Annotated in this window: 56 protein-coding genes and 2 tRNA genes (2 of these 58 only partly in view); 29 read left to right on the top strand and 29 right to left on the bottom strand. The window is 66.9% G+C overall.

Annotated elements, in window-relative coordinates; all coding sequences use genetic code 11:
- The 3 genes from DES44_RS22500 to argA form a co-directional block, all read right to left on the bottom strand.
- On the bottom strand, positions 1-86 hold the beginning of the coding sequence (locus DES44_RS22500; RefSeq protein ID WP_058934414.1) for an H-NS histone family protein. 217 nt of this gene lie to the left of the window's left edge; the window shows 86 of its 303 coding nt (coding positions 1-86); it begins with the start codon at positions 84-86; its stop codon lies off the left edge, out of view.
- A 152-nt stretch (positions 87-238) separates the two neighbouring features.
- Positions 239-514 carry an oxidative damage protection protein gene (locus DES44_RS22495; RefSeq protein ID WP_058934415.1) on the bottom strand — a complete coding sequence of 92 codons (276 nt, stop codon included), beginning with the start codon at positions 512-514 and terminating at the stop codon, positions 239-241.
- Between the two features lie 80 nt (positions 515-594).
- Positions 595-1935: an amino-acid N-acetyltransferase gene (gene argA, locus DES44_RS22490; protein WP_058934416.1), complete on the bottom strand. Its 1341-nt coding sequence runs from the start codon at positions 1933-1935 to the stop codon at positions 595-597.
- A gap of 105 nt (positions 1936-2040) precedes the next feature.
- On the opposite strand from argA, the gene DES44_RS22485 reads away from it, so the two are divergent.
- The 5 genes from DES44_RS22485 to DES44_RS22465 all read left to right on the top strand — a co-directional run bounded on the left by DES44_RS22485 (position 2041) and on the right by DES44_RS22465 (position 11612).
- On the top strand, positions 2041-2439 hold the full coding sequence (locus DES44_RS22485) for a VOC family protein (protein WP_058934417.1): 399 nt from the start codon (positions 2041-2043) through the stop codon (positions 2437-2439).
- Positions 2440-2905: 466 nt separating this feature from the next.
- Positions 2906-6886 (top strand): ATP-dependent RNA helicase HrpA, encoded by a 3981-nt coding sequence (gene hrpA, locus DES44_RS22480; protein ID WP_058934419.1) that lies wholly within the window; start codon positions 2906-2908, stop codon positions 6884-6886.
- 109 nt (positions 6887-6995) lie between these two features.
- Entirely contained in the window at positions 6996-8813 is a 1818-nt protein-coding gene (locus DES44_RS22475) for a serine/threonine protein kinase (protein WP_147307191.1), read from the top strand.
- Entirely contained in the window at positions 8810-11209 is a 2400-nt protein-coding gene (locus tag DES44_RS22470) for a serine/threonine protein kinase (protein ID WP_058934421.1), read from the top strand. Before DES44_RS22475 ends, DES44_RS22470 begins: the two co-directional genes overlap by 4 nt.
- Before the next feature lie 157 nt (positions 11210-11366).
- Complete coding sequence (locus DES44_RS22465) at positions 11367-11612, top strand: YXWGXW repeat-containing protein (protein WP_170156731.1); 246 nt, start codon at positions 11367-11369, stop codon at positions 11610-11612.
- 8 nt (positions 11613-11620) lie between these two features.
- Here DES44_RS22465 and DES44_RS22460 read toward each other — a convergent pair whose 3' ends face one another.
- The 3 genes from DES44_RS22460 to DES44_RS22450 form a co-directional block, all read right to left on the bottom strand.
- Positions 11621-12223 (bottom strand): 2-hydroxychromene-2-carboxylate isomerase, encoded by a 603-nt coding sequence (locus DES44_RS22460; protein ID WP_058934423.1) that lies wholly within the window; start codon positions 12221-12223, stop codon positions 11621-11623.
- Positions 12224-12430: 207 nt separating this feature from the next.
- Positions 12431-13816: a sensor histidine kinase gene (locus DES44_RS22455; protein WP_083525443.1), complete on the bottom strand. Its 1386-nt coding sequence runs from the start codon at positions 13814-13816 to the stop codon at positions 12431-12433.
- Positions 13797-14489 carry a response regulator transcription factor gene (locus DES44_RS22450; protein ID WP_058934425.1) on the bottom strand — a complete coding sequence of 231 codons (693 nt, stop codon included), beginning with the start codon at positions 14487-14489 and terminating at the stop codon, positions 13797-13799. The genes DES44_RS22455 and DES44_RS22450 overlap by 20 nt, the downstream gene beginning before the upstream one ends.
- Positions 14490-14749: 260 nt before the next feature.
- Here DES44_RS22450 and DES44_RS22445 point away from each other — a divergent pair, with 260 nt between their 5' ends.
- The 3 genes from DES44_RS22445 (at position 14750) to DES44_RS22435 (ending at position 16419) form a co-directional block, all read left to right on the top strand.
- Positions 14750-15082: a hypothetical protein gene (locus tag DES44_RS22445; protein ID WP_147307190.1), complete on the top strand. Its 333-nt coding sequence runs from the start codon at positions 14750-14752 to the stop codon at positions 15080-15082.
- A gap of 63 nt (positions 15083-15145) precedes the next feature.
- A complete protein-coding gene (locus tag DES44_RS22440; RefSeq protein ID WP_058934427.1) occupies positions 15146-15541 on the top strand; it encodes a cysteine rich repeat-containing protein in 396 nt (131 codons plus the stop codon).
- Positions 15538-16419, top strand: a complete 882-nt coding sequence (locus DES44_RS22435; RefSeq protein ID WP_058934428.1) for a sterol desaturase family protein — start codon at positions 15538-15540, stop codon at positions 16417-16419. Before DES44_RS22440 ends, DES44_RS22435 begins: the two co-directional genes overlap by 4 nt.
- 10 nt (positions 16420-16429) lie before the next feature.
- Here the strand turns inward: DES44_RS22435 and DES44_RS22430 are convergent, their stop codons facing one another.
- On the bottom strand, positions 16430-17572 hold the full coding sequence (locus DES44_RS22430; RefSeq protein ID WP_147307189.1) for a winged helix-turn-helix domain-containing protein: 1143 nt from the start codon (positions 17570-17572) through the stop codon (positions 16430-16432).
- Positions 17573-17697: 125 nt separating this feature from the next.
- On the opposite strand from DES44_RS22430, the gene DES44_RS25760 reads away from it, so the two are divergent.
- Both DES44_RS25760 and DES44_RS22420 read left to right on the top strand, forming a co-directional pair.
- Positions 17698-17823 (top strand): ATP-binding protein, encoded by a 126-nt coding sequence (locus DES44_RS25760; RefSeq protein ID WP_375137567.1) that lies wholly within the window; start codon positions 17698-17700, stop codon positions 17821-17823.
- A gap of 127 nt (positions 17824-17950) precedes the next feature.
- Positions 17951-18478: a DUF3658 domain-containing protein gene (locus tag DES44_RS22420; RefSeq protein ID WP_058934430.1), complete on the top strand. Its 528-nt coding sequence runs from the start codon at positions 17951-17953 to the stop codon at positions 18476-18478.
- On the opposite strand, the gene DES44_RS25190 is transcribed toward DES44_RS22420, so the two are convergent.
- Positions 18475-18762 (bottom strand): winged helix-turn-helix domain-containing protein, encoded by a 288-nt coding sequence (locus DES44_RS25190; RefSeq protein WP_058934431.1) that lies wholly within the window; start codon positions 18760-18762, stop codon positions 18475-18477. The two genes, DES44_RS22420 and DES44_RS25190, sit on opposite strands and share 4 nt — an antisense overlap.
- Positions 18763-18865: 103 nt before the next feature.
- Between DES44_RS25190 and DES44_RS25185 the strand changes: the two genes are divergently transcribed.
- Positions 18866-19012 (top strand): hypothetical protein, encoded by a 147-nt coding sequence (locus DES44_RS25185; protein WP_170156730.1) that lies wholly within the window; start codon positions 18866-18868, stop codon positions 19010-19012.
- Between the two features lie 757 nt (positions 19013-19769).
- Here DES44_RS25185 and DES44_RS22410 read toward each other — a convergent pair.
- Both DES44_RS22410 and DES44_RS22405 read right to left on the bottom strand, forming a co-directional pair.
- A tRNA-Ser gene (locus tag DES44_RS22410) sits at positions 19770-19859 on the bottom strand.
- 67 nt (positions 19860-19926) lie between these two features.
- The gene (locus tag DES44_RS22405; RefSeq protein ID WP_058934432.1) at positions 19927-20757 is read right to left on the bottom strand and encodes a symmetrical bis(5'-nucleosyl)-tetraphosphatase; all 831 of its coding nucleotides are present in this window, start codon (positions 20755-20757) and stop codon (positions 19927-19929) included.
- A gap of 99 nt (positions 20758-20856) precedes the next feature.
- Here DES44_RS22405 and DES44_RS22400 point away from each other — a divergent pair, with 99 nt between their 5' ends.
- The 4 genes from DES44_RS22400 (at position 20857) to DES44_RS22385 (ending at position 25745) form a co-directional block, all read left to right on the top strand.
- Positions 20857-22158, top strand: coding sequence for a hemolysin family protein (locus DES44_RS22400; protein ID WP_058934433.1), 1302 nt, complete (start codon positions 20857-20859; stop codon positions 22156-22158).
- Complete coding sequence (locus DES44_RS22395; protein WP_083525445.1) at positions 22155-22895, top strand: SapC family protein; 741 nt, start codon at positions 22155-22157, stop codon at positions 22893-22895. Before DES44_RS22400 ends, DES44_RS22395 begins: the two co-directional genes overlap by 4 nt.
- 268 nt (positions 22896-23163) lie before the next feature.
- Entirely contained in the window at positions 23164-24543 is a 1380-nt protein-coding gene (locus DES44_RS22390) for a lyase family protein (RefSeq protein WP_083525446.1), read from the top strand.
- 602 nt (positions 24544-25145) lie between these two features.
- Positions 25146-25745: an N-acyl amino acid synthase FeeM domain-containing protein gene (locus DES44_RS22385; protein WP_147307188.1), complete on the top strand. Its 600-nt coding sequence runs from the start codon at positions 25146-25148 to the stop codon at positions 25743-25745.
- A 17-nt stretch (positions 25746-25762) separates the two neighbouring features.
- On the opposite strand, the gene egtD is transcribed toward DES44_RS22385, so the two are convergent.
- Complete coding sequence (egtD, locus tag DES44_RS22380) at positions 25763-26677, bottom strand: L-histidine N(alpha)-methyltransferase (protein ID WP_083525447.1); 915 nt, start codon at positions 26675-26677, stop codon at positions 25763-25765.
- Positions 26674-28035, bottom strand: a complete 1362-nt coding sequence (gene egtB, locus DES44_RS22375; protein ID WP_058934437.1) for an ergothioneine biosynthesis protein EgtB — start codon at positions 28033-28035, stop codon at positions 26674-26676. The genes egtD and egtB overlap by 4 nt, the downstream gene beginning before the upstream one ends.
- 254 nt (positions 28036-28289) lie before the next feature.
- On the opposite strand from egtB, the gene DES44_RS22365 reads away from it, so the two are divergent.
- Positions 28290-29111: a helix-turn-helix transcriptional regulator gene (locus DES44_RS22365; protein WP_058934438.1), complete on the top strand. Its 822-nt coding sequence runs from the start codon at positions 28290-28292 to the stop codon at positions 29109-29111.
- Between the two features lie 87 nt (positions 29112-29198).
- On the opposite strand, the gene DES44_RS22360 is transcribed toward DES44_RS22365, so the two are convergent.
- Together DES44_RS22360 and DES44_RS22355 are read right to left on the bottom strand one after the other, a co-directional pair.
- Positions 29199-29696, bottom strand: coding sequence for a VanZ family protein (locus tag DES44_RS22360; protein WP_232309962.1), 498 nt, complete (start codon positions 29694-29696; stop codon positions 29199-29201).
- A 102-nt stretch (positions 29697-29798) separates the two neighbouring features.
- Positions 29799-30560 (bottom strand): siderophore-interacting protein, encoded by a 762-nt coding sequence (locus DES44_RS22355; protein WP_058934439.1) that lies wholly within the window; start codon positions 30558-30560, stop codon positions 29799-29801.
- A 57-nt stretch (positions 30561-30617) separates the two neighbouring features.
- Here DES44_RS22355 and DES44_RS22350 point away from each other — a divergent pair, with 57 nt between their 5' ends.
- The gene (locus DES44_RS22350) at positions 30618-31115 is read left to right on the top strand and encodes a MarR family winged helix-turn-helix transcriptional regulator (protein WP_232309963.1); all 498 of its coding nucleotides are present in this window, start codon (positions 30618-30620) and stop codon (positions 31113-31115) included.
- A gap of 49 nt (positions 31116-31164) precedes the next feature.
- Here the strand turns inward: DES44_RS22350 and DES44_RS22345 are convergent, their stop codons facing one another.
- Complete coding sequence (locus DES44_RS22345; RefSeq protein ID WP_058934441.1) at positions 31165-32070, bottom strand: LysR family transcriptional regulator; 906 nt, start codon at positions 32068-32070, stop codon at positions 31165-31167.
- 140 nt (positions 32071-32210) lie between these two features.
- On the opposite strand from DES44_RS22345, the gene DES44_RS22340 reads away from it, so the two are divergent.
- On the top strand, positions 32211-32882 hold the full coding sequence (locus DES44_RS22340) for an SDR family oxidoreductase (RefSeq protein WP_058934442.1): 672 nt from the start codon (positions 32211-32213) through the stop codon (positions 32880-32882).
- Between the two features lie 53 nt (positions 32883-32935).
- Entirely contained in the window at positions 32936-34039 is a 1104-nt protein-coding gene (locus tag DES44_RS22335) for an alkene reductase (RefSeq protein ID WP_058934443.1), read from the top strand.
- A 77-nt stretch (positions 34040-34116) separates the two neighbouring features.
- Here DES44_RS22335 and DES44_RS22330 read toward each other — a convergent pair whose 3' ends face one another.
- The gene (locus DES44_RS22330) at positions 34117-34611 is read right to left on the bottom strand and encodes a DUF4826 family protein (protein ID WP_058934444.1); all 495 of its coding nucleotides are present in this window, start codon (positions 34609-34611) and stop codon (positions 34117-34119) included.
- A 214-nt stretch (positions 34612-34825) separates the two neighbouring features.
- Here DES44_RS22330 and DES44_RS22325 point away from each other — a divergent pair.
- Positions 34826-34901 (top strand) — tRNA-Thr (locus DES44_RS22325).
- 175 nt (positions 34902-35076) lie between these two features.
- On the opposite strand, the gene DES44_RS22320 is transcribed toward DES44_RS22325, so the two are convergent.
- The 4 genes from DES44_RS22320 to prfB all read right to left on the bottom strand — a co-directional run bounded on the left by DES44_RS22320 (position 35077) and on the right by prfB (position 42625).
- Entirely contained in the window at positions 35077-37272 is a 2196-nt protein-coding gene (locus tag DES44_RS22320; protein WP_058934445.1) for a putative bifunctional diguanylate cyclase/phosphodiesterase, read from the bottom strand.
- 226 nt (positions 37273-37498) lie between these two features.
- Positions 37499-38515 (bottom strand): class 1 fructose-bisphosphatase, encoded by a 1017-nt coding sequence (locus tag DES44_RS22315; RefSeq protein WP_058934446.1) that lies wholly within the window; start codon positions 38513-38515, stop codon positions 37499-37501.
- Between the two features lie 84 nt (positions 38516-38599).
- Positions 38600-41461: an aminopeptidase N gene (pepN, locus tag DES44_RS22310; protein ID WP_083526015.1), complete on the bottom strand. Its 2862-nt coding sequence runs from the start codon at positions 41459-41461 to the stop codon at positions 38600-38602.
- A 59-nt stretch (positions 41462-41520) separates the two neighbouring features.
- A protein-coding gene (gene prfB, locus DES44_RS22305) for a peptide chain release factor 2 (protein WP_116001871.1) occupies positions 41521-42625 on the bottom strand; the annotation gives its coding sequence in 2 pieces (ribosomal slippage) (positions 41521-42543 and positions 42545-42625; 1104 coding nt in all).
- 135 nt (positions 42626-42760) lie between these two features.
- Between prfB and DES44_RS22300 the strand changes: the two genes are divergently transcribed.
- Positions 42761-43108 carry a DUF4212 domain-containing protein gene (locus tag DES44_RS22300; RefSeq protein WP_083525449.1) on the top strand — a complete coding sequence of 116 codons (348 nt, stop codon included), beginning with the start codon at positions 42761-42763 and terminating at the stop codon, positions 43106-43108.
- Positions 43109-43202: 94 nt separating this feature from the next.
- Here the strand turns inward: DES44_RS22300 and DES44_RS22295 are convergent, their stop codons facing one another.
- A complete protein-coding gene (locus DES44_RS22295) occupies positions 43203-44096 on the bottom strand; it encodes a ParB N-terminal domain-containing protein (RefSeq protein ID WP_058934447.1) in 894 nt (297 codons plus the stop codon).
- A gap of 238 nt (positions 44097-44334) precedes the next feature.
- Here DES44_RS22295 and DES44_RS22290 point away from each other — a divergent pair, with 238 nt between their 5' ends.
- Complete coding sequence (locus tag DES44_RS22290) at positions 44335-44832, top strand: acyl-CoA thioesterase (protein ID WP_116001869.1); 498 nt, start codon at positions 44335-44337, stop codon at positions 44830-44832.
- Positions 44833-44954: 122 nt separating this feature from the next.
- Here DES44_RS22290 and DES44_RS22285 read toward each other — a convergent pair whose 3' ends face one another.
- Positions 44955-45908, bottom strand: coding sequence for an alpha/beta fold hydrolase (locus DES44_RS22285; protein WP_083525450.1), 954 nt, complete (start codon positions 45906-45908; stop codon positions 44955-44957).
- Positions 45909-45966: 58 nt separating this feature from the next.
- On the opposite strand from DES44_RS22285, the gene DES44_RS22280 reads away from it, so the two are divergent.
- From DES44_RS22280 to DES44_RS22265, 4 genes are all read left to right on the top strand, one after another.
- A complete protein-coding gene (locus DES44_RS22280; RefSeq protein ID WP_083525451.1) occupies positions 45967-46536 on the top strand; it encodes a GNAT family N-acetyltransferase in 570 nt (189 codons plus the stop codon).
- A gap of 111 nt (positions 46537-46647) precedes the next feature.
- Positions 46648-48411, top strand: a complete 1764-nt coding sequence (locus DES44_RS22275; protein WP_058934448.1) for an acetate--CoA ligase — start codon at positions 46648-46650, stop codon at positions 48409-48411.
- Positions 48412-48548: 137 nt separating this feature from the next.
- Positions 48549-49022, top strand: coding sequence for a PilZ domain-containing protein (locus DES44_RS22270; RefSeq protein WP_058934449.1), 474 nt, complete (start codon positions 48549-48551; stop codon positions 49020-49022).
- A gap of 102 nt (positions 49023-49124) precedes the next feature.
- Positions 49125-49442, top strand: a complete 318-nt coding sequence (locus DES44_RS22265) for a DMT family transporter (RefSeq protein ID WP_058934450.1) — start codon at positions 49125-49127, stop codon at positions 49440-49442.
- A gap of 5 nt (positions 49443-49447) precedes the next feature.
- Here the strand turns inward: DES44_RS22265 and DES44_RS22260 are convergent, their stop codons facing one another.
- From DES44_RS22260 to DES44_RS22240, 5 genes are all read right to left on the bottom strand, one after another.
- Complete coding sequence (locus tag DES44_RS22260; protein ID WP_147307187.1) at positions 49448-50347, bottom strand: hypothetical protein; 900 nt, start codon at positions 50345-50347, stop codon at positions 49448-49450.
- 77 nt (positions 50348-50424) lie between these two features.
- Positions 50425-51180 (bottom strand): hypothetical protein, encoded by a 756-nt coding sequence (locus DES44_RS22255; RefSeq protein ID WP_147307186.1) that lies wholly within the window; start codon positions 51178-51180, stop codon positions 50425-50427.
- Positions 51181-51185: 5 nt separating this feature from the next.
- Positions 51186-51476, bottom strand: coding sequence for a helix-turn-helix domain-containing protein (locus tag DES44_RS22250; RefSeq protein ID WP_058934453.1), 291 nt, complete (start codon positions 51474-51476; stop codon positions 51186-51188).
- Between the two features lie 16 nt (positions 51477-51492).
- Complete coding sequence (locus DES44_RS22245) at positions 51493-52047, bottom strand: DUF2975 domain-containing protein (protein ID WP_083525452.1); 555 nt, start codon at positions 52045-52047, stop codon at positions 51493-51495.
- A 70-nt stretch (positions 52048-52117) separates the two neighbouring features.
- The gene (locus DES44_RS22240; protein WP_058934455.1) at positions 52118-53218 is read right to left on the bottom strand and encodes a DNA alkylation repair protein; all 1101 of its coding nucleotides are present in this window, start codon (positions 53216-53218) and stop codon (positions 52118-52120) included.
- Between the two features lie 102 nt (positions 53219-53320).
- Between DES44_RS22240 and DES44_RS22235 the strand changes: the two genes are divergently transcribed.
- From DES44_RS22235 to DES44_RS22225, 3 genes are read left to right on the top strand one after another with little or no spacing between them, the layout of a single operon-like run.
- On the top strand, positions 53321-53824 hold the full coding sequence (locus tag DES44_RS22235) for an aminoacyl-tRNA deacylase (protein WP_058934456.1): 504 nt from the start codon (positions 53321-53323) through the stop codon (positions 53822-53824).
- Between the two features lie 6 nt (positions 53825-53830).
- Complete coding sequence (gene plsY / locus DES44_RS22230) at positions 53831-54565, top strand: glycerol-3-phosphate 1-O-acyltransferase PlsY (protein WP_083525453.1); 735 nt, start codon at positions 53831-53833, stop codon at positions 54563-54565.
- Positions 54562-54912, top strand: coding sequence for a RidA family protein (locus tag DES44_RS22225; RefSeq protein WP_058934457.1), 351 nt, complete (start codon positions 54562-54564; stop codon positions 54910-54912). The genes plsY and DES44_RS22225 overlap by 4 nt, the downstream gene beginning before the upstream one ends.
- Positions 54913-55022: 110 nt before the next feature.
- Here DES44_RS22225 and DES44_RS22220 read toward each other — a convergent pair whose 3' ends face one another.
- Positions 55023-55667 (bottom strand): L-threonylcarbamoyladenylate synthase, encoded by a 645-nt coding sequence (locus DES44_RS22220; protein WP_058934458.1) that lies wholly within the window; start codon positions 55665-55667, stop codon positions 55023-55025.
- A 6-nt stretch (positions 55668-55673) separates the two neighbouring features.
- Positions 55674-55720 carry the final stretch of a 3',5'-nucleoside bisphosphate phosphatase gene (locus DES44_RS22215; RefSeq protein ID WP_375137572.1) on the bottom strand. The gene runs 847 nt beyond the window's last position, so only the last 47 of its 894 coding nucleotides appear in the window; its start codon lies beyond the right edge, outside the window; its stop codon occupies positions 55674-55676.

The raw sequence follows: 55720 nt of genomic DNA, 5'->3' as shown, positions 1-55720 counted from the left end.
GCGTCAGCGCGTTCACGCTCCTGGGTTTCCGCGATTTGCTGTTCAAGAGCGGCCCGTTGGGCCAACAGGTCTTTGAGCGATGCCATTTATGCAATTCCTCACAAGGTTCAACAGCCAAGGCCCGAAATAGGGCATGTGCCATTATATGCAGCGATATCTATAACTCTGCAAGAGGGTAATTGCCAACGGACGCAAATTTGACAACGAATGAGGGGCGACCTACCTGTCAAAGTCAGGCTTAACCGGCGGTGGGCGGCACATATCCCGCCGGCTGTTCCGCGCCGCCGCCAAAGAAGAACTGCTCCATCTGACGGGCCAGGTATTGGCGGGCGCGCTGGTCCGCCAGATTCAGGCGGTTTTCGTTGACCAGCATGGTCTGGTGCTTCATCCAGGCCGCCCAGGCTTCCTTGGATACATTTTCATAGATGCGCTTGCCCAGTTCGCCAGGGTAGACCGGGAAGTCCATGCCCTCGGCTTCCTTCTTCAGATAAACGCATTGGACGGTACGAGCCATATCAACCTCGATGCTCAAAGAGTGTGGGGACAGTCGCGAAAATCAGTCGCGACCGAATGAAACAAATGTTCAACCGGCGGTCAGGCCAGTTTCTTGACCAGCACCTGGGAGCGGCGGTCCCAGTTGTACTTGCGCTTGCGCTCTTCCGGCAGCCAGTTTGGATCCACCGGCTGGAAGCCTCGTTTGATGAACCAGTGCATGGTGCGGGTGGTCAGCACAAAAATGCTGGTCAGCCCCATGGCACGTGCACGCTGCTCGATGCGCTTGAGCAGCCGCTCCCCATCGCCCTGGCCCTGCACGGCGCTGGAGACGGTCAGTGCCGCCATTTCCGCGGTGCGCGCTTCCTGATACGGATACAGCGCGGCGCAGCCGAAGATCACGCCATCGTGCTCGATGACGGTATAGGCCTCGACATCCCGTTCGATTTCGCTGCGGTCCCGTTTGACCAGCGTGCCGTCCCGCTCAAACGGCTCGATCAGGGCAATCAGGCTGCCAATATCGTCGTGGGTGGCTTCGCGCAGGCTTTCCAGTTTCTCGTCCACCACCATGGTGCCAATACCATCGTGGGTATAGACCTCCTGCAGCAGGGCGCCATCCACCGCAAACGGCAGGATGTGGCTACGCTCCACGCCCGCTTCGCAGGCTTTCACGCAGTACTGCAGATAGAAGCCGACATCGGTGGGCTGCGTGGGCGGCGGCAGCTTGGCCATCAGCCGTTTCGCATCGGCCAGGGCCAGTTCGGTATCGATGTTGCTGTCCGGGTCTTCGGGGTTTTCGCGCACCCCCGCGACTTCCGTCATGAACAGCAGCTTGTCCGCCTGCAGCGCAATGGCGGTGGCGGTGGCCACATCTTCCATCATCAGATTGAAGGCGTCGCCCGTCGGCGAAAAACCAAACGGCGACATCAGCACGATGGCGCCAATATCAATGGCCCGCTGGATGGCGGCTGCATCCACGCGCCGGACAATCCCGCTGTGCTTGAAATCCACCCCGTCCACGATGCCCACCGGCCGGGCCGTCAGGAAATTCCCGGAAACCACCCGCACGGTGGAATTGGCCATTGGCGTGTTGGGCAGGCCCTGCGAGAAAGCGGCCTCGATTTCAAACCGCAACTGACCCGCCGCCTCCTGGGCGCAATCCAGGGTGATGGCATCCGTGATGCGCATGCCATGGCTGTAGAGCGCCGGGTGGCCCTTGGCCGCCAACTGCTCATTCACCTGCGGGCGAAAGCCATGCACCAGCACGATCTTGATGCCCATGGCATGCATGATGGCCAGATCCTGGACAAAACTGTTGAGCTTGCCGGCGGCAATCATTTCCCCGGTCATGCCGACGACGAATGTCTCGCCGCGGTAGGCGTGGATATAGGGGGCCACCGCGCGGAACCACGGAACGAAGGTGTGGGGGAAGACCAGGCTCATGAGCGCGAATTGTGCCGTACCCTGTCCCCGGGGCGCGGGTTTACGGCCACTTGATGTGCGCAGGCCCTCGCGCGAGCATCCAGTCTTCACACAAGGGAGCCTGCAATGGATGTGTTCAAGACCCACGGCGCGTTCAGCTGGTCCGAGCTGATGACCTCCGCCCCGGACCAGGCGGCCGAGTTCTACGGCAGCCTGTTCGGCTGGAAACTGGAGTCGATGCCCATGCCCGGCGGGGCCAGCGGCGAGCTGTACCGCGTGGCCAAGGTGGCGGAAACCGCCGTCGGCGGCCTGTTCAAGACCCCCGACGGGGCGCCGATGCCGCCGCAGTGGATGACCTACGTCACCGTGCAGGATGTGGACGCCACCGCCGCCAAGGCGGTGGAACTGGGCGGCAAGATCCTGATGCCGGTGACCGACATTCCCACCGTCGGCCGCATGGCCACCGTGCAGGATCCGCAGGGCGCGGTGCTCAACATCATCACCTACTCGCCGCGGATGTCCTGAGCGGCGCAGGGGCGGCGGGGCCTGGCGCACCGACAGTCCGGAGCGGGGGGCGGATAATGCGCCCCCCGTGAGTCAAAACAATTCATCCTCCGTGTCCGCCTCCAAGGCCTCGCCGAATTCCCCCGCAGACTCTGACGCCAGCGCGCCCAGCAGCGCCCAGGAGAACCGGACAGAACCGCATCAAGATCGCCAACCGGATCGCCAACCGGATCGCCACCCGGATCGCCGTACGGAGCCCCGTAGCGAGCGCCGTCCCGACCGCGGTGCGGATCGTCGTCCTGAGCGTGGTCCCGATCGTGGCGCCAATCGTGGGCCCAATGGTGGGCCCAATGGTGGCCCCAATCGTGGATCTAATGGCCGCGACCAGCCCCGCCACGAGTCCTCCCGCGCCCCGGCACCGGCCACCCCCATCCCGCCGATCGAGTTCCCGGAATCGCTGCCCGTTTCCGGCCGTCGCGAGGAGATCATGGCGGCGCTGGCGCAGCACCAGGTCGTCATCGTCTGTGGCGAGACCGGCTCCGGCAAGACCACCCAGTTGCCCAAGATCGCTCTGGCCATGGGCCGCGGGCGCGGCAATGGCGGCGGCCTGATCGGCCATACCCAGCCGCGGCGGATCGCCGCCTCCAGCGTGGCCAAGCGCATCGCGGAGGAACTGAAGTCCCCCCTCGGCGAGGTGGTCGGCTACAAGGTCCGTTTCCAGGACCGGCTCTCGCCCGGCGCCTCGGTCAAGCTGATGACCGACGGCATATTGCTGGCCGAGACCCAGACCGACCCGCTGCTCAAGGCCTATGACACGCTGATCATCGACGAGGCCCACGAGCGCAGCCTCAACATCGACTTCCTGCTGGGCTATTTGCGGGAGATCCTGCCGCGCCGGCCAGACCTGAAGATCATCGTGACGTCGGCCACCATCGACGCCGACCGCTTTGCCCAGCATTTCGCATCGGCCAAGGGGCCGGCGCCGACCATCATGGTGTCGGGCCGCCTCTTCCCGGTGGAGCAGCGATACCGCCCATTCGAGGAATCCAAGGACCACGACCTCAGCGACGCCATCTGCGAGGCGGTCGATGAGCTCTGGCGCGAAGGCTCCGGCGACGTGCTGGTCTTCCTGCCCGGCGAGCGGGAGATCCGCGAGGCCGCCGAAGCCCTGCGCAAGCATCATCCGCCCGGCGTGGAAGTGCTGCCGCTGTTTGCGCGGCTGTCCCAGCAGGAGCAGGACCGCGTCTTCCAGCCGCACGGCCAGCCGCGCATCGTGCTGGCCACCAACGTGGCGGAAACCTCGCTGACGGTGCCCGGCATCCGCTACGTGGTGGACCCGGGTCTGGCGCGGGTCAAGCGCTACAGCTACCGCAACAAGGTGGAACAGCTGCAGATCGAGTCGATCAGCCAGGCGGCCGCCAACCAGCGCGCCGGCCGCTGCGGACGGGTGAGCAACGGCATCTGCGTGCGGCTGTATGACGAGAAGGACTTCCTGTCCCGCCCGCGCTTCACCGACCCCGAAATCCTGCGCAGCTCGCTGGCCGGCGTGATCCTGCGGATGAAGGCCCTGCACCTGGGCCAGGTGGAGGACTTCCCGTTCATCGAGCCGCCGCCCCGCAAGGCCGTGGCGGACGGCTATCAGCTGCTGGCCGAGCTGGGCGCAGTGGATGAGCGCAACGAGCTGACGCCAATTGGCGAGGAACTCTCGCGCCTGCCGCTGGACCCCCGGGTGGGCCGCATGATCCTGGAGGCCCGCAAGCGGGATGCGCTGACCGAGGTGCTGATCATCGCCAGCGCCCTGTCCGGCCAGGACGTGCGCGACCGGCCAATGGACCAGCAGCAGCAGGCCGACGAGAAGCACAAGAAGTTCGACGACGAGCGTTCGGAGTTCATGGGCTATCTCAAGCTCTGGAAGTGGCTGGGCGAGTCGCGCGGCAGTGCGCCGGAAGAGGGCGCCAGCCCACACGCCGGGGCCCCCGGCAACGGCCAGGCGCCCCGCACGCACAAGCTGAGCAACCGCCGCCACGAGCAACTGCTGCGCGACAACTTCGTCAGCCCGCGCCGGGTGCGCGAATGGCGCGACATCCACTCCCAGCTGCACACCGTCGTGGCCGAGATGGGCTGGCGGCTCAACGGCGCCGCGGCCACCTACGAGCAGGTCCACCTGTCCATGCTGGCCGGCCTGCTGGGCAACATCGGCTGCAAGGCGGACGATGACGACTGGTACCTGGGCGCCCGCGGCATCAAGTTCTGGCGCCATCCGGGCGCTCACCTGAGCAAGAAACCGGGCCGCTGGATCGTGGCGGCCGAGCTGGTGGACACCACTCGGCTGTTCGGCAGGGGCATTGCCGCCATCGAGCCGCAATGGCTGCCCGGCATCGCCGGCCATCTGATCAAGACCCAGCTGCTGGAACCGCACTGGGAGAAAAAAGCCGCCGAGGTCATCGCCCTGGAGCGGGCCACGCTGTATGGCATCGTGATCTACAACAACCGCCGGGTGAACTTCGGCCGGGTCGATCCCGTGGCGGCGCGCGAGATCTTCATCCGCGAAGCGCTGGTGAATGGGGAGTGGGAGACGCGCCTGCCTTTCCTGGCCCACAACCAGAAGCAGATCGCCAAGGTCGAGGAGCTGGAACACAAGTCCCGTCGGCAGGACGTGCTGGTGGATGACGAGCTGATCTACGCCTACTACGACCAGCATCTGCCGGCCGACGTCTGCTCCGGCGCCACGCTGGAGAAGTGGTGGCGGGAAGCCAGCCGCGGTCAGCCGCGCCTGCTGCATCTCAGCCGGGAAGAGCTGATGCGGCACGAGGCCGCCGGTGTCACCACCGATGCCTTCCCGCGGACCGTGCGCCTGGGCGGCGTGGATTGCAGCGCCACCTACCTGCATCAGCCCGGCGATGCGCGCGACGGCGTGACGGTCACCGTGCCCATCTACGCGCTCAACCAGGTGCAGGACGACCGGGTGGAATGGCTGGTGCCCGGCATGCTGGAGGCCAAGGTGCTGGCGCTGCTCAAGAGCCTGCATCAGAAGCCCCGGGCGCGCCTGACGCCCTTGCCTGATTACGTGCGGGAGTTCGTGGAGCTGACGCCGTTCGGGCAGGGCAGCCTGCTGGAGGTGCTGCTCAAGGCGGTGAAGGAGCGGACGCAGCTGGCCATCCAGCGCAACGACTTCAAGCTGGAGCAGGTGCCGGTGCACCTGTTCATGAACATCCGTGTGGTGGACGAGCACGGGCGCCAACTGGGGCAGGGGCGCAACCTGGCCGCGCTCAAGGCGGAACTGGGCGGACAAGCCCGGTCGGCCTTCCAGGCGCTGGCGGCGCTCAAGCTCAAGGGTGAGGCGGCGGGCGCCCACGACGGAGCCGCTGGGGATTCAGCGGATGCCCGGTCAGGGATGCAGCGCAGCGGCGCAGCCGCGGGATCGTCGGGCGGCGAGGACCGGCCTGACCGCCGCCAGGGCCGTGATGGGGGCGGCCGGGACACGGCGCCCCAGTCCGGCCGCGGCGCACAACGCCAGGCCGCACAGGCCCCCGGCAGCGCAGACGCCGTGGCCACGGGCGGCCCTGGCGGCATCCGTGCCACCGTCGCGCCGCCGCCCAAGCCGGCCGCCGAAGCCACCAAGACCTACACCAGCTGGACCTTCGGCGAACTGCCGGAGCTCATGGAGATCAAGCGCGGTCCGCAGACCCTGATCGGCTTCCCGGCCCTGATCGACCGCACGACCCATGTCGAGATCGAAGTCTTCGACGAGCCGGACGTGGCCGCTGCCAAGCACCGCGCCGGGCTGCGGCGCCTGATCGCCTTGCAGTTGAAGGAGCCGCTGAAGTATCTGGAAAAGAACATCCCCGACCTGCAGTCCATGGCCGTGGCCTACATGAGCCTGGGCACCAGCGAGGAGCTGCGTGACCAGATCATTGCGGTGGCGCTGGAGCGGGCGTTCCTGGGCGACCCGCTGCCGGTGGACGAATTCAGCTTCAAGGCGCGGCTGGAGGAAGGCCGGGCGCGCCTGAACCTGATCGCCCAGGAAGTGGCGCGGCTGGCCTACAGCGTGCTGCTGGAATATCAGGCGGCGCTGCGCAAGCTCAAGGACACCCGGTCCGCGCCCAAGGAGGTGGCCGAGGACATCCAGGCGCAATTGCAGCGGCTGATGCCCAAGCGTTTCGTGTTGCAGACGCCCTGGTCGCAGTTACAGCATTACCCGCGCTACCTCAAGGCCATCACCTTGCGCCTGGACAAGTTCCGCACCGACGCGGCCCGCGACGCCAAGCTGATGACCGAGCTCAAGCCGCTGGAGCAGCGCTGGCAGCGCCGGGTGGCTGAACGCAAGGGCGCAGCGGACGCGCGGCTGGATGATTTCCGCTGGCAACTGGAAGAGCTGCGGGTGAGCCTTTTCGCACAGGAGTTGCGCACACCGCAGCCGGTGAGTGTCAAACGCCTGGAAAAGGTGTGGGCGCAGTTACAAAACTGAGAGGAAAATCCCCGTTACTTTCGCGTGGCGAAGACATCGAGTTTTCTGTCCAATCGTCTACCTATAAGGACAGTGGCCCCTGGATCAGGCCGGGAGCCACCCACATCGCGTGTCTGAGACAACTTCCCCCCCTTCCGCCGCCCCCCTGCGGCGCTTTGGCCGTTTCGAGCTGAGGGCGCTGCTGCACAAGAGCCAGCGCAGCATGCTGTGGCTGGTGTTTGACACGCACCACGGCCAGGAGATGCTGCTGATGGTGCCGCGTGAGAAGCCGGCCAGCGAGGCGGCCATGCTGCAGTGGCTCAAGGCCATGGACGCCGCCTCGCGCATCCATCATCCGAATCTGGGCCATGTGGTGGAGACGGGCCGGGTGGATCCCTGGCCCTATGTGACCTACGACCGCGCGCTGGGGGAAACCCTGGAAGAGCGCATCGCCCGCGGCGCACCGCTGCCGCTGGATGCCGCCAAATGGGTGGCCCAGGCGCTGGAAGGACTGGCCTTCGCCCATGAGGCCGGCCATGCCCACCGTGACATTCAGTTGGCCCATCTCCTGATCGACCCGGCGGACCATGTGCGGGTGATCGGGCTGGAAGTGGCCCAGGAAACGCTGCCGCCGGATGCGGACTTCAACGCCACGCGCCGCGCGGTGCGGGAATCCGCCGAAGAGGACGTGGTCTCCATCGGCCTGGTGCTGCACCGGCTGCTGTCGGGGCGACCGGTGCTGGACGAGCCGGACCTTCGCGGCGTGCTGCAGCGCATGCAGCCGCAAGGGCAGGAACTGGTGCGCATGGGCTGGGAAACGCCCTATCCGATTCCGGACCCGCTGCGGGCCATCGTCAATCGCGCCACGGACCGCCAGGCCCGCCAGCGTTATCACCTGGCGCGCAGCTTCTGGCGTGCGCTCGACGGCTGGCGCCTCTCGGCGGAACAGGACGACGGCGGTCCGATCGCGCTGCTCAAGGACAAGATGCAGCGTTTCGGCCATCTGCCCAGCACCACTGCGCGCCTGGTCTCCACCGCCATGTCCTCGGCCATGGCCTCGCAGCATGCCAGCGAGCTGGCGGCGCTGGCGCTGAAGGACATGGCGCTGACCCTGGAGCTGCTGCGCCGCGTCAACAACGCGATGCGCCAGCAGGGCCACCCCAACAGTGGCGGCACGGTGCTCAACATGCAGCGGGCCATTGCCATGATGGGCCTGAACGGGCTGGAAGATGCCGCCCGCGCGCTCAAGCCGTGGCCGGGGCCGATGAACGAAGGCCAGGCCACCTTCATGCAGAGCCTGATGCGCCGGGTGCAGCGAGCCGGACAGGTGGCGCAGGCGCTGCGGCCCGCCGGGTATGACGGCGAGGTGGTCTACCTCATCAACCTGATGCAGAACCTGGGCCGCCTGCTGGTGCAGTACCACTTCCCGGACGATGCCCAGCAGATCCGGCAGCTGATGGTGCCGCCGGAGCCGACCGAGGAACATCCCAATCCGCGCGGCCTGACCGAGCAGAGCGCCGCCTATGCGGTGCTGGGCTGCGACCTGGAAAGCCTGGGCCTGGCGGTGGTCCGCTACTGGGGCCTGGGCGAGGAGCTGCAGCACATGATGCGTCGCCAGCCGCCCGATGCGGCGGTGCGTCATCCCGATGGCGACCTGGACATCCTGCGCCTGACCTGCAGCCTGGCCAATGAATTGATCGATGCCCTGCTGCTGCCCGAACGCAAGCGGCAGACCGGCATCGAGCTGGCGACGCGTCGATATGCCCGGGCCCTGGACCTGGGGCTGCGCGAGGTCTACGACGCGCTGGGCGCGTCGCAGGCCCAAGGGGAGACCACCAGCGGCGTGAACGACCCCACACAGGGCGCCGCCGCAGCCGCCGCACCGCGGTCCCGCCTGCGAGAGCGGGCCCAGCAGCAGACCTCGGCGCCCCGCAAGGACCCACCATGACCCCTGTGCCGCCCGCTGTCGGGCGCTTCAAGCCGCTGCGCAGCCTGGGGCGCGGCGCCCAGTCGCAGGTCTGGCTGGCCCATGATCCTCGATTGGACCGCGAGGTGGCGCTGAAGGTGCTGACGCAGGCGGTGGACCGGGCCAGTGTGGATGCCTGGCTGCATGAGGCCCGGGCGGTGAGCCGGCTGACCCATCCGAGCATCGTGCCGGTCTTCGAGGCCAACATGGAGGGCGGGCAGGCCTACATGGTCTTTGAATACGTGGCCGGCGGCACGCTGGCCGAGCACATGCGTCAGCGCGGCCGCTTGCCGGCGCGGGATGCGGTCGGCCTGATGCTGGGCGTGCTGGACGGGCTGCATGCGGCGCATGGGGCCGGTGTGGTGCACCGGGATCTCAAGCCGTCCAATGTCATGCTGGATACGCAGGGCCGTCCGCGCGTGATGGACTTCGGCATCGCGGCGCGCCTGAGCGGCTCGGCCAGCCTGGCGCCGAGCAACCGCATCGTCGGCACGCCGGGTTACCTGTCCCCCGAAGCAGCGCGGGGAGAACCGGCCTCGCCCGCGATGGACGTGTTTGCCGCAGCGGTGATGCTGACGGAGATGCTGTCCGGCCAGCGCCTGAACTACGACCCGGACCCCTGGCGGGCGGTGCGACGCGTGGCGGACCAGTCGCTGGAGCCGCCGGCCGATCTGGGCCCGGACAGTGATGATGCGCTGCGCGCCGTGCTGCTGCGCGGCCTGGCCCGGGATGTGGCGCAGCGCTGGCCCAGTGCCAAGGCGTTTCATGATGCGCTGGCGGCTTGGCTGCATCCTGCGGCGGAGGCGACCTCCGCGAGTGACGGCGGCAATGCCACGCTGGAATTCCTGCTGCGCCGCATGCGACACCGCAGCGACTTCCCCGCCATGGCGGACTCGGTGGCCCGCATCCAGCGCATGACGCAGTCGGAGAACGAAAGCCTCACGACGCTCTCCAATGAAATCCTCAAGGACGTTGCGCTGACCAACAAGCTGCTGCGGCTGGTCAATACCGTGCAGTTCAGTCATGCCGGCGGGGGGCACATCAGCACCGTCTCCCGGGCGGTGGCGCTGGTGGGGTTTGGCGGCATTCGCAATCTGGCGCTGTCGCTGGTGCTGCTGGAGCGGATGGAGAACAAGCAGCATGCGCAGCGGCTGAAGGAAGAGTTCCTGCGGTCGCTGATGGCCGGTTCACTGGCGCGGGAGCTGTGCCTGGTGCCGCGGGAGAACGAAGAGTCCTTCCTCACCACCATGTTCCAGGGCCTGGGCCGCCTGCTGTCGGAGTTCTATCTGCCGGAAGAGGCGCAACAGGTGCGACGCCTGGTGCGGCCGGAGCGGGGCATGGGCGACAAGGCCGCGCCTCCCATCAGCGAGGCGGCCGCTTCCGCCCAGGTGCTGGGCCTCAGTTATGAAGCGCTGGGCCTGGGCGTGGCGCGGCAGTGGGGCTTCCCGGACACGCTGCAGCGGACGATGGTGCGGCCCGACGGCGAGGCGCCGACCCGTCTGGTGGAGCATTCCCCGGACCGCATGCGCTGGCTGGCGCGCGCCAGCAATGACGTGGCCGACCTGATCCTGAACAGCGACCCGTCCGAAGCCTATGCCAAGGTGCGCGCCATGGCGCAGCGTTATGCGCGGGCGCTGGGCGTCGAGGCCAAGGCGATCGAGCAGGCGGCGGATCAGGCGCGCCAGCGGCTGTCCCAGCTGGCGCAGGCCATGGACATCCAGCTGCCCAAGAGTTCGCCGGCGCAGCGCCTGCTGGCGCCGTTGACGCCGTCGCTCGAGGACACGCTGTCACCGCATCAACTGCAGGCCACGCTCGTGCAGGGGCAGATGCCCGGGGGAGGACTTCCGCCGGAGGAAGCCTCCGCGGTGCTGGCGGCCGGCATCCAGGACATCACCAATGCGATGGTGGAGAGCTTCAAGCTCAATGAAGTGCTGCGCATGATTCTGGAGACCATGTACCGCGGCCTGGGCTTTCGGCGGGTGATCTTCTGCCTGCGGGACCCGAAGACCGAGACGCTCACCGGCCGCTTCGGCCTGGGCGACGGCGTGGAGGCGGTGGTGCCGCTGTTCCGGGTGCCGCTGCGGGTGATGCCGGGCTTGCAGCCGGATCTCTTCAGCGCGATCTGCATCAAGGGCGCCGACACGCTGATTGCCGATGCATCGCAGCCGAGGATCGCGGAGCGTCTGCCCCACTGGTTCCTCAACGGGGCGAAGGCGCACAGCTTCCTGATCCTGCCGATGGCGCTGCGCGGCGCACCGTTCGCCATGATCTATGCGGACAAGGCCGAGGCTGGCTCGGTGGTGCTGGATGAAAAGCAACTGGCGCTGCTGCGCACGTTGCGCAATCAGGCGGTGATGGCGTTCAAGCAGGTGAGCTGAGGCGACGGCTCAGGCTTGGGTGTCGGTGCCTCGCTGCATGGGCTGGATGCAACGTCTGGTTACTGCGTGTCCATCAGGTAATGACGAGCCGCAGCGGTCATCGGGACAGCCTGCCGATGCGTTGGACTCCACAAGGCGACAGCCTTGGAGAACTGACATGCGAGCAATTCGTCTGATGGTGGGTGCGAGCGCAGCCGCGCTGCTGGCCTCGGCCCTGAGCGGGTGCATCGTGGTGCCGCCCCGGCACTATCGCGGGGGCGGCGGTTACGGCTACAGCGAGGGCTATGGGCCTGCGGTGGCAGGCCCGCCAGCGGTGGGCTATGTGTGGATCGACGGCTGCTGGGAATGGCGCGAAGGGCGCCGCACCTGGGTGGACGGCCACTGGGGACCGCCACGCCGCTGAATGGACGCTCAATAAGGCCCTTGCGCCAACCAGCGTTCCAGCTGGGGCAGCCGGTCGTTGCCCCAGAAACGCTCGCCTTCCACGATGAAGAACGGTGAGCCGAACACCCCGCGCGACTCGGCCAGGTCGATCTCGGCCTTCAGGCGGGCGCGGTTGGCGCTGTCGTTGACCAGATGCTGCAGCTCCGCCGCGTCCATCTTCTGCGCAGCACACAGGTCCTGCAGCGTCTCGAGCTGGGCAATGTTGCGGTCTTCCACGAAATAGGCCCGGTAGGCCGCTCGCGCGAAGCAGCGGCCCTGTTCCGGGTCGCGGTCATTGAACCAGTGGAAAAGGCGGGCCGCCATTTCAGTGTGCAGGCCGAGCGACGATGGCGTCTTGTAGTCCACGCCGGAAAACGCGGCCAGCCGCTCCACGTCGCGGCGGATGTAGTCACTGCGCATGACGCTGGTGGGAATGCGGATGCGTTCGAGCGACTGAAAATTCGCGTCCAAGACGATGGCATGCCAGTTCACCGATCGGCCGTGGCGCTGGGCCAGCTCATCGATGGTTTGCGAGGCGATGTAGCCGTAGGGCGAGGCGAAGTCGAAATAGAAGTCGATCGGGGCGGCCATGCGGGCTCCTGGGGTGGGGGGACTGCAGCCTCCGGGACGAAGACCACGAGCGGCGCGGATTGTAGGAGGAGGATGCCGCAGGGGCGCCGGCGGGGCATCGTCCATTGGAGGGGCCTGAAGGCGCCCGGCAATGCCCGGCAATGCCCGGCAAGGCCCGGGATTGACCGGGAACGCCCGGGAATGCCCGCCGGCGTCACGGCAACGCCACTATCGCGCCGTGTCCTCCGGGACGTCGGCCGGCCACGCCACCACCACGCGCTGGCGATCTGCTTCCCGCTCAAAGCGCAGTTGGCCCCGCATGCGCGTCACCACTTGCCGCACGATGGCCAAGCCCAGCCCACTGCCAGCCTGCGTGCGGGCACTGTCGCCACGGCGGAACGCCTCTTGAAGCGCCTCCAGCTGATGCGGGTCCAGTCCGTCACCGGCGTCTTCGACGGCCAGCCTCAGGCCGCCCTCCGCATCCCTGTCGAGGCTCACCCGCACCGGCGGCCGTCCATGCTTGAGTGCGTTGTCCACCAGATTGGCCACCAGACGTTCCACGAGCAGGCGATTGGCCCGGGGCAGCCACAAATGCGCGGGCGCTTCCAGCCGCAGTTGCTCCGGGGCCTGCTCGAAGGCCTGCACCACGGCCCGCGCTGCATCGGCCAGGTCCACCGTGTCTTGGCAGGGAAGTTCCCCGGAGCGGACAAAGTCCAGAAAGCTCTCAATCAAGCGATCCGCCTCGCCCACATTGCGGATCACGACTGCCTTGCGCCGGTCGATGCCCGGCTCGTCGGGCAGCAGTTCCGCCGCCATGCGGATGCGTCCCAGCGGGCTGCGCAGATCGTGCGAGACGCCGGCCAGCAGCAGCGCACGCTCGCGTTCATGCTGCTGCCAGCGAGCCAGCAGTTCACTGTAGGCCGCGTCGATCGCGGTCACCTCGGGAGGCGCATTGCGCAGAGGCAATGGGGGCGACGCGTCCGTCGCGCCGGGCTGCTGCGCCTGCAGCCGCTGCCGAAGCTGCACCAGCGGCTGGGCCAGTCGGCGGGCCGTCCATCCGCTCAGGCCCAGCACCAGCGCCAGGCACAACACCAGGGCCAGCAGCGCCCGTCCCGACCACTCCGGCGCCACCATGCGACCGGGCACTCCTAACCACACCGGACTGGCGGCGGGCCGCTCCACCTGCAGCCAGATGCGCGGCTCGTGGCGGCCCAGCTCCAGACGGATCTGCGAGGCCGGAACGCCGTGATTGCGCAGCACCTGGCGCAGTGCCACGAATCGCGGGGCGAAGTAGGACGTGCGGCGGGCGGAATCGGGTGGGGCGTCGCGTACCAGCACGCTCGAGAGGAGCGGCGAGGGCGATAGCGCTGAGGATGATGGCGACGATGGCGACAGCGAGCCCGACGGTGTGCCGTCCTGCGCGGTCGATAGTCCCGCCGCCTGGGCCAGTCGGGGGGCCCAGAGGTCGGCGAACAAGGTGGCCACGGTCACATTGCGCTCGACGTAGAACAGCAGTCCGATCACCACCGCCAGTCCGAGCGCCAGACCGAGCTGTGCCAGCAGCAGCCGGCGGAAGAGACTGGCGCGCCGCCAGCTAGCGGGCCACAAAGACATAACCCTCGCCACGCACCGTGTCGATCCAGTCCCGGCCTGGCGCGGCTTCCGCCAGCTTGCGGCGCAGGCGTGCGATCTGCACGTCCACCGTGCGGTCCAGCGGTCGGTAGCCACCGCTTTGCACCGCGTCGCTCAGGGCGTCCCGGTCCAGCGCCTGACCCGGCGCACGCGCCAGTGTCACGAGCAGCTTGTATTCCACGCCGGTCAGGGCCACCGACTGCGTGCCGGCCAGGACCTCGCGTTTGAGCAGGTCGATGGTCAGGCCCTCGAAACGCAACTGCGTGCTGCCTTCCGCGCGGCCCGGTGCCTGGCGGCGGAGGAGGGCGCGCACGCGGGCCACCAGTTCGCGGGGTTCGAACGGCTTGGCAAGATAGTCGTCCGCACCGATCTCCAGGCCCAGCACCCGGTCCATGGGCTCGCCGCGGGCGGTCAGCATGATCAGCCCCAGCGTGGCATGGTCCGCCCGCCAACGGCGGCACAGGTCAAAACCGTTGGCGTCCGGCAGCATCACGTCCAGCAGCACCACTTCGGGTTGCCATTGGCGCAGCGAACGTTCGCCGTCGCCGCCGGTCAGCGTGGTCAGCACTTCCCATCCTTCGCGCACCAGAAGCTCGGCCACCATGTCCGAGAGTTCGGTGTCGTCGTCAACGATCAGCACGCGGGGTTTGCTCATGTCGCGAGTCTAGAGGGGTGCTGGGTGGGTGACGGAAACATTGCAATGTTGTCGCAATTCGTCGTGTGGCGTGGGCAACGGCCGGCAGCGGACGACGTTCAATGGAGGCGACGGATGCAGCAGGCGGGAGCGTCAGGGCAGATCGGCCTTCGGGACCGGCGGCCCAGGTGCCGCGCCGTGATGCCCCCCGGCGCAGGGTGTTCTCGATCTCATCACTGGCCTCGTCCGCGATGGCCAACGAACCCAGCAAAGGACTCAACATGACCATGACCCAACTCATGACCCTGATGGCCACGACCACCGTGGTGGCGGCAACCCTGGTGATCACATCGCCGGCCGAGGCCCGCAGCCGCCAGACGACCGTGACCGGCGCGCAAGGCAAGACCCTGTCGCGCCAGGTGACGCGCGACCACGGGGACGTGTCCTCCAGCACGACCGGCCCCAATGGCAAGACGGCCAGCCGGGTGGTGGACCGCTCCCCCGAAGCAACGACCGCGACAGTGACCGGACCGAACGGACAGACGGCAACGCGCACCACGACACGCACGACGCCGCGCCCCGCGACGGCCCTTCACCGCCGCAACGAGCCTTGATGGCGCGGGGCTTCGCCTTTATCCATCCATTCGTTCATCCATCCATACTCGGAGATTCCGATCATGACCTTCATGATGATGCGCCCCTTGCTGGCGCTGACGATGGCGGCGGCGCTGTTCGCGATGTCCTGGTCCGCCCAGGCGCGGGACGCAGTGACCGGGCCGATGGGCAAGCAGGCCGCGCAGGCCTGCCGGGCCGACTACAAGAAGCTCTGCGACGGTGTGAAGCCCGGGGAAGGTCGTGGCCTGGCCTGCCTCAAGCAGCATGAGTCCGAGTTGAGTGACGGATGCAAGTCCGCGCTGAGCGAAGCGAAGGACTGTGCCGCCAAGGCCAGGGAACTGTGTGGTGCCGAAGGCGGTGACGCCGACAAGCACCGGGCATGTCTCAAGGCGCATGCGGCCGAGCTGAGCCAGTGCAAGGCGGACAAATCCGGCAAGTCGGAGACGGCCGGATCATGACTGTCGCCCACCTCGTGCTGCCGTCCGAGGCGGGTCCCTGGCTGTTGTGGTTCCTGGTGGCGGCCATCGCGCTGGCGGTGCTGGAAGGCGTCGTCATGACGCTGCTGCGAAAGGGCTATGACTGGCAGGCGTTCGCGGCCTCGATGGGGGACGTGGTGGGCCGCCGGATCGTGGACGCACTCGGACTGTCGATCACGGTGCCGGCGCTTGCCTGGGTGTATGCGCACCGCCGAGGCGACTTGGCGCTGACAACGCCGGTGGCCTTCGCGATCCTCTTCATCGGGCAGGAGTTTTGCTATTACTGGTACCACCGGGCCGCACATCGGATGGCCTGGTTCTGGGCGACGCATTGCGTCCACCATTCACCCAACCAGCTGACGCTGGGCACGGCCCTGCGCTTGGGGTGGACCGGCAAGCTCACCGGGACCGGACTGTTCTTTGCGCCGCTGGTGTGGCTGGGGTTTCCTCCGCAGGCGGTGCTGGCGGCATTGGCGACGAATCTGCTCTACCAGTTCTGGCTGCATGCAGCGTGGATCCCCAAGCTCGGGCCGCTGGAGTGGGTGTTCAACACACCCTCCCATCACCGTGTACACCACGGGTCAAATCCGGAATATCTGGACTGCAACTACGGTGGGGTGCTGATCGTCTTCGACCGGCTGTTCGGGACTTTCGTGGAGGAGCGGCCCGAAGTGTCCATTCGGTACGGACTGACCGAGCCAGTGACCACGTACAACCCGCTCAGGATTGCGACCCTGGGATGGGTGCAGTTGGGGCACAGGCTCCTGCAGGAGCCTCAGTGGGGAGAGCGGTTGAGGATGCTCGCGAGGCCGCCGGGGGAGTCCACGGGAGGGCGAGCATCCAGCGGGCTGGACGCTTGAAGGAGTGCGGTCAAGCGCGGTCTACGAACACGTAGCCGTTTCCCCGATGGGTTCCGATCCAGTCGTGGTCGGGATTCGCTTCCATCAGCTTTCTGCGTATTCGCACGATGTGCTGATCCACCGCGCGCTCGCCAAGCGCCAGTTTGCAGCCGGTTAACAGTCCTTTCAGCGCTTGACGACTCACCCCCCGTCCCGGCATTTGTGCCAGGGTGAGCAAAATGCTGTATTCCGTGTTGGTCAGGGCCACTGGGCGCGTCCCGACCAGTACTTCCTGCTTGACGAGGTCAATGGTCAGGCCATTGAACCGGAGAGAGGCCGGGCCCTGCATGGCCTGGGCACGCTGTCCTTGCATATTCGGCTGCGAGGGCATTTGCCAACCGCTCCAGGGGCCCATTGGCATGTCATCACCGAGCGAAAACAGGCCTGGCGGGGGGAGCGACACCCCCAGCGGAGAAGGGTGTGCGATGGTCCCGTCCCAATGGCCCTGATCATTGGGTCGAGCCTGGAGCGCCAACATTGCGGCTTGTGGACGACAAGGCACGGGCCGCCTGATCGTCGGGAGCGTCTCCAACCATTGCGCGAGTGCTCGGCGAAGGGGCAGGCCGGGGGGCGATGCAAGCTCACTCAGATCGCGACTGCTGAGGAACCGCCGCTCCGGATCCGCGCGCTGCAAGGTCTGCATGATCACGTCAAAGATGTCGTGCGAGCGGCAGTCATACCGACAGTAAGGCGGCAGATGCGCAGGCAATGTGGCCTGTCCGGCCCCGAGCTCAGAGGCGAGGGCGGCGTGCAACTCCCATCCCGTGTTCGTGAAGGCTGGCATTAGCAGCACGCAGTGCGCCCGCTGTGGGTCAGGCGTCTGGATGGGCTGGCCGGGTTCGCACCAGACCACCCAAGGCCAGTGGATGACGGACGGGTAGGACGACGCGGCTTCTCGCATCAGCGTCACGAGTGTCAAGGTGACATCGGGAGCGAAGCGTTGAAGCGGGTCCCGGAGTCGGTCCACGAAATCGTGGCGCTTGTCCAGACTCAGATCCGCAGCCCGGCTGACGATGGACGCGCTGAAGGGCGAACGCGGTCCAGTTTCGCGCGCCGTGTCGGCCGACGCCATCGGGTTGATCTCAAGGGAGGAGTGTGTCGGGAGCAGGTGCACGCGGATTCCTCGAGGCCGCACGTGCGACCCGAACCGCTATGTCCCGACTGGACCCGAGCAGGTTCGGTCATCCAGCCACCTGGCGGAGACGCTGGAGAAGAAGACTCACCGTCCCATAGCATCGAGTGAATCAAGTGGTCGCCACGGCCATCCTCGACCGGCTCCTACACCACAGCCATGTCATCACCATTCGCGGCGACAACTACCGGCTCAGCCTCCGGGACGAAGACCACAAGCGGCGCGGATTGTAGGAGGAGGCGGCCGCGGGCCGCTGCGACCGGCTCGCTGGATGGACAAGCGATTGCCGCGTGGTTGGAGGACGGAACACGCCAGGCGACGTGCCATCATCGGCCTCTTCACTGACACCGAGGCGAGGGAATGATGGAGTTCGACCGACCGACCGCAGGGACCCTCTGCGAGGCCTATGACCGCGCACTCAACGCGCTGGCGGAAGCAGAGTCGGTCCTCTGGACGTTGCCTGATAGCCCCGAGCGGGCAGACTACATCCGAGCGCACTCCAACGTGGTCATTGAAATTCTTTCCACGCTGAAAGGGCCCTTGGTCATACAGCATCCGGACCTCAACCCGGATCGCCCCGACGGGCCGCCGGACACGGATTTGGACGACGAGGAAGAACGATTCGCCGCGCAGCTGTCCCCGACGCAGGTCGCCGCGATCGATGATGTCCTGCTTGCTGGCTGCGGGCCTCATTTTCGGAAGGTGGCCCGTATCGTCGGTGGCGCGCTCAGCCAGCGTACGGACGATTTGGGGGACGTGCCCTTGGGGTTCTTCGCCACGCGGGTGAAAGCACTCGTTGAGGCGGGACGACTGGAGGCCCAAGGGAAGCTGGACTACATCCGCTTCAGTGAGGTGCGTCTGCCATTGGGCCGGTCGCGCACTCCTTAAGTTTCGCGGTCTACGAACATGTAACCCGAGCCCCAAATGGTTTCGATCCAGCGGTGGTTCGGATCCGCTTCGTGCAGCCTTGCGCGCATTCGCGAGACGTGCTGGTGCACCGAGCGCGGGCCCAGCTTCGGACGGAAGCGTATCAACATGTCTTTCAGCGCTTCGCCAGTCACCACCCGCCCCGCGTTTTGTGCCAGATACAGCAAAATTCTGTAATGAGTCAGGGATAGGTTGAGTGGGCGCGTCCCGACCAGGACTTCATTCTTGACGAGGTGAATGGTCATGCCGTTGAACTGAAGAGGCGGCGGGACCCCCGTGGTCTGGGCACGCTGACCTTGCACGTGCTGCTGAGAGGGCGTTGGCGGTCCGCTCCGAGCGTCTGTCGGAATGGATGGGCTGGGGGACGGCGGTGAATTCGAAGAAGTCGAAGACGCCGAAGAAGTCGAAGAAGTCGAAGAAGTCGAAGAAGTCGAAGAAGGCGGTGACGGCGACACCCGCCGCGGAGAGGCGCTTGCGGAGGCGCCACTTCCATGAGCCGCGTCATGGGCCGCAGGTGTGCGGGGCGACATCGCGGTTGGCTGCTGACCAGGCAGGGGCCGTCGGAGCAGCGGGCGCGTCTCCAACCACTGCGCCAATGCTCGCCGCAAGGGCAGACCGGGAGGCGATTCGAGGGCTGCCAGTTGGCGGTCGCTGCTTCCTTGCCGATGCCGGTCCGCGTGATGCAAGGTCTGCATGATCACGTCGAAGATGTCGTACGAGCGGCAGCGATATTGGTTGAATTGCGGCACGTGTGCAGGCAGTGAGAGGGGGCCGGTGCCGGGGTCAGCAATGAGGGCGGAATGCAGTTCCCATCCGCTGTTGCTGCTGACAGGTGCCACCAGCACGCAGTGCCCGCCGCCCTGCGCGTCATGTGGCTGGACGGTCTGGCCCGGTTCGCACCAGACCACCCACGGCCAGGGGATGGCGGGCGGCCTTGACGATGCGGCTTCTCGCATCAGCGTCAACAGGGTCAGGGTGTCCCCGGGGGCAAAGCGCCGATGCGGGTCCCGGAGTTGATTCGCAAGCGCCAGGCACGTGGCCGGGCTCAGATCCGCTTCTCGAGTCACGACGGGCGAGGCGAAGGGCGAACGCTGCACAGGTTCGAGCGCCGCCTCGGCCGACGCCATCGCGTGGATCTCAAGGGGGGACGAGGGTGTGGGGAACGGGTGCACGCGGATTCCTCGAGGCCGCACGCGCGACCGATTCCGCTATGTCCCCGGCTGGGCCCGATCAGGTTCGGTCATCCAGCAACTGGCGGAGACGGTGAGATTCGAACTCACGGAGGGGATAAGCCCTCGGCGGTTTTCAAGACCGCTGCCTTAAACCACTCGGCCACGTCTCCAGCGAATGGTGCAGGCGCGCATTGTAGGGGCAATACAGTGCGGCCAGCACCGCGCCCCCTCAAGGCGTCAATCCGCCCCTGGCTTTTTCGCCTGCGCGCAGGCCACCTGGATGATCTCCAGCGTCTTCCCGTCCGCCACCCGCGCCGCGGTGAGCTGTCCGCCCCACACGCAGCCGGTGTCCAGCGCCAGCAGGTCGTCCCGCTGCACCAGCCCCAGCGTGGACCAGTGCCCAAACGCCATCGGCTGACCCGCCGTGCGGCGACCCGGCACGTCGAACCACGGCATGTAGCCCTCCGGTGCAGTGCCCAGTCCTTCCTTCGTCTTGAAGTCCAGCTTGCCCTTGGCATTGCAGAAGCGGATACGGGTCAGCACGTTGATGATGAAGCGCAGCCGCGCCACCCCGGTCAGCCCGTCGGTCCACCGGTCCGGCTCATTGCCATACATCTGCGGCAGGAACTCCGCCAGCTCAGGCCCTCGCAGCAGCGTATGCACCTCGTCGGCCAGCGCCACCGTCTGCGCCGCATCCCACTGCGGCACCACGCCGGCATGCACCATCAGCCAGCCTTGCGCATGAATGGCCAGACGCTGCTGACGCATCCAGGCCAGCAAGGCTTCGCGGTCCGGCGCCTGAAGAATGGCATCCAGCGTGTCACTCTTGTGCGGGGCGCGCACCCCTGCGGCAGTGGCCAGCAGATGCAGGTCGTGGTTGCCCAGCAGGCACTGCGCGGAATCGCCCAGCGACTGCAGTCGGCGCAGCGTGGTGAGGGAATCCGGGCCCCGGTTCACCAGGTCGCCCAGCAGGTAGAGACGGTCCCGAGACGGGGAGAAATCAATCTTCTCCAGCAGACGGGCCAGCGCATCGCAGCAGCCCTGAAGATCGCCAATGAGGTAATGCATAGCGGGATTTTGCGGTGTCGGCCGTCATACGGGTCTGCTACCCTTGTGGGCCTTGTGTTTTGGGCGCGACTCAGGGTTTGTACCGAGTCCGCGCTATCAATGGATACTGCCCTAGTTCTCTTCCTGATTTTTATCAACGGTTTGTTCGCCATGTCGGAGATGGCCCTGACGGCCGCCCGCAAGGCGCGTCTGCAGGTGATGGTGGAAAGCGGCGAGTCCGGCGCTCAAGCCGCCATGGACCTGCATGAAAATCCCACCAAGTTCCTCTCCACCGTGCAGATCGGCATCACCTCCATCGGGGTGCTGAACGGCATCGTGGGCGAAGCCGCGTTCTCCGGCCCGCTGGCCGAGGTGCTGCGCGCGAACTTCCCCTTGAGCGAGAAAGTCGCCGACATCACCGCCACCGCCCTGGTCGTGGTGGTACTGACCTTCCTGACCATCATCTTTGGTGAACTGGTGCCCAAGCGCCTGGGCCAGATGTTCCCGGAAACCGTCGCCCGGCTGGTGGCGCCGCCGATGGAAATCATCTCCCTGGTGGCGCGCCCCTTCGTCAAGCTGCTGAGCTTTTGCACCGAATTCGCACTGAAGCTGCTGGGCCTGTCCGGCCGCGCCAATCGGTCGGTGACCGAAGAAGAGATCGCCGCCAGCCTGGAAGAAGGCCGTGATGCCGGCGTCATCGAGGAACACGAGCACCAGATGGTGCGCAACGTGTTCCGGCTGGATGAGCGCCAGATCGGCTCGATGATGATTCCCCGCGCTGAAATCGCCTGGCTGGATGTGACCGATCGCCCGGAGCAGATCCTGCCCATCCTGCGGGCCCATGGTTTCAGCCGTTATCCGGTCTGCCGCGGCGGCCTGCATGATGTGCTGGGCGTGGTGAGCGCCCAGAACCTGCTGGCCCGTCAACTGGCCGGCGAATCGATGGACCTGTCCGAGGGCCTGGACGCCCCGGTGTTCGTGCCGGAAACGCTGTCGGGCATGGAACTGCTGGCCCACATGCGGGGCACGGAGACACCGCTGGCGTTCGTGGTGGACGAGTATGGTGAAGTGCAGGGCGTGGTGGCCCTGCGCGACGTGCTCGAAGCCATTGCCGGCGAATTCAATTCGTCCGATGGGGACGACGCCTGGGCGGTGCAGCGCGAGGACGGAAGCTGGCTGATGGATGGCCTGATTCCCGTCACCGAACTGAAGGACCGCCTGGACATCAAGGAACTGCCCGAGGAGGACCGTGGGCGCTACAACACCCTGGCCGGCATGGTGATGCTGCTGCTGGGACGGTTGCCGCGCACGGCCGATGTGGTGGAGTGGAACGCGTGGAGGTTCGAGGTGGTCGACCTCGACGGCAAACGTGTGGACAAGGTGCTGGTGACAAGACTGGCCGAAGATGGAGTGAGTGAATGAGCAACCCCCCGATGTATGGCAATCTGGTCCCCCTGGACCGCACGCAGCATGCCAAGCTGAAGCTGAGCACCGACAAGTCGTCCCTGGACCGCATCCAGGGCCTGAACTCGTTGTTCCTGGCCGTGGCCGAGTTCTCCGACGCCTGCAAGGAATTCCCGGTGGTGTTCGTGCGCGTGGGTGCCGCGGCGGAAGGCCAGCGTCAGGCCATCGCCCCGCTGGCCGTGTTCGGCCTGAAGCAGGGCAGCAACCTGTTCGTCAAGGACAACCAGTGGACCGCCCGCTACCTGCCCGCCTATGTGCGTCGTTACCCCTTCGCCATGGCCCGCATGGACGACGGCGACAGCATGGTGCTGTGCGTGGACGGCGCCTGGGACGGCCTGAGCGAGGCGGCTGGCGCCCCGCTGTTCGATGACAAGGGCGAAGCTTCCGAGCTGCTGCTCAACGCCAAGAACTTCTGCGAAGAGTTCGAGCGCGAAGCCGACCGCACCCGTCAGGCCTGCGAAATCCTGCAGGACCTGAACCTGCTGCAGGACATGCGCTTCGAAGCCACGCTGCCCAATGGCGAAAAGCTGGATGTGGACGGCTTCATGACCATCAACGAAAAGGCCCTGGCTGAGCTGCCGGATGCCAAGGTGGTGGAACTGCACCGCAATGGTCTGCTGGAGCTGATCACCATGCACCGCCTGTCGCTGGGTCACATGTCCCGCCTGGCCACGCAATATCAGGCGCAGAACTGAGCGTCTGAATGAAATGACCTCCACGAATCGCGAATGCCGCGATTCGTGCGAGGTAAAACGATTGACCTTTGAATGCGGTGCTTTGCAATGGCCGCATTCAGGCTCCATCGAGATGCGGCCCGATTCGGCGGCCGCTCCCATTGATTGCCTCATTCGAATCACGCCGTCGTGCGACCTTCACCCGATTCCCGGGGGAGACGGGGTTTACATGAGGGCAATAATCCAACAAGCTCGATAGCATCGCCAGGCCCGCAAGAGGTCATTGGAAATGCTGTTTGAGGTTTTTTTATCCACCCCTGCAATGGAGGCGGTGTTTTCACCGGCAGCGGTGGTTCAGTCCATGATGGACGTGGAAGCGGCGCTGGTGCGCGCGCAGAGCAAGGCGGGCTTGATGCCGGCCTCGGCGGCTCAGGCCATCAGCAGTCTGTGCCGCGCCGAACTCTACGATGTGCCGTCCTTGCTGGCGGCCGCGCCGGCCGCTGGCAGCCTGGCCATGCCCACGGTGCAGCGCCTGCGCGAAACCGTGGCGCTGTTTGATCCCGCGGCCTCCGTCTATGTGCACCGCAATGCCTGCGCGCAGGACATTGTGGACACCGCCATGGTGCTGTGCACCCGGCAGGCCCTGCGCATCCTGGATGACGATCTGCAGGCCCTGTGTGGCCAGTTGCTCGATCTGGCGCGCCGCCACCAGGCGGTGCCGATGTTGGGCCGCACCTTGATGCAACCGGCGCAGGTCATCAGCCTGCGCTACAAGGTCATGAACTGGCTGATGCCGCTGGTGCGCAGCGCGGAGATGCTTCGCAGCCATGCACGCGAAGCGCTGCGGCTGCAACTCGGCGGCCCGGTGGGTACGCTGGAGAGCCTGGGCACGAATGCCGACCCGGTCAGCCGACTGCTGTCCGAAGACCTTGGCCTGCCCGTCTCGGAGATGTGCTGGCACACCCAGCGGGACCGCTGGATCCGCCTGGCCACCGAACTGGGCGTGCTCTGCGGCAGCATGAGCAAGCTGGCCCAGGACCTGGCGCTGCTGGCGCAGCCCGAAGTCGATGAGATCGTGGAAGCGCCCACCGACGGCCGCGGCAGTTGCATCGCCCTGCCGCACAAGCACAACCCGATCGCCGCCCAGCAGGCGCTGGCCGCCACGCTGCGGGCGCCCCACCGGGTAGCGGCGCTGATGTGCTGCATGAACCAGGCGCATGAGCGGGGCCTGGGGCAATGGCCCGCCGAACTGGCGGAATGGAGCAGCCTGATGGGGGCCACCCATGGCGCCCTGATCGCCTTGCGCCGCGCCATGGGCGCGCCGGATGTACGCACCGCGAAGATGCGAGCCAATGTGGATGCGCAGCTGGGGCTGGTCGGCAGTGAGCGGCTGGAACTGCTGCTCACGCCGCGCCTGGGCCGCCAGCGCACCGATGCCATCGTCCAGGAACTGATTCGCCGTGTGCGTCAGGGGCAGGGATCGTTGATGCAGATGGTCCGCCAGGCGCTGGAAGAGGGCGAGCTGCCTGAAACCGCCATTTCCATGCGGGAACTCTCGGACCTGTTCGACGTCGTGTCCATCGCCGCCTGGGCGGACAGCCGGGTCGAGCAGAGTCTGCAACAAGCCGGCCAACGGCTGGAACTGCTGGCGGGCCAGCCCTTCGTGTAACGAATGGAGCGCTGAGCAAGCGCTAAATCGTCCCGCGCTTCGAACGCAGACGCCCCAGAGCGGGCGTTTCGTTCATATCCCGAAAGAAGACCCCTGGCCCTAGTGGGTTTTATCCTACAAAGAGGGACAACTTGGCGCGCCGATTTCGGCTTCCGAACGGCGCTGGAGGGTCATTTCTACGGCAGGGTTTTCCGCAAGCTCGTTTCAGGCACGAATGCCCCAAAGCGAGGCGTGGCGCGGCATACAGCGTAGGCAGCCACTCTGTAACCCGGTTCCCTCATTCGCGGGGGGACTCGTCAATGGGGGATTGACCCGCCCCCTCCAGTAGCGACAGGTCCGTAAGCCCTTCGTCGCAATTGTTAACTATCGTAGCGGCCGGATCTATTACCTGGGGCGGCGCCTAGACTTTGGCTCCATAACCGATGAGTCTGGAGTTGGGAATGAGCGATGAAGCGCCTGGTTTGAGCATCGAGCTCGAAGCCCCTGCAAGCCCTTTGCAGGCCTTCCAGCCATTCAATCGGCAAATCGCGTTCCCTCGCACTGATTCCGTCCATCTGCTTTTCCGGGACACGGAAGCTGGGCGCCTGGAAATCCGCGCGCTGATGGATGACGCTGCAGGCCTGGACCTGATGGAACGCCGTTACGCATCTCGCGGGTACAAACTCACCCGTCCGGCGGACGTCACCTTCGGCGCTTACTTTGAAGGCCGGCTGGTCTCCACCGTCGGCATTCGTCGGGACGCTGGCGTTCTGGGTGCGGACCAGAGTTTTTCTGATGAACTCGGGCGGATGCGCCGCCAGGGCCTGCAGCTGTGTGAATTCACCCGGCTGGCGGCCGAGCCGGATGCGCCGTCCAAGCTGGTGCTGGCCAGCCTGTTCCACTTCGCTTACCTGCATGCCTTCCATCACTGGAATGCCAACCATCTGGTGATCGAGGTGAACCCCCGCCACAAGGCCTTCTACCAGCGCATGCTGGACTTCAAGATCCACGGGGATGAGCGGCTGCACCGCGGCGTTGGCGCTCCGGCGGTGCTGATGAGCCTGAAGGTGCAGGACGGCCTGCAGCATCTCAAGCGGCTGGGTGGCACCCTCAATGAAACCGGCCGTTGCCGCTCGCTGTTCCCTTACTTCTTCCGCAAGAACGAAGAGCCGCAGCTGCTGCGCCGGCTCGCCGACGTCTACGGCTACGGTCTGAACGACTGATCCAGCCTCCCGGCCGATCAGGCCTTCAGCCAGTGCAGGCTGAACCAGTTCTTGTCATCGGTCCAGCAGTGTTGCGGATCGAAGCCCGCCTCGCGGGCAATCGCCTGGAAGCCCTCCACGCTGTACTTGTGTGAGTTCTCCGTGTGCAGGCTCTCGCCCGGAGACAGCCGGTAGCGACGCCCCTGCAGTTGCAGCTCCTGGACGCCTCGGGGCATCAGGTGCATCTCGATGCGGTGATGGCGTGGCTCGTAGAACGCGTAGTGGTCGAACCCTCGCGGATCAAACTCCAGCCCCAATTCCCGCTGCGCATGGTGCAGCAGGTTCAGATTGAAGCGCCCGGTGATGCCGGCGGCATCGTTGTAGGCGGCATGCAGCACCCCCGGTTCCTTGATCAGGTCGGCGCCGATCAGCAGGGCGCCGCCATCCAGTTCCTCGCGCAGCATGCGCAGAAAGCTCAGCGCTTCCTCCGGCGTGAAGTTGCCGATGCTGGACCCCGGAAAGAACCCGATGCGCTGGCCGCCGTCCGGGGCTGGCGGCAGCTCATGGTCCCGGGTGAAGTCCGCCACCACCGGCGTGATGGACAAGGCCGGGAAGTCCCGCTGCAGGGCCTTGCAGGCCTCCAGCAGATGGGGCCCGGAGATGTCCACCGGCACGAAGCTGTGACAGCGATCCAGATGGGCCAGCAGCAGCCTGACCTTCATCAGCGCGCCGGCGCCGTATTCGATCAGCTGCGCCTGGGGCCCCATCCGCTGCGCCAGCTCGGCGGCATGACGCTGCAGCAGCGCCACCTCGGTGCGGGTGGGGTAGTACTCCGGCAATTCGCAGATCTGTTCAAACAGCGCGGAGCCTTTGGCGTCGTAGAAGTACTTGGGGGAGATCGAATGGTCCGGTCCCGCCAGGGCGGCGTGAAGGTCGTCGGCGAAACTGCTCATGCGGAGGTCTCCGGGCTGGGGGAAGGGCGCTGCGAGTCCGACCCGCGGTGGCTGGCATCGCGGGCCAGACGCAGCCCGCTGAACTGCCAGCGTGCGCCCGGGGGGAAGAAGTTGCGGTAGGTGGGCCGTGTGTGACCCGGTGGTGTGGCCAGGCTGCCGCCGCGCAGCACCAACTGGCCCACCATGAACTTGCCGTTGTATTCCGAGGCCACGCCCTCGATCGGGCGGAAGCCGGGATAGGGGTGGTAGGCGGAGCGGGTCCACTGCCAGGCCTGGTCCCACAACTGCTGCATGCCGGGCAGGCCGATGGCGGCTTCCCACTCGGCTTCGGAGGGGAGTCGGGCGCCGGCCCATTCGGCGTAAGCGGCGGCTTCATAGAAGCTCAGGTTCATCACCGGGGCGGCCGGGTCCAGGGGTTGCACCCCCTGCAGGCCGAAGACCGACCAGCGGGCGCCGTGGCCGCTCGTGCCGTGGTCGGCCCGTAGGGCGGTGGCGGTGGCGCTGTCGCCGACGCTTCGGCTGCTCTCGCTGCTGGGGCTGTTATCGCCGATGTCACCGTCTTCCAGCCAATAGACCGGTGCCTTCCACTGCTGCGCCTGCACCGTCGCCCAGCCTTCGGACAGCCACCAGCGCGGCTCCTGATAACCGCCGTCTTCGATGAAGCGCAGATAGTCCCCGCAGCTCACCAGGCGGTCCGCAATCTCGTAGGGCTCCAGCCAGACGCGGTGCCGGGGGCCTTCATTGTCGAAGGCGAAGCCGCCGCCTGCATGCCCGATCTCCACCAGGCCGCCCGGATGACTGCACCAGCCCATCGGCGTGACGCGGCGCTCCATCGGCGGATGCATCAGCAGCGCAGGCCGCCAGGGGTGGCAGGAGAGCAGGTGCAGCGCGTCGGTGAGGATCAGCTCCTGATGCTGCTGCTCATGCTGCAGCCCCAGCTCCAGCGTGTCCGACACCTGCGGCCACAACGCATCGCTGCACTGCTCGATGAGCTGATGCAGATGCGCCTCCACATGCTCCCTGTACCGACGCACCTGCGCCAACGACGGGCGTGTCAGCAGCCCGCGCTGCGGACGTGGGTGCCGCGGCCCCAGGCCTTCGTAATACGAGTTGAAGAGGTAGTGGTAGCGCTCATCCAGCGGCTGGTAGCCGCTCAGGTGCGGGCGCAGCAGCAGCGCTTCAAAGAACCAGGTGGTGTGGGCCTGATGCCATTTGGCGGGGCTCGCATCGGGCATCGACTGGGCCGATTGGTCCTCGGGCGACAAGGTTTCCACCAGGGCCAGGGTGTGCGCGCGCACAGCGTCAAAACGACGCGCAAGTTCATGCCGCTGCGGCAGCGGCCTGTGGAAATCCGACATCAAGCGACTCCTGCGGCCCGAGGGGGCGAGCCGCTTCTCTACGGTATCTGATTTGGCCTGATTGCGCCCGCCAGGTGCCACTCCCATTGGGCGCATGACCTTCTCAAACTGCCAACGGATGTCAGGATGGGCAAGTCCGGTTCCCGCGCGCTGGGACACTCGGGACAGAGAAGCAGGGGACAGGCGCTGGCAGCTTCATCGCCGCGTCATGCAAGGCGGGCAGTCTGCCTGCGTCACGGCTCACGCATGGACCCATGTCGCTGATTCCACTGTCTTCCGAAAGCCCTCACGACCGCGCCTGGATGGACCGCGGCGACACCGTTCCGCCGGACTGGCTGCAGGACCGGCTGGTGGTCGAGCGGGTGCTGGAGGCGCTCTGGAGTGCACGGCAGCCCACCACGCCGGCGCAGTTCTTCGTGTGGAGCCAGAGTCGCTTGCAGCCGCTGGTGCCGCATCAGGTGCTGGTGTGTCTGGGCGCCGTGCCACCGGGTGGTCGTCTGGCGGCGCAGATGTTCAACCTCAAGGCGGTGCCGCAGACGCTGCAGGCGCAACTGGAGGCGCCGGAGCACGGCCTGTGGCTGCACCTGATGCGCCGCTGGGCGCCGGGACGCCGTCCACTGAGGGTGGCCACCGATGAATCCGCGCTGTTCGCGCCGCTGCTGGAGGCCGGCCTGCGCAGCGTGCTGGTGCATGGCGTGGGCGCCGATGGCGAGCGGCCGGACGGGCTGTTCCTGTTGGCCGGGGAGGGCTGGACCGAAGAACAGGTCCAGCAATTCGAGCTGATGACGCCCGCGCTGCAGGCGGTCTGGCGCCGGTCGCGCGTGGCGCCCAAGCCGCAGGCAGTAGCAGCCCGTGCCGGCGCGCTGGTGACGCCGCGGGAGCAACAGATCGTGGAAGGTCTGCGTGCGGGCTTGAGCAACGAGGGCATCGCGGTGCAGCTGGGCATCAGCATGTTCACCGTGAAGAACCATGTGCGCAAGATTCTGCGCAAGCTGGGCGCGAGCAACCGGGCTCAGGCGGTGGCCATTGCCATGGCGCGGCGGGATTTGAGCGAGAGCTGGGCCAGCGAAGGCTGAATCCGCCAGCGGCAAGCGGGGGCAAAGCAGCAAAGCTGCTGGGCGGCGAAGCGGGTCGTCGGCTAGTCAGCAGGATCGTGGCTACCCTCAGCGCGTGAACCGCCGCACGCCCCACATCGCGACGGCATGAACGGCCAGGCCCATCACAGCGCCCATCATGTCGGCCAGTACGTCCTGTGCGTCGGCATCGCGACCGGGGATCTGCGACTGCACCAGCTCGATCAGCACGCCGAACGCCAGCATGGCGGCCAGCACCCACCACGCGCGACCCGCGCGGGGTCGCAGGCACTGCATGCCCAGGAAGGCGAGCGTGCCGAAGGCGGTGAAGTGATTGGCCTTGTCCCAGCCCAGGTCGGCCGCTGGAGGCGGATTGGGCGTGAAAGCCAGCCAGCTGACGCCCACCACGGTGATCACACACAGCAGACGCCAGACCTGACGCCAGGTCTCGCCCTGGGCCACGTCCGCCAGCCAGGACGACGGACGGTTGCGCGGTGTGGCGGAGGGGGACGGAGCGGGGGCGCGGGCGGGAGCGGTGGCGGACGATGCGGGCGGCATCAACGGGGACTTCGGGCGTTCCGGGTGCAATCACGACTCCTCAACAACACGGGCTTGCGCAGGGCCGCCGGCCTGGAGGAGGCTGGCGGCTGCTCGCGCCGCGCAGTGTGCCATGGGCGGAAGGCCTCAGCCTTAGCCCAGATTCTCGTGATGATGCGCAGTCCCGCGCTTCCAGTAAGCCGCCGCGCGGATGGCATGGCGGTCATGGCCTTTTTCCTCCACCAGGATCTGGCGCATTGCCGCCATGGTCTGCGCTTCGCCCGCGCACCAGGCATACCCTTCGCCGGCGGGCAGCGTGAGGGCGCGAGCGGCGTCCAGCAGCGCGGCATCGCTGTCCACCCAGTGCAGCATCACATCGGCTTGCGATGCGAGCGGCCGGCGATCCGCCGGCGCCACCTGCAGCAGCACGATGGCGCGTGTGCCCGCCGGCAACTCTTCCAGACGGCGGGCGATGGCCGGCAGCGCCGTCTCATCACCGGCCAGCAGATGCCAGTCGTAGTCGGTCGGGATGATGAACGAGCCGCGCGGTCCGCCGATGGTGAGCGTGTCGCCTGGCTGCGCAGCGGCGGACCACGATGCGGCGGGGCCGTCCCCGTGCTGGGCGAATTCGATCACCAGTCGGCGCTCGGCATTGCTGAAGGCGCGTGGGGTGTAGTCCCGCATCGCGGGCGCTTCGCCCTCTCCGGGGAAGAACAGCTTGATGTGGTCATCGAAGGACGCGCTGATGAAGTCCTCTAGCGAGTCGCCCGCCAGGGTGATGCGGCGCATGTTTGGCGTGATCGATTCCGCCGCGACAACGCTCAGCTCACGCTTCTTGATCTCATGGCGGACGCGGCGCACGCGGCTCGGGCTGTCCGCCTCGTCGGCTTTGGAATGGGGCAGGGAAGCAGTCATTGCGGGGATGGGATCTATCGTTGACAATGTCATCCATCATTCCGAATTCAATTGACAATGTCAACCAACACCACTGACGGCAGGGGCATGGGCCGGGGCGCGTCGGCTGCCGATCGATCCCGGCGCTCGGACGACGATGTGCTGGAGCTCATCCACACGGTGATGCATCAATACCGCGCCCGGCAGTACCGCGTGTTGAAGGACGGCCCGCACGACATCACGCACATGGACGGCAAGGTGCTGGGCTTCTTCCATCGTCACCCGGGCGCGACCCAGAGCGACCTGGCCCAGCACAGCGGACGTGACAAGGCGCAGTTGGCGCGGCTGATCAAGGGCCTGCGTGAGCGCGGCCTGCTCACGGCCGAAGCGGACGAGCAGGACCGCCGTCAGGTGCGTCTGCAACTGAGCGAGCAGGGCCGGGCGGTTCAGCAGGCGCTGCGTCGTGCGTCGCGGCATCTGTCGGTGAATGCGGTGCAGGGGATGTCCGCCGAAGAGCAGCAGCAATTGCTGGCGCTGCTGGGCAAGGTCAAGGCCAACCTCGATCGCGAAGAATGAGGGGCCGGGCGGCGTCGGGCGGGCCTTGCCCCCGGTGCTGCGACGCGCTTCAGGCCTGTGTCGGGCCCGTCGTCCCCGGCGCAAAGGCCTCCGCAATGCGGTCCATCAGCGCGCGCACCCGCCGCGGCTGCACCCGCGTGGCCGCATAGACGATCTGCACTGCCGAATGCTCGCTGGCGAATTCCGGCAACACCTCCACCAGCCGCCCGCTGTCCAGGTCCGCCTGCACGTCCCAGACCGACTTGCGGCACAGGCCGTGGCCCGACAGGCACCACTGCCGCACCAACTGACCCTGATTGGCCACCCGGCGGCCTTTGACCGTCACCGTGTGCGGCTGGCCGTTGAGGTGGAAGGTCCAGGCCCGGTCGCTGTGCACGCCAAAGCGCATCACGATGCAATCGTGGTGGATCAGGTCGTCCGGATGCTGCGGCGTGCCATGCGCCTGGAGATAAGCGGGTGATGCGCAGACCACCCGTCGGTTGTGGCCCAGCGGACGGGATTTCAGGCCGCTGTCCGGCAGAGCGCCGTACCGGACCGCGAAGTCCATGCCCTGGCTGACCAGATCGACCACGCCGTCGGTCAGGTCCAGATCGACCGACACCTCCGGGTGCTCGGCCAGAAAGCGGTCCAGTACGGGCACGAGGCGCTGGTGCCCCAGGTCCACCGGGGCGCTGAGCCTCACCGGCCCGGACAGCTTGTCCACCCCCAGCCGAATGCGGCTCTCCAGCTCTTCCGATTCCGCCAGCAGGCGCCGGGCGCCCTCGGCCAGCACCCGACCCTCCTCGGTGAGGCGCAGCGAGCGGGTGGTGCGCGTCAGCAGCGTCACGCCGTAGTGCGCTTCCAGCGCTGCCAGACGCTCGCTCACCGAGGCCGGGGACAGGCCCAGCTCCCGCCCGGCCGCAGACAGGCCGCCCTTTTCGAGGATGGTCAGGAAGAGCTTGAGGCCGTCGAGCATGGGCTTATTGTTCGGATGCGCCGAAATATCATTTAACTGGCCAACCCATTATCAACCCAGGTCGGAATATCTAGAGTCGCTCCCAGCGTTCTCCGCGCTCGACCCTTCCGGGCGGCGCGCTTCATTCCAGGAGTTGAGTCATGAGCTTTTCCGACCAGACGGTCTCAGTGGTGGTGGGCGGCCATACCGGCATTGGCCGGGCGGTGGTGGACGCGCTGCGTCAGCGTCCAGGGCGTGTGATCGAGGCGGGCCGCCGCAGCGGGCTGGACCTGAGCGATGCGCCCGCCGTGGAGCGCTTCTTCGAGTCGCTGGGGCCTGTGGATCACGTGGTGGTCACCGCCGGCTCGCAGGCACCTGCCGGCCCGTTGACGGATCTGTCGCTGGAGGCTGCCCAAGCCGCTTTCGAGGTGAAGTTCTGGGGGAGCCTGCGGGTCGCGCAGGCCGCAGCGCGGCGCCTGCGAACCGGTGGCAGCCTGACGCTCACATCGGGCTTCCTGTCCCGTCGCGCGGTGCCCGGCACCCTGGTGAAGACCGCCATGAATGCCGGCCTGGAGGCCGTGGCCAAAGTGCTGGCGCGCGAGCTGTCGCCCCTGCGCGTGAACGTGGTGAGCCCGGGCCTGACCGACACCGAAGCCTACGCGGCGCTCACCCCGGAAGCACGGAGCGCCATGCTGGACCGCGCCGCGCGCAGCCTTCCCGCCGGCCGCACCGGGCGGCCTGAAGAGGTGGCGCAGGGCTATCTGCTCGCCATCGACAACCCCTTCATGACCGGCGCGGTCATCGACCTGGACGGCGGGGCGCTGATCCAGTGACGCGATAACGGCCGCCTGACCTGCCTCTTCTTCCATTGCTTCCCGCTATAGCCATGACCGTTTCCCATCCCCTGTTCACCCCGACCCGCGCGGGTCCTCTCGACCTGCCGCACCGCGTGGTGATGGCGCCGATGACCCGCGCCCGCAGCACCCAGCCCGGCGACATCCCCAATGCCATGAACGCGCGCTACTACGCGCAGCGGGCCAGTGCGGCGCTGATCGTCACCGAGGCCACCCAGATCTCGCCCCAAGGCAAGGGCTACTCCTTCACGCCGGGCATCCACAGCGATGCGCAGATCGAAGGCTGGCGGCTGGTGACGGACGCGGTCCATGCAGCGGGCGGGCGCATCGTCCTGCAGCTGTGGCATGTGGGGCGGATGTCGCATCCGGATTTCCACGACGGCGCGCTGCCGGTGGCTCCGTCCGCCTTGCCGTTCGAGGGCAGCATCTGGAAGGTGGATCCGGTGACCGGGCAGGGCGGCATGCATGCCTGCCCCACGCCCCGCGCGCTGACCCGCAGCGAGATCCACGCCATCGTGCAGGACTTCCGCCTGGCCGCCCGCCGGGCCATGCAGGCCGGCTTTGACGGCGTGGAGGTGCACGGCGCCAACGGTTATCTGATCGACCAGTTCCTGCGCACGACATCCAATGCGCGCACCGACGAGTACGGTGGCTCCCGCGAAAACCGGCTGCGTTTCCTGCAGGAGGTGATGGAGGCGGTGATGGACGAAGTCGGGGCCGATCGAGCTGGCCTGCGGCTGGCACCCTTCCTGACCGCGCGCGGCATGAACTGCCCGGACATCCTGCCCACGATCCTGGAGGCGGCCGAGTTCCTCCAGGCGCGGGGGCTGGGGTATCTGCATCTGGTGGAAGCGGACTGGGATGACGCGCCCGTCTTCACCGAAACCTTCCGGCAGGAGGTTCGTGAGCGCTTTCACGGCCCCATCATCGTGGCGGGTCGGTATGACCTGGACAAGGCGCGGTGGGTGCTGGAACAAGGCTATGCCGATCTGGTGGCCTTCGGGCGGCCGTTCGTGGCGAACCCGGACCTGCCGCGACGCCTGGCCGAAGGGTTGCCGCTGGCCGAGATGGACGGATCCACGCTGTTTGGCGGCGGGGTGCAGGGGTACAGCGACTATCCGGCCTGGCAGGCCTGAGGGCGGCGGATGCTCGGGCTCGGGCGCAGTGTCGGTCTCGGCCTCGGCCTGGGTCTCGGTATGTCGCCGTGGAGCGCTCAGTCCCAGAGTTCCGAATCGTCCGCCCACTCCTGCAGCAGCTCGGCGCGGGAGGCCAGCATCGGTGCAAGCTCCGCATGCTGGCTGCCATCGCCGATCATGAACGTGGGATGACGCTCCCCGCGGGCCATGTACGTGGCCGCCTCCGCCCACAAAGTGGCAAACGCGCGCATGGCTTCGCGCGGGTCCGCAGCGCGGTCCACGCTGACGTGATCGCCGGGCACGTCGCCGCAGATGGCCCAGCGGGTGACCGTGTCCGGGTCCTGGCTCGACACCACGCCCCAGATCGCTACATACGGCGCCACCCACCAGGCCGGTTCCTCGCCCACCCTCGCATCCTGCAGGCCTTCCCCGTGCAGGTAGGCCAGGATCTCTTCACGGCGCTCGTGGAGCCAGCGGGCTTCCACTTCGGGGTCGTCCAGGTCGTCCATGGCGTCCGGGTGGTCGGAATGGTCCGATGGGTTCTCGATGGAGGGATCGTTCGGCTCGGTCATGGGCGTGGCGTCGTGGGGGAGGTCATCAGAGGGGAGGACGCAGGTAATGCGTTCCCCGTCAGGCTCCCACCGAGGATATAAGAACCCGTTGTTGCGGCGTTCCACATCATGGCTCCCACGCGCTTGAATTCGCTGGGCCGAGTCTGCTATAGTCGCGGTCTTCCTGAGGGATGCAGCCTTGCAGTTGATGCAGGGCAGCGCTGCCAAAGGAAAGGCCGGTGTAGCTCAGTTGGTAGAGCAGCGCATTCGTAATGCGAAGGTCGGGAGTTCGACTCTCTTCACCGGCACCACTATTCAAGTGTGCAGTCCTGAACCGCTTCAAGACTGCACCGAGCCAGGAGCCGATCTTTTAAGACGCTCCAAGGTGCTCGATCAAAGCCGCCTCAAGCAATTGACGCGGCTTTTCTTTTGCCGCGCGGTTGGCCTATCCGAACGAGTGACGGCAGTGCCGGCGTGTCGAGCCGCTCACTTCATGGCGACCGCCATCAAGCCCGCAAGCCCAAACCGTTCCTCGAATTCCGCCGCCGACACCGGCCGTCCGAACAGGTAGCCCTGTCCTTCCTCACAGCCGAACTGCTGCAGCCGCGCATGCTGGTCCGCGCCTTCGATGCCCTCGGCAATCGTCTGCAATCCAAAGCTGCGCGCGATGTCCAGCAAGGCGCGCACCACCGAATCGTCCCGGGCGGATTCCGTCATGCTCTGCACAAACGATCGGTCGATCTTGAGCCGGCTGAGCGGATAGCTCTTGAGCAGACTCAGCGACGCATACCCCGTACCGAAATCATCAAAGGCAATTCCCACCCCCAGTGCCCTCAGCCGCTCCAGGCTGCTGAGCACCCGACCATCCTGATCCAGCGCAATGTTCTCGGTGATCTCCAGCTCCAGCGCATGCGCCGGCAGGCCATGCCGGGCCAGTGCCGACGTCACCTGCGCGACCAGGTCATCCACATGGAACTGCGCGGCAAAGAGATTCACGCCGATGCGGAACTCATTCGCACCCTGGCTGCGCCACCGAGCCGCCTGCGCGCAGGCTTCATCCAGCACCCAGAAACCCACCACAGCGGCCAGCGGTCCGGTCTCCAGCGCGGGCAGGAAGGCGGCCGGAGACAACAGCCCGCGCTGGGGATGCTGCCAGCGGATCAGGGCCTCCGCGCCGGTGAGTTGGCCGTCACTCAGCCGGATCTGCGGCTGGTAGAACAGCACGAACTCCCCGTCGCTCACCGCGCGGTGCAGTTCGATGCTGTAGAGCCGCCGGGCTGCCGCTTCGGTGCGCAGCGCCGGCACATACGCAAACGCCTGTCCACGGCCCAGCACCTTGGCGCGAAACAGCGCCAGGTCGGCATCGCAGATCAGCTCCACCGCCTCCATCGCATGCAGCGGTGCCAGCGCCACGCCGCAGCTGGCATCCACACGCACCGCCTGCCCCTCGACAGAGAGCGGGGCGCGGATGCGCGCCAAGGCCGTTTGCGCCAAGGCCCATGCCGGGGCCAACTGTCCTTCGTCCGGCATCAGGATCGCGAACTCGTCGCCGCCCAGCCGCGCCACGGTGGCGCCCGGCGGTGAACACTGCAGCAGGCGCCGCCCGATATCGCGAAGCACTGCGTCGCCCAGTGCCGGGCCCAGGGTGTCATTGACGTCTTTGAAACCGTCGATGTCCAGCATGAGCACCGCTGCCGCACGGCCTTGAGACAGGATCTGTTCAAGACAGCGATAGAGATGCGCGCGGTTGGCCAATCCGGTCAGTGCATCGGTCTCGGCCAGTCGGTGCCGCTCCTCGCTCTGCCGGTGATGTTCCGTCAGGTCCTGCAAATGCGCGTTGAGTGTCCAGTGCCCTTTGTCCCGCCAGCAGAACACCGACAGGCCGAGCAGGAACTCCGAGCCGTCACGCCGCCGTCCCCGCAGGTTCGTTGGCATGAACACGCCTTCGGTCGAGCCCTGCCGCACCGTCTGTGCAATCAAGGCCTGAATCGCGAGTCGATCCTGCTGCGGCACCAGCAGGTCCATTTGCAGCCGTGCACCGTCCGACAGTTCATAACCGAACAGCGATGCCGCCGCCTGATTCCAGGTCACGATATGTCCCGATTCATCCAATCGCACCACGGCGGTTGGTGAATGCATGGCGAATTCATCAAAGGGTCGCCGAGCCTGTTCGGTGGACAGCTCCACACGCCGCAGTTCCAGCCGGTCCGCCGCCATCTGTGCCAGGTCGCGCAGGCGGCCGCGGTCCTCGTCGGTGAAATCGTGATGAGCGCGGCTGTCCAGCACGCACAGGGCGCCCAGCGGATGTCCTTCCGGTGAACGCAGTGGCACCCCGGCGTAAAAGCGCAGATGGGCCGGACCGGTCACCAGCGGGTTGTCGTGGAAGCGATCGTCCTGCGTGGCGTCTTCCACCACCATCACCTGGTCCTGGGCCATGGCGTGGGCGCAGAAGGACGCATTGCGGCTGAGATCCAGGCCAGGGCCCTGCAGCCCCGCACTGGCTGCAAAGAACACGTGTTCACTGCCCACAATGTTGACCGCCGCCATGGGCATGCCAAATACATGGGTGGCCAACTGCACCACCTGATCCAGGCTGGGCAACGGACGATCATTGCTGAGTCCGTATTCAGACAAAGCCTGGAGCCTCTCCTGCTCATTGGCGAAAACAGGGGGACACTTCATTGCGTGCTCCTCCACCCTCTGCTTTGGTGTCTGTTCTGCGCGCGGAAATTCCGGCGCAATGGGGCCATTATGGGGGAGGCGTGCGGCGAATGGCATCCTCATGGAGAAGGGCCATCCCGTGCTTCATTCCACCGAATCGGGCGGAAGTCGGACGGAAGTCAGGCGCAAATGAAAAAAAGGCGACCGGGTCACGGTCGCCTTTTTGCCATTGCCTGAGTGCGAATCGTCAGGACTTGGCTTCGAGGTGATAACGCGTCACGCGTTCCACCTCATTCTTGGACCCCAGCACCACCGCCACGCGCTCATGCAGCTTGGTCGGGGTCAGGCCCATGATGCGTTCGCGGCCGTTGGTGGCAGCACCACCGGCCTGCTCGATCAGGAAGGCCATCGGATTGGCCTCATACATCAGCCGCAGCTTGCCCGCCTTGTTGGGCTCACGCTTGTCCCACGGGTACATGAAGATGCCGCCGCGGGTCAGGATGCGATGCACGTCCGCCACCATCGAGGCGATCCAGCGCATGTTGAAATTCTTGCCGCGCGGACCTTCCTCACCGGCCAGGCATTCGTCGATGTAGCGCTTCACCGGCTCGTCCCAATGCCGCATGTTGGACATGTTGATGGCGAATTCCTTGGTGTCTTCCGGCACCCGCACATCGTCGGCAGTCAGCACCCAGGAGCCCTGTTCGCGGTCCAGCGTGAACATGGCCACACCGTCCCCCACCGTCAGCACCAGCGTGGTCTGCGGTCCGTAGACGCAATAACCGGCCGCCACCTGCGCGGTGCCGGGCTGGTGGAAGTCGTCCTCGCTCACGCCCTGGCTGCCCTCGGGCTTCTTCAGCACCGAGAAGATGGTGCCGATGGAGACGTTCACGTCGATGTTGCTGGAGCCGTCGAGCGGGTCGAACATCAGCAGGTATTCGCCCTGGGGGAAACGGTTGGGCACCACATAGATGCCTTCCATTTCCTCGGACGCCATGGCCGCCAGATGGCCGCCCCATTCATTGGCCTCGATCAGCACCTCGTTGGCGATGATGTCCAGCTTCTTCTGCACTTCGCCCTGGACGTTTTCCGAGCCGGCCGTGCCCAGCACGTCCCCCAGTGCGCCCTTGTTCACGCTGATGGCAATGCGCTTGCAGGCGCGGGCCACCACCTCGATCAGGAGCCGCAGCTGCGACGGGATATGTCCGTGCAGGCGCTGCTGCTCCACCAGGTACTGGGTCAGGCTGACGCGAGAACTACTCATGAACTTCTCCGGATGGTTGCAAATCGGGGGAGGCCCTGCCGCGCGCGTGAGGCCACGGCGGGGCAGGGCGGCCGGCGGTCGTCCTCAGCCTTGGACGGCCGACGGGTCGCTGGCGGTCACGTCGATGACGGCGGCCGGCGGCAGGTCCGGGGCGGGCTGCGTGGGCGCCTCGACAGCAGCGGGCTCCACCGGAGCGGCCACAGCCGGAGCAGCCGCCACAGCGGTCACAGCGACGGCTGCAGCAGGCGCAGCGGCAGGCGCAGCCGCGGGCGTGTCCATGGCCAGCTGACGGTCGATGATCTCGCGCACATCGTTGGACAGCTCGGCCTTGGCGGCCACACGCGCAATCGCCTCGCGGGCGGCGCTGCGATAGGGCGTGGCCAGCGTGGTCCAGCGGTCCATCACGCGGGCCAGGCGACCGGCCACCTGCGGATTGATGGCATCCAGCGCCAGCACCTGCTCCGCCCAGAACACATAACCCGCCGCATCGGTGCGGTGGAAGGCGGCCGGGTTGAACATGCACAGCGAGAAGATCAGGCTGCGGGCCCGGTTCGGATTCTTCAGGGTGAAGTCCGAATGCTTGGCCAGTTGCTTGACCCGTGCGAAGGTCTTGCCGTCGAGCTCGGTGGCACGGCCTTGCAGGGCGAACCACTTGTCGATGACCAGGGCCTCGCCCTTGAACTGGGCATGGAAGCGCTCCAGCGCCGGCTCGGCCAGGGCCGCATGGGCCTGGACCAGGGCCGACAGGGCGCCCATGCGGTCGGTCATGTTGGTCGCGTCCTTGAAGCGCTGGTAGGCGCGGCCCGGCCAGACGCCATCACCGCTGCGGGTGGCATGCAGCACCAGCATGGACAGGGCCAGGTTGGTCAGTGCGCGCTTGCCGCTTTGCACCGGGTCCGGCTGATAACCGCCGCTGACCTGATGGGTCTCGAAGGCCCAGGCCCAGTCCGCCTGCAGGGCCGCGGCCAGTTGTTCCTGCGCCTGCGTCACGGCGGCGTGGATGGCTTGCGGGTCCACCACCGTCAGCTGTTCGGCAATGTAGGCCTCGTCGGGCAGTTGCAGCGCCAGCGCCTTGAAGGCCGGGTCCAGGTCCGGGTGACGCAGCACCGCACGCATCGCGTCCAGATAGGCGTCGTCCAGGCGCAGCGGCTGGCCGTTGCGCACGCTTGTCAGCAGACGCGACAGGGCCAGGCGCTGGCTGGCTTCCCAGCGGTTGAAGGCATCGCTGTCGTGCTTGAGCAGCACCAGCAGTTCTTCGTCCCCCAGGCCGTCGTCCAGCACCACCGGGGCGGAGAAGCCGCGCAGCAGCGACGGCACCGGGGCGCTGTCCACATTGACGAACACAAACGACTGCTCGGCGCTGTCCAGCACCAGCACGCGGTCGGTGCCGGCGGCCTGGGCTTCGCCGTCGAGCTGCAGCGGCAGGGCGGCGCCGTCGCGGCTCAGCAGCCCCAGGGCCACCGGGATGACCTGCGGCAGCTTGTCCGGCTGGCCGGGGCTGGGCGGGTTCACCTGTTGCAGCGACAGGGTGTAGGTGCGGGCCGCGGCGTCGTACTGGCCACGAGCCTGCAGGCGCGGCGTGCCGGCCTGCGAATACCAGCGCTTGAAGGTGTCCAGGCGCTTGGAGAGTTCCGAGCCGGGGTTGGCGTCGGCGATCGCCTGGGCGAAGTCGTCGCAGGTCACGGCCTGGCCGTCATGGCGCTCGAAGTACAGCGCCATGCCCTTGCCGAAGCCTTCACGGCCGACCAGCGTCTGGTACATGCGCACCACTTCCGAGCCCTTTTCGTAGACGGTGGGCGTGTAGAAGTTGTTGATCTCGGCGTAGACATCGGGGCGCACCGGGTGGGCCATGGCGCCGGCGTCTTCGGGGAACTGCATCGAGCGCAGGGCCCGCACGTCCTGGATGCGGCAGACCGCGCGCGCGCTCGGCGTGGCGGCCATGTCCATGCTGAATTCCTGGTCGCGGAACACCGTCAGGCCTTCCTTGAGCGACAGCTGGAACCAGTCGCGGCAGGTGACGCGGTTGCCGGTCCAGTTGTGGAAGTACTCATGCGCGACGATGGACTCGATGCGCTGGAAGTCCGCATCGGTGGCGGTGGCCGGCGACGCCAGCAGGGCCGACGTGTTGAAGATGTTCAGGCCCTTGTTCTCCATCGCGCCCATGTTGAAGTCGGACACGCCGACGACCATGAAGCGTTCCAGGTCCAGGGGCAGGTTGAAGCGGGCTTCGTCCCACACCACCGACGCGATCAGCGAATTCATCGCATGTTCGGTCTTTTCCAGGTCGCCGCGGCGCACGTAGACCTGCAGCAGATGGTCCTTGCCGGCGCGGGTGCGGATGCGCTGCTCGCGAGCCACCAGGTCGCCGGCCACCAGGGCGAAGAGGTAGCTGGGCTTGGGGAAGGGGTCATGCCACTTGGCCATGTGGCGACCGTTGTCCAGGTCGGCGGTGTCCAGCAGGTTGCCGTTGGACAGCAGCACCGGGAAGCGCGACTTGTCCGCCCGCAGGGTCACCGTGTAGACCGCCATCACGTCCGGACGGTCCAGGAAGTAGGTGATGCGGCGGAAGCCTTCGGCCTCGCACTGGGTGAAGAAGCCGCCGCCGGAGGTGTACAGACCCGACAGCGCGGTGTTCTTGTCCGGGCAGCAGGTGTTGCGGATCTCGAGCACGAAGTCCGCATCCGGCACGTTGTCGATGATCAGCTCATGCCCTTCCTGGCGGAAGGACACGCTTTCGCCGTTGATCAGCACGCGCAGGAGGTTGAGCTCCTCGCCGTGCAGGCGCAGCGGGCCGTGCGGCACGGCGGCGTTGCGCTCCAGTTGCATCTTGCTGGTCACCAGCGTCTTGGCCGGGTCCAGGTCGAAGGTCAGGTCGACAGTGCGGATCCAGAAGATGGGGGCCACGTAGTCTTCGCGGCGGATCAGGGTGACAGTGCCTTCACGCATGGCGGGCATCCTTCATTTAAAGCGGGTGCGCAAGGCACCCTGCAGAGTCACTGGAGGGCTTAGACGCCCTGCTTGAGCGAAGCGGTGATGAACGCATCCAGGTCGCCGTCCAGCACCTTCTGGGTGTTGGAGATTTCGACGTTGGTGCGCAGGTCCTTGATGCGGCTCTGGTCCAGCACGTAGCTGCGGATCTGGTGACCCCAGCCCACATCGGTCTTGCTGTCTTCCAGCTTCTGCTGCTCGGCCATGCGCTTCTTCATCTCATGGTCGTACAGGCGCGAGCGCAGACGGCGCCAGGCGACGTCGCGGTTGCTGTGCTGGCTGCGGCTGTCCTGGCACTGCACCACGATGCCGGTGGGCAGGTGGGTCAGGCGCACCGCCGAGTCGGTCTTGTTGATGTGCTGGCCACCGGCGCCGCTGGCGCGGTAGGTGTCCACCCGCACGTCGGCCGGGTTGATGTCGATTTCGATCGAGTCATCGATTTCCGGGTAGACGAACAGCGAGGCGAAGCTGGTGTGACGGCCGCCGGAGGAGTCGAAGGGGCTCTTGCGCACCAGGCGGTGCACGCCGGACTCGGTGCGCAGCAGGCCAAAGGCATATTCGCCTTCCACCTTGATGGTGGCGCTCTTGATGCCGGCGACTTCGTCGGGCGTTTCTTCTTCCACTTCCGCCTTGAAGCCCTTGCGTTCGCAGTACTTCAGGTACTGGCGCAGCAGCATGCCGGCCCAGTCGCAGGCTTCGGTGCCGCCGGCGCCGGCCTGGATGTCGATGAAGCAGTTGCTGGGGTCGGCCGGGTTGTTGAACATGCGGCGGAACTCCAGTTCCTCCACGCTCTCGGCCAGACGGGCAGCGTCGGCCTGGATGGTTTCCAGGCCGGTGATGTCGTTCTCTTCCTTGGACATCTCGAAGAGTTCGAGGTTGTCCGCGAGATTGGTCGTCAGGTGGTTGATGGTTTCGACCACCTGCTCCAGGGTGCGCTTTTCCTTGCCCAGTTCCTGGGCGCGCTTGGGCTCGTTCCAGACGTTGGGGTTCTCCAACGCGGCATTGACTTCATTCAACCGCAGCGCTTTGCGGTCGTAGTCAAAGATACCCCCTTAGCGCGTCGGTACGCGCTTGCAAATCGGTCAGGGTGTTGCCGATCGCATTGATGTGTTCGATGTCCATGATGTCTGGATGCGTGGGGACAGGCCCCGAAATAGCAGGCCCGCTGATGGCGGACCGGCACAAAAGCGGCCCGGACAGCGGGTGAAGAAGGGTATTTTCTCATGCTGCCACGCATGGGCTGCCTAAGATGTCGGGATGGACCCGACACGCCCTGTCCCCCAACGCGGCGACCGCTCTCCGGAGTGGGCGGTCAGCGGGCCGCCGGACCGGCACGCCGGCCGTCCGGCCGCGGCTTCCACCCGCGTGGTGGTGCTGCTGACCTTGTCCCTGCTGCTGCTGTGGGGCGGGGTGACGTTTGGCGTGGCCTGGTATGCGCGGGACCTGAGCTTCGAGTTCTTCGGCTGGCCGTTCAGCTTCTGGGTCGGGGCCCAGGGCGCGCTGCTGGTGTATTGCGCGATCGTCTGGATCTATGCCCGGGTGATGAATCGCCACGAGGCCGCCGTCGCAGCGGCCCCGCCGGAGCCTACGCAGTCCGAGTTTTGAGTCGCCCGACCGGGATCGGGCGCCAGGCCATTACCGCCATCACGCGGCTCTTACCTGGCCATCACCCGGCCCCCTTGGCCGGGTTGAGCCCCGATCAGGACGCAGCGGCGTGCCTGGCCGCAGTCAGCTGGGCCTGCAGATCCGCCACCTGAGCGCGCAACTGGGTGTTCTCGTCCTGCAGGGCGCTGACCTGCGCCCGCAGCAGTGCGATGCGCGGATCGGATTCCGGCTCGCCCTCATCGGTCGTCGGCACGCCCAGCACCTCCACGGCCACATCGGCCACCGCATCACCGGTGGACTTCTTGCCGCTCTTGGCCTCACGCACCCGCTTGGCCGCCTGGCGCAGTTCCTTCTTGCCGCCGGCCGCCGCCGCCGCCTGCTCTTCGGCCGACAGCTCCGCAATGACCGCCGCGGCGCTGATCGACACCTCGCCGGCCTTCACCGCCGCCACCAGCTCCGGCGCTGCCGCCTTCTGAATCTTTTCGATCTGGCTCACCGTGGCCGCGCTGATGCGGGCGGCCTTGGCAATCGCTTCACGGCTCTTGAGGGGCGGCGCGGCCGGCACGGCGGCCTCCACCGGCGCTGTCGGGGCGCCTTCGCCCTCCCAAGGCGCCTCGGCCGCGGCAGCCAGTTCCTCGGCCGGCTTGTCCAGCACCGACAGGCGCCGCGCCTCCAGGATCTCCTTCTTGCGCAGGGCCAGCACCCCCCGCTGGAAGTCCGACACGCTGCGGCGGCCCAGATGCTGGTCGATCATCCACAGATGCACGTCTTCCATCGTCTTGAAGCGGGTGTTCTGCACCGTCTGGAAGGGCAGGCCATGCTTGCTGCAGATGCTGTAGCGGTTGTGACCGTCCACCAGAATGTCCCCCCACAGGACCAGCGCGTCGCGGCAGCCTTCGGCGAGGATGCTGCGCTCCAGGGCGGCATATTCGTCGTCGGTCAACGGGTCGATGTAGATGCGGAGTTCTTCGAGGACGGTGATGTTCATGACGGAAACTGAGGCCAGACGGAAGAGAAACACGGCAGGCGCGACCGACGGCACCGGGTGCACCGCCGCGACAGACCTGCCGCTTGTGCGACAGCCGCGCAGGCCGCTGTCGCAAGAGAATCAAGGGGCGGCATTCTGCCGAATTTGCAGCCGGGGCGGCGTCAGGAGGTCACGGCGGCGACGGATCTCTGTGGCGAGATCTGGCATTCAGTAGCGCCCTGCGGGGCAGGAGACAGGCATGTCGGTGGAGCAAGGGGCAGGGCGGGACGCAGGTGTGGACGGGATCAACCAGGGGGACGGCTGGGACTACCCGCGACCCCACCTGCTGGAGGTGTCCCCGCAGGCGGCGGACATCGACGGCCTGGACCACACCAACAATGCGGTCTATGTGCAGTGGTGCGAGCGTGTGGCCTGGTCGCATTCGGAGCACCTGGGCCTGTCGCTGCAGGACTACCGCCAACTGGACCGCGCCATGGCCATCCGGCAGGGCGTCTACGACTATCTGCTGCCGTCCTTCCAGGGCGAGCGGTTGTGGCTGGGCACCTGGCTGACGGCGGGCGACGGCAAGCTGGCCATGGAGCGCCGCTTCCAGCTGCGCCGCGCCAGCGACGGCCAGACGCTGATGCGCGGGCGCTGGGACCTGGTGTGCATCGAGATCAGCACCGGCCGACCGCGCCGGATGCCGCCGGCCTTTGTGCAGGTGTACCAGGCGGCCGTCGTCACAGCAGGGGCTTGAGCCGAGCCACCTGCCACCTGCTACCTGCTACCTGCTACCTGCCACTGGTCACTCGCCACTCACTGCACGCTGCGCCCTGGACGCCGCCCATTGCGGTGTTCACGCTGCCCGCGGAAGGCGCCTCAGCCCAGGAACGATTCCACCTCCCGCGCCAAGGCCTCGGGCTGGTCGTGATGCAGCATGTGCCCGGCCTTCTGCAAGGTCACACGGTCCAGCTTCGGCACCACGCTCAGCCGCGTTTCGAAGTCTTCGCGCGGATACCGGTTGCCCCACCACTGGGTCATGTCGGTCTCGCTGCCTTCCACCCACAGCGTCGGCGCCTGGATGCGGGACCAGCAGGCCAGCGCTTCAGCCCTGCGGTAGAGCACCGGGTTGGTCCGTTTGTGGACCGCGTCGCCGAGGATGTGCCAGTGGCCATCTTCCCCCTGACGCGACCAGTGCTGCGCCAGCCAGGCCGCCTTGTCGGCGGGCACTCGCGGGTTGGTCTTCATCAGCCGGTGCGCCACGCCCTCTACCGACTCATAGCTCTTCAGGCTCTGCGGGGTCTTGAGCTCATCGAGCCAGTCGGCGAGCCGCGCAGGGGCCATCTCCGGAATCGTCTCGGGCAGGCCGAAGCCTTCGAGATTCACCAGGCGGCGGATGCGCTGCGGCCGCACGCCGGCATAGGTCATCACCACATTGCCGCCCATGCTGTGACCCAGCAGATCGACCGGGGCGCCCGGGCTCAGATGGTCCAGCAGCGCGTCCAGGTCGCCCAGGTAGTCGGGGAACCAGTAGGCATCGCCCGGCGTGTTGTCGGTGAGGCCAAAACCGCGCCAGTCCATCGCGACCATCGGCCGCTCCTCGCGAAGGGCATCCACCATGAACTGGAACGAGGCCCCGACGTCCATCCAGCCGTGCACCATCACCAGCAGCGGACGTGTGTCGGACGGCGAGGGCGGCGGGCCCCAGTGCATCAGATGATGGCGCAGCCCCCGCAGCGTCACGAATTCGCTGCGATGCGTCCGGCGCGGCACATACGCCGCTGTCGGCAGCGCCGAGGCGGACGGGGAAGTCGGGCGGGTGTCGGTGCTCATGGACACGACTGTAGGCCTTGCATCGCCGGGCCGCTTTCGCCATGGAGACAATGCAGGCATGAACGCCACACCCAACTCCCCATCCCTGTCCGCAGCCGCCGCGGCCGATGTGTCCACCGACAGCACCCCCGTGCCCAGCCCGGCGTCCGAGGCCTACAGCTTTCGCCCGGCACGCCCGGAGGATGTACCCGCCCTGGTCGGCCTGATCACCGAGCTGGCGGAATTCGAGAACCTCACCCATCTGCTGTCCGTCACGCCCGAGACCCTGGCGCCGCATCTGTTTGGCGACAAGCCGGTGGTGGAGTCCTGGGTGGCGGAGCACCAGTCTGGGGAGGTGGTGGCCTTTGCGCTGACCTTCATCAATTTCTCCACCTTCCTGGCCAAGCCGGGCCTGTATCTGGAAGACCTGTACGTGAAGCCCGCCCATCGCGGCGCGGGCCTGGGTCGTCGCATGCTGACGCTGCTGGCGGGCATCGCCAATGAGCGCGGTTATGGCCGCTTCGAATGGTGCGTGCTGGACTGGAATGAAAACGCCATCCGCTTCTACGAGAAGATGGGCGCGGCCCTGCTGCCGGATTGGCGTCTGTGCCGTCTCTCCGGCGAGGCGCTGCAACGCTACGCGCCCTGAGGCGCTAACGCGGGGCATCACGCCCCACCGGCGTGCTACGGGCTTTCCATGAAGACCGGTCGGGCCAGCGTGGCTAGCATCCACGCTCTTGTTCGAGAGGAAGAGCTCCCCATGACCGCGAGGCGTCCGGCCCGTCACGTACCCGACCCATCCGAGACGTCCCCGCCCGGCGACCTCTACCCCCACATGCACGCCCGCTTCCAGTGGCAGCTGCCGGCGCAGATCAGCCTGGCGGAGCTGTGCTGCGGACGCTGGGCGCGCGACACGCCCGACGCGCCCGCCATCCTCTCCGACAGCGACACCGGCTGCCGCGCGCAATACAGCTACGGCCAGTTGCAGCGCGCCGCGCACCGACTCTCCAATGCCTTGCAGCGCCTGGGCGTGAAGGCGGGGGACCGGGTGGCGCTGGTAATGCCGCAGCGCTTCGAAACGGCGGTGGCCCACATCGCCCTGAACCAGCTCGGCGCGGTGGCCATGCCGCTGTCCATGCTGTTCGGGCCAGAGGCCATGGCCTATCGGCTGCAGGACAGCGGCGCTTGCCTGGCCATCGTGGAAGCAGCGGCCCTGGCCACCTTGCGTGAGGTGAGGGCGGATTGCCCCGCGCTCTCTCATCTGCTGGTGGTGGGCGGCACGTCGCCGCAGGACGGCGAAAGCGACTGGATGGCCGCGCTGCAGGCGGAAGATGCACGCTTCCAGCCGCGCCTGCACGCGGCGGATGACCCGGCCATCCTCATCTACACCAGCGGCACGACCGGCGCCCCCAAAGGCGCGCTGATTCCGCAGCGGGCGCTGATGGGCAACCTCACCGGCTTTGTCGCGAGCCAGAACTGGTTCGGCTTTGATCCGCGCGATCCGTCGGTGGCGAGCGAGGCCGTCTTCTGGAGCCCGGCCGACTGGGCCTGGACCGGCGGACTGATGGATGCGCTGCTGCCCACGCTGTATTTCGGGCGGCCGATCCTGGCCTACCAGGGCCGCTTCACGCCGGAGCGAGCCTTCGAGCTGATGCAGCGCTATCGCATCAGCCACACCTTCCTGTTCCCGACCGCGCTGAAGGCGATGATGAAGGCCTGTCCGCATCCACGCCGGCAGTACGAGCTGCATCTGCAGGCCATCATGAGTGCGGGCGAAGCGGTGGGCGACGCGGTCTTCCACTGGGTGCAGGACGAGCTGGGCCTGACGGTCAACGAGATGTTCGGCCAGACCGAGATCAACTATGTGGTGGGCAACTGCGCCCGGCTGTGGCCGGCCCGTCCGGGCAGCATGGGCCGCGCCTATCCCGGGCACCGCGTGGCGGTGATCGACGACGACGGGCAGGTCTGCGCCCCCGGCACCATCGGCGAAATTGCCGTGCATCGGCGCGATGTGCACGGCACGCCGGACCCGGTGTTCTTCCTCGGCTACTGGAACAACGAGGCTGCCACCCGCGCCAAGTTCACCGGCGACCCCGACGACAGCTGGTGCCGCACCGGCGACATGGCCCGCATGGATGCACAGGGCTACCTCTGGTACGAAGGGCGCTCGGACGATCAGTTCAAGGTGGCGGGCTACCGCATCGGGCCGGGGGAGATCGAGAACTGCCTGGTCAAGCATGCGGCGGTGGCCAATGCCGCCGTCGTGCCCAAGCCGGATGCGGACCGGGGCAGCATGGTGAAGGCATTTGTGGTGCTGTCGCCGGGGCATGAAGGATCGGCGCAACTGGTCGCCGAGCTACAGGCCTTTGTCAAAGGGCGATTGGCGCCCTACGAATATCCCAAGGACATCGAGTTCATCGAGAGCCTGCCGATGACCACCACCGGCAAGGTACAGCGCCGGGTGCTGAAGCAACTGGAGCTGGAGCGCGCCAGAGAGCGCGACGGGAGCGCGCTGCAAGGGTGAATGGGTGAAGGCGTGAAGGGCCGCGGCGCAAGACCGCCGAGGCCTTCGGTGCTCGCTACACTCGGGTCAGCATCGACCTGGCACCGTCTTTGGCATCGCGCCTCTGCACAGTGCTTCTGCTCAGCGCTTGTGGCCTTATGAACTCCAGACCGTTCCCCCTCGATCCGCTCGACGACGACACCAACCGGCCCCGCCCGGACACGTCCGGCCACCAGGACTCGATGTCCGGCGGTGCGGTGGATCTGGACGAGCCGGTGGACCGCCGCAGCTCGCCCCGTCAGGCGATGCCGCTGGGGCCGGCGTTCCATGCAGACCTGGCGGTGCTGGGGCGTTCGTTGAGCCTGAGCCTGGAAGACGTGTCGCTGGGCGGCGTGGCACTGCGGGCCAGCAAGGCCGAGGCAGGCGCGCTGCTGGTGGGTAAACGGCTTCCCCAGGTGCGCCTGAGCCTGGGCGACTTCGGTGTCGTCACGGTGGCGCTGGAGGTGCGCGCGCGCCGCAGCTTCCGCTCCTTCCTGGCTGGCGAGCAGGTGTATGTGGGCTGCCGGTTCGTGGACCTGGAACCCGCCGTGCAGGAGCGGCTGCGGATCATCATTGATCAGTTGCAGGGCTGAGGCAGCGCTAAGGTCTTGCTGAGGCTGCGCTGAGGGGGAGTCCAGACCCAAGCACGCCGGCTGGGCTTAGCATGCAGGGTTTCCCCTGCAAGCAGTATTGTCATGAGCTGGATCTACCTCGTCATCGCCGGCCTTCTCGAGATCGGCTGGCCCGTCGGCCTCAAACTCGCCCAGACGCCGCAATACCGCGGCCTGGGCATCGCCATGGCGATCGCCTTCATGTCCGGCAGCGGCTACATGCTCTGGCTGGCGCAGCGCGCCATCCCCATGGGCACGGCCTATGCGGTGTGGACCGGCATCGGTGCCGCAGGCGCTTTCGCCGTGGGCGTGCTGGCCTATGGAGACCCGGCCACGCTGGGCCGGTTCGTCGGGGTCGGGCTGATCATCGCCGGCGTGGTGACCCTTAAGCTGATGCACTGACCCGGTCAGGACGGGCGCGTCTGCCGCAGCCGGATGTAGAGCTTGGGCTGGTCCGCCGCTGGTGACAGCAGGCGGGCGCGGTCCGGAAACTGCTCCTGGCCGGTGAGCACGGTGCAGGGACGCGAGGGCTTGTCCTTCTCCGTATCCGGTTCCTTGGCGGACGCGTCGGCCGGCAGCGGCAGCACCCAGTTCTGGCCGTTCTCGGCCCAGCCCAGTTGCCAATCCGGCCGGGCGCTGCAGACCGTCACGCCGTCGATCTGCGGCACCAGCCAGCGCACATACCAGGGCAGCAACTCATCACGCAGATGCTGGCCGACCTTCACGACGCGGCGAACGGTGGCCATGTCCAGTTGGTCGGGCGGGGTGGTGAGGTCGATGCGCAGCTGGATGCCGGTCGTGCCCTTGGGCACATTGCTGCCCAGCTCCATGTCCTTGGCTTCCTCCTTGGGAAACGTCGGCAGCTCAAAGCGGCCTTCGGCATCGACCGGGATGTTGATGGTGCGCTCGTCGGTCATCAACGCTAGGCGGATGTTGGGCGGCAGCGGCTGGCCCTTGTCGCTCGGGCGGATGCGAAGGCGGCTGACGAAGAGGCCTTCTCCATCGGTCTTCAAGGCGAGAAGCACCTGGTTGATCTGCTTGTAGGGCATGAAGCTGCCGCGTTGCAGGCTGGTCTGCACCGTTGGCAAGGACTGGGCGGCGTCGTCCGGCGCGGAGGCCTGGCTGGATGGAGCGGATTGCACTGTTTGAGCGGATTGCGCGTCGTGGGCAACCTGAGCGACCGCGGCCTGCGACAGGCCCGCGGCGTACAGCCCGCCCGCCAGAATCCGCAGGGCCGTCCGCCGGTTGCGCATTAAAGGGCCGACAAAACCCGCCATCCGGGCGGCCAAGGTGTTCACAGCATGCATGGGCAAGGGCGCGCAGGGCGCAGGTGGAAGAATCGATCGGGTCACAGCGTGGCTCCTGGAGGAGGTCGGTGCGGGGCTTACTTGGCGCATTGGCCGCGTGCCTTCGCCAGCAGCAGGAACGGCGCGCTGAGCAGGCCCATGCCGCCGCCGGCGTATTCGCCCTTGAGGCAGTCTCCATGGCCGGCTTCCTTGATCTCGCGTCCCAGGCGGGCCGAAGCGTCGAGCCGTTCAGGGGCCTGGCTGGCCTGGTCGGCGCGCTCGGACAGCAATGGCGTGCCGCGGGTGGACTGTCGGATGGCCAGCCGGGTGGCCGCGCCGTCCATCAGCTCACGGCCACTGGGCCCGGACGCGGCAGGCGACGGCGACTGAAGCGCCGACTGAGCGGCCGGCTGGGGCAGCGATTCAGGCGCAGATGCCGGAGGTTTCCGTGCGTCGACCGCCAGGGGTTCGGGCGCGGGTGCCGTCCTTGCCGTGGACGCCTTCGTCGCGGTTGATGCTGCCTTCGCGGCCAGCGGGGCCGCATCGACCTCGGCGGTGGCGCGCGCCGTGTCGGTCGCGAGGGGGCGCTGTCGTGCGGGGCGCTGGGGTTCGCGGGCGGAAGGCACCGGCGTGGGGGTGGGCGTCGCCTCGCGGTGGCGCAGCGGGGACAACTGGATCGTGACCATCTTCACCGTGCTCGTCGGCTGACGCGTGGGACGTAGTTCTTGCGCGGACGGCAGCGCCCGATGTGTCTGCCCGAGCCAGACCAGCAGCAGGGCATGCACGGCCACCACGGCCAGCATTCCCCTCCATCGCGGCGGGGTGTCCAGCACCAGCATCGGAGGGGTCTTCACGGCGTCTAGTCCTTGCGCACTGACCGACGAACGGCAGGCGGCGGATCGTCGCGATCGGCCTCTTCGCTGCCGAGGTCCATCCCGTCCTGCGGCCCCGGCTCATGCATCAGCAGGTCGCCCGGCTGGCAGTCGAGCACCGTGCAGATCCGGGCCAGCGTGTCAAAGCGCACCCCGCGGACCTTGCCGGACTTGAGCAGCGACAAATTGGCCTCGGTGATACCGATGGCTTCGGCCAGGTCCTTGGAGCGCATCTTTCGCTGCGCAAGCATCACATCGAGCCGGACAACAATGGGCATGGCGGTGGCGCGGCGTTCAGACGAACTCCGCGTTCTCCTGGGCCATGCGCTGGGCTTCCAGCATCACCTGCGCAATGGCCAGCAGCACCAGGCCCACCATCAGCTGCAGGTAGTGCTCGCTGCCGATCTGCACCATCAACTGCCGCTTGCCCGGCGGATTGAACCAGGTCAGGCCCAGCACGGTGAGCGTGTCGGACAGCACCATGACTGGTGCCAGCGCAGTGACCGCCTGGCCGAAGCGACGCAGATGGTGGATGGCGCGCGGATGAAAGATCTCGCCCCGGCCATACCAGCCGAACAGGGCCCAGACCTGCCACAGCACCCACAAGGCCAGGGCGAATCCGGGCGCACTGCCAAGGGCTGCGAGGAAGCGGGAGAGGGCGTCGGTCTGGAGCGACCCCGCCGGCAGCTTCCATTGCGACAGCGCCACGCGCTGCACCCACTGCGGACTGCTCCAGAACGCCGCCGCGAAGGTCAGCACGCCGACGGCGCCTCCCAGCGCCAGGGCACGGACGCTGCGGGAAATCCAAAGCAGTCGGGGGGCAGCGGGGCGGGGCAAGGCGTCGTGCATGTCACTTACCGTGAGAAGGTAAGAAATTACTGTAAAACAATAATTTCTCGGCCACAAGCCCCCCGCTTTATCAGACGGTGAGCGTGAAGACCCCCGACGCCATCCGCTGCCCGTTCACCATCACCTCCACCCGATGGTCGCCGGCGTAGTGCACCCGTGTCGTGAAGTTGCGTAGCGCGCGGCGAATGCGGATGGGCTGGACCTCGCCAGCAGGCAGGGCCACCGTCTTGAGCTTGAAGACCTTGGGCGAGGGCGCGCCGTTTTTCTTCACGTAATGGACCACATAGTCCACCACCAGCCGCTGGTCGCTGCCCGACTGCGAGCGAAGCTCGAAGGCGATCTCGACCTCACCGCCCAGGGTCACCTGGGAGGGGCTGATCGACAGCTTGTCGATCGAGACCTCCGCGCCTTCGCTCGCCCCGATCAGCCGCAACGCACGCGGGTCGCCCTTCTTGATCTGGCTGCGCAGCGCATGCTTGACGATCCAGGCGCAGTGGGCGTGGTCCAGGTCCCAGCCGGCCACATGGTCGAAGACCCAGTCGGGATGGTCCTTGGTGATGTCATTGAGGCTGTTGGCGACGGAGCGCCGCACATACAGGCTGCTGTCCTGGCGCAGGGCGTGCAGCAGCGGCGCCAGCGGGGTCGGGTCGGCGACCAGCGCCTCCAGCCGGAAGGACCAGGGCAGTCGCGGCCGGCAGCCTTCGCTGGCCAGACGCCGCACATGTTCGTTGCGGTCCTCGGTCCAGGTCCGCAGGGTGCGCAGCGTGCCGTGCAGGTCCTGCCGCAGGAAGGGGCGGACGGCGAATTCCGCCGTGCCGTAGGGGGTGAGGCGGCGCAGCGCCTTGAGCGACCGGGCCGGGTCGGCCAGCCCATAGCTGGCGACGAAGTCGCCGAGCGCCATGTTGAGGAAGGCCCCGCTCAGACGCGGGCCCGCGTCCACCACCACCGCCAGTTGCTCGGCATAGGCGCCCGGCAGCGCCAGGGCCAGGCTTTCCGCCACGCGGTGCACCCGTTGCAGGATGGACAGCGCATCCAGCCCGTTCGTTGCGGCCTTCAGAAACCCGCGCGAATCGAACGAGGGGGTCAGGTCCTTGAAGGTGCCCGCCACGTCCCGCAGCGCGGCTTCGTTGATCAGGTCCTTGAGCAATGGAGCAGAGGTATCAAGCGGCATGGCAATTCCCGTTACGGGCCGCAGCCTAACCGCACCGCTGCCAGGCGTTGTCAGCAATCCTGTACAAGCCGCGCCGCGGGGGCTGCTTCACAATGCAGGCCCATGAGCAAGAAAGGTTCTCACGTCAGCGAAACGCCGGCCACCCAATGGCTGCGGCAGCACAGCGTCGCCTTTGGCGAGCATGTCTACGACTATGTCGATCATGGGGGCACCGCCGAATCGTCCCGCCAGCTCGGCGTGCCGGAGCATGAGGTGGTCAAGACCCTGGTGATGCAGGACGAGAAGGCGCAGCCGTTGATCGTGCTGATGCACGGCGACTGCACCGTCAGCCTCAAGGAACTGGCGCGCCAGATTCCCTGCAAGAAGGTGGAGCCGTGCAAGCCGGATGTGGCGCAGCGGCACAGCGGCTACATGGTCGGGGGCACGTCGCCATTCGGCACGCGCAAGGAGATGCCGGTGTTTGTCGAGGCCGGCATCCTGGCGCTGCCGCGCATCCTGATCAACGGGGGCCGCCGGGGGTATCTGGTGAGCCTCGAACCAAGGGTTTTGACGGAGTTGCTGGGCGCGCGGCCGGTCGAGTGCGCACTGAAGTCCGGGGCAGAATAACGCCCCATGCAAGACGTATTGTTTTCGGTTGGGGCGATCATCGCCGGTTATCTCTTCGGGTCCTTGTCCTTTGCGGTCATCATCAGCCGGATGATGGGCCTGTCGGACCCGCGCAGCTACGGCTCCGGCAACCCGGGCGCCACCAATGTGCTGCGCTCGGGCAACAAGGCGGCGGCCATCCTCACGCTGCTGTTCGATGCGCTCAAGGGTTTTGTGCCGGTGCTGCTGGTGCAGCACTATGGCGCGCCTTACGGCATGGAGCAGGGCGTGGCCGCGCTGGTGGGCCTGGCGGCCTTCATCGGCCATCTGTGGCCGGTGTTCTTCCGGTTTCAGGGGGGCAAGGGCGTGGCGACGGCGGCAGGTGTGCTGCTGGCCATCAATCCCTGGCTGGGCCTGGCGACGCTGCTGACCTGGATCATCATTGCCTACTTCTTCCGTTATTCGTCGCTCGCCTCCATCAGTGCGGCCGTGTTCGCGCCCTTTTATGAAATGCTCATCTGGGGTGTGGGTCCGGAGCTGATCGCCATTGTGCTGATGAGCCTGCTGCTGATCTGGCGCCACGAGGCCAACATCCGCAAGCTGATGGCGGGCACCGAAAGCAAGCTGGGCCAGAAGGCTGCCGGGGCGCATGGCGCTGGTGGCGCCGCAAAGACTGGTCCTGCGGGTCATGCTGGCCACGCCGGCAAGGCTGGCAAGGCCAAGGCCCATGCTCCCTCCCACAGCAAGCATCACAGCAAATGAGCAACATCGAACGCTTTGACGTCGGTCCCCGACTGTCTGAAATGGCCGTGCACAACGGCGTCGTGTATCTGGCCGGGCAGGTGCCGGACGATGCCACCCAGGACATCAAGGGGCAGACCGCCCAGGTGCTGGGCATGGTCGACCGGCTGCTGGCACGTGCCGGCACGGACAAGACCAAGATCCTGCGGGCCCAGCTCTACATCAAGGACCTGGCGGATCTGCCGGGGATGAACGAGGCATGGGACGCGTGGGTGCCGGCCGGGCATACGCCGCCGCGGGCGACGGTGCAGGCGCATCTGGCCAAGCCCGAGTGGAAGATCGAGGTCGTCATCACCGCAATGGTGTGATTGGCCCCCCAGTCGCTTCGCTCCTGCCCCCAGGGGGCGCCACCCAGCGGCCTGGCAGAGCCAGTTCCGCGGGTGTGGCTTGATGGGCCCCCCAGTCGCTTCGCTCCTGTTTAGGCGTCCTGGTCCTGCAGCTCCAAGCCCAGCAGGGCCGGGTCGCCGCTGCCGCGGCGCACCAGCACCGGGGGCTCCTCGGTCAGGTCGATCACCGTGGTGGGCTGCATGGCGCAGGCCCCGGCGTTGATGATCACTTGCACCAGCTTGTCGTAACGCTGCGTGATGTCGTCCGGGTCGTTGAGCGGGTCGGACTCGCCCGGCGGTATCAGCGTCGTGGCCAGCAGCGGCTGGCCGATCAGGGCCAGCAGGTCCTGCGTCGTGCGGTGGTCCGGCACTCGCAGGCCGATGGTGCGGCGCGAAGGGTGCGACAGGCGACGCGGCACTTCCTTGGTCGCCTCCAGAATGAAGGTGAACGGGCCCGGCGTCGCATTCTTCAGCAGGCGGTACTGCTTGTTGTCCACGCGGGCGTAGCTGCCCAGCTCGCTCAGGTCGCGGCACAGCAGCGTCATGTGGTGCTTGTCGTCCACGCCCCGGATGCGGCGAAGCGCCTCCGCCGCCGCCTTGTCGTCCAGACGGCAGACCAGCGCATAGCTGGAATCGGTCGGAATGGCGCCGATGCCGCCCTGGTCCAGGATCTGCGCGGCCTGCCTCAGGAAACGGGCCTGAGGGTTGTCGGGGTGGACTTCAAAGATCTGGGCCATGGGGTGTCAGTGGGCCAAAGGCCAGTGAATGCGGTCCTGGAGCACGCTCCAGA

This window comes from Roseateles depolymerans, assembly GCF_003387155.1.
Classification (GTDB): domain Bacteria; phylum Pseudomonadota; class Gammaproteobacteria; order Burkholderiales; family Burkholderiaceae_C; genus Roseateles; species Roseateles depolymerans.
Note: the sequence above shows the minus strand (reverse complement) of the source record. Positions and strands in the feature narration are given on the sequence as shown.

Coding starts and splice junctions, on each gene's coding strand:
- DES44_RS22495 (WP_058934415.1), bottom strand. CDS start 514: ATGGCTCGTACCGTCCAATGCGTTTATCTGAAGAAGGAAGCCGAGGGC.
- argA (WP_058934416.1), bottom strand. CDS start 1,935: ATGAGCCTGGTCTTCCCCCACACCTTCGTTCCGTGGTTCCGCGCGGTG.
- DES44_RS22485 (WP_058934417.1), top strand. CDS start 2,041: ATGGATGTGTTCAAGACCCACGGCGCGTTCAGCTGGTCCGAGCTGATG.
- hrpA (WP_058934419.1), top strand. CDS start 2,906: ATGGCGGCGCTGGCGCAGCACCAGGTCGTCATCGTCTGTGGCGAGACC.
- DES44_RS22470 (WP_058934421.1), top strand. CDS start 8,810: ATGACCCCTGTGCCGCCCGCTGTCGGGCGCTTCAAGCCGCTGCGCAGC.
- DES44_RS22465 (WP_170156731.1), top strand. CDS start 11,367: ATGCGAGCAATTCGTCTGATGGTGGGTGCGAGCGCAGCCGCGCTGCTG.
- DES44_RS22460 (WP_058934423.1), bottom strand. CDS start 12,223: ATGGCCGCCCCGATCGACTTCTATTTCGACTTCGCCTCGCCCTACGGC.
- DES44_RS22455 (WP_083525443.1), bottom strand. CDS start 13,816: ATGTCTTTGTGGCCCGCTAGCTGGCGGCGCGCCAGTCTCTTCCGCCGG.
- DES44_RS22450 (WP_058934425.1), bottom strand. CDS start 14,489: ATGAGCAAACCCCGCGTGCTGATCGTTGACGACGACACCGAACTCTCG.
- DES44_RS22445 (WP_147307190.1), top strand. CDS start 14,750: ATGACCATGACCCAACTCATGACCCTGATGGCCACGACCACCGTGGTG.
- DES44_RS22440 (WP_058934427.1), top strand. CDS start 15,146: ATGACCTTCATGATGATGCGCCCCTTGCTGGCGCTGACGATGGCGGCG.
- DES44_RS22435 (WP_058934428.1), top strand. CDS start 15,538: ATGACTGTCGCCCACCTCGTGCTGCCGTCCGAGGCGGGTCCCTGGCTG.
- DES44_RS22420 (WP_058934430.1), top strand. CDS start 17,951: ATGATGGAGTTCGACCGACCGACCGCAGGGACCCTCTGCGAGGCCTAT.
- DES44_RS25190 (WP_058934431.1), bottom strand. CDS start 18,762: ATGACCATTCACCTCGTCAAGAATGAAGTCCTGGTCGGGACGCGCCCA.
- DES44_RS25185 (WP_170156730.1), top strand. CDS start 18,866: ATGGATGGGCTGGGGGACGGCGGTGAATTCGAAGAAGTCGAAGACGCC.
- DES44_RS22405 (WP_058934432.1), bottom strand. CDS start 20,757: ATGCATTACCTCATTGGCGATCTTCAGGGCTGCTGCGATGCGCTGGCC.
- DES44_RS22400 (WP_058934433.1), top strand. CDS start 20,857: ATGGATACTGCCCTAGTTCTCTTCCTGATTTTTATCAACGGTTTGTTC.
- DES44_RS22395 (WP_083525445.1), top strand. CDS start 22,155: ATGAGCAACCCCCCGATGTATGGCAATCTGGTCCCCCTGGACCGCACG.
- DES44_RS22390 (WP_083525446.1), top strand. CDS start 23,164: ATGCTGTTTGAGGTTTTTTTATCCACCCCTGCAATGGAGGCGGTGTTT.
- DES44_RS22385 (WP_147307188.1), top strand. CDS start 25,146: ATGGATGACGCTGCAGGCCTGGACCTGATGGAACGCCGTTACGCATCT.
- egtD (WP_083525447.1), bottom strand. CDS start 26,677: ATGAGCAGTTTCGCCGACGACCTTCACGCCGCCCTGGCGGGACCGGAC.
- egtB (WP_058934437.1), bottom strand. CDS start 28,035: ATGTCGGATTTCCACAGGCCGCTGCCGCAGCGGCATGAACTTGCGCGT.
- DES44_RS22365 (WP_058934438.1), top strand. CDS start 28,290: ATGTCGCTGATTCCACTGTCTTCCGAAAGCCCTCACGACCGCGCCTGG.
- DES44_RS22355 (WP_058934439.1), bottom strand. CDS start 30,560: ATGACTGCTTCCCTGCCCCATTCCAAAGCCGACGAGGCGGACAGCCCG.
- DES44_RS22350 (WP_232309963.1), top strand. CDS start 30,618: ATGTCAACCAACACCACTGACGGCAGGGGCATGGGCCGGGGCGCGTCG.
- DES44_RS22345 (WP_058934441.1), bottom strand. CDS start 32,070: ATGCTCGACGGCCTCAAGCTCTTCCTGACCATCCTCGAAAAGGGCGGC.
- DES44_RS22340 (WP_058934442.1), top strand. CDS start 32,211: ATGAGCTTTTCCGACCAGACGGTCTCAGTGGTGGTGGGCGGCCATACC.
- DES44_RS22335 (WP_058934443.1), top strand. CDS start 32,936: ATGACCGTTTCCCATCCCCTGTTCACCCCGACCCGCGCGGGTCCTCTC.
- DES44_RS22330 (WP_058934444.1), bottom strand. CDS start 34,611: ATGACCGAGCCGAACGATCCCTCCATCGAGAACCCATCGGACCATTCC.
- DES44_RS22320 (WP_058934445.1), bottom strand. CDS start 37,272: ATGAAGTGTCCCCCTGTTTTCGCCAATGAGCAGGAGAGGCTCCAGGCT.
- DES44_RS22315 (WP_058934446.1), bottom strand. CDS start 38,515: ATGAGTAGTTCTCGCGTCAGCCTGACCCAGTACCTGGTGGAGCAGCAG.
- pepN (WP_083526015.1), bottom strand. CDS start 41,461: ATGCGTGAAGGCACTGTCACCCTGATCCGCCGCGAAGACTACGTGGCC.
- DES44_RS22300 (WP_083525449.1), top strand. CDS start 42,761: ATGGACCCGACACGCCCTGTCCCCCAACGCGGCGACCGCTCTCCGGAG.
- DES44_RS22295 (WP_058934447.1), bottom strand. CDS start 44,096: ATGAACATCACCGTCCTCGAAGAACTCCGCATCTACATCGACCCGTTG.
- DES44_RS22290 (WP_116001869.1), top strand. CDS start 44,335: ATGTCGGTGGAGCAAGGGGCAGGGCGGGACGCAGGTGTGGACGGGATC.
- DES44_RS22285 (WP_083525450.1), bottom strand. CDS start 45,908: ATGAGCACCGACACCCGCCCGACTTCCCCGTCCGCCTCGGCGCTGCCG.
- DES44_RS22280 (WP_083525451.1), top strand. CDS start 45,967: ATGAACGCCACACCCAACTCCCCATCCCTGTCCGCAGCCGCCGCGGCC.
- DES44_RS22275 (WP_058934448.1), top strand. CDS start 46,648: ATGACCGCGAGGCGTCCGGCCCGTCACGTACCCGACCCATCCGAGACG.
- DES44_RS22270 (WP_058934449.1), top strand. CDS start 48,549: ATGAACTCCAGACCGTTCCCCCTCGATCCGCTCGACGACGACACCAAC.
- DES44_RS22265 (WP_058934450.1), top strand. CDS start 49,125: ATGAGCTGGATCTACCTCGTCATCGCCGGCCTTCTCGAGATCGGCTGG.
- DES44_RS22260 (WP_147307187.1), bottom strand. CDS start 50,347: ATGCATGCTGTGAACACCTTGGCCGCCCGGATGGCGGGTTTTGTCGGC.
- DES44_RS22250 (WP_058934453.1), bottom strand. CDS start 51,476: ATGCCCATTGTTGTCCGGCTCGATGTGATGCTTGCGCAGCGAAAGATG.
- DES44_RS22245 (WP_083525452.1), bottom strand. CDS start 52,047: ATGCACGACGCCTTGCCCCGCCCCGCTGCCCCCCGACTGCTTTGGATT.
- DES44_RS22240 (WP_058934455.1), bottom strand. CDS start 53,218: ATGCCGCTTGATACCTCTGCTCCATTGCTCAAGGACCTGATCAACGAA.
- DES44_RS22235 (WP_058934456.1), top strand. CDS start 53,321: ATGAGCAAGAAAGGTTCTCACGTCAGCGAAACGCCGGCCACCCAATGG.
- plsY (WP_083525453.1), top strand. CDS start 53,831: ATGCAAGACGTATTGTTTTCGGTTGGGGCGATCATCGCCGGTTATCTC.
- DES44_RS22225 (WP_058934457.1), top strand. CDS start 54,562: ATGAGCAACATCGAACGCTTTGACGTCGGTCCCCGACTGTCTGAAATG.
- DES44_RS22220 (WP_058934458.1), bottom strand. CDS start 55,667: ATGGCCCAGATCTTTGAAGTCCACCCCGACAACCCTCAGGCCCGTTTC.